Raw genomic sequence first — 57,671 nt, 5'->3', positions numbered from 1 at the left:
ATCGGCTTCCACAACAAAAAGCGGACGATCCGAAAGGATCGACACGTCCTCCCCTTCTCCCTCCGGGGGAAGCTGCCCCAAAGGGGCGGATGGGGATCGGGCTGCACCAGCACCCCCAACCATCGAACGCCCCAACCGCGCTGACACACCGAAGTCCTCGGCCACGCCACCAATCAGGAAGCCCGGCTCACGACCAGCCGCCTGCAGCAGGTACGCCAGGATGGTGGTCGTCGTGGTCTTGCCGTGGGTACCGGCCACGGCCAGCGTGTCGCGGCCAGGCAGCACCTGCTCGGACAACCATTGCGCACCGGAGGTATAGCGGCGACCCGAGTCCAGCACCGCCTCCACCGCCGGGTTGCCGCGCGAGAGCGCATTGCCGACCACCACTTCGTCGCAATCAGCGCTGATATTGCCGGGCAGATAGCCCTGCGACAGGGTGATGCCCAGCGTTTCGAGCTGGGTGGACATCGGCGGATAGACCGCTTGATCGCTGCCTTCGACCTGATGACCGAGTTCGCGGGCCAAGGCGGCAACGCCGCCCATGAAAGTGCCGGCAATGCCGAGAATATGGATCTTGCTCATCCGAAGATTGTCGCCGATGCGCGTAGTTAAGGGGTAAGCCCGGTTTCGTGTAGGTGTACCCCCAATTGGTGTAGGGGATTCCCCGATACCGTCACAGTTGTTTCACAGGGAAAATGCGTGACGCCAGCCTCAGTATCCCTCAGGTCCTACTCCCCAAGAGGCCATCCCCAGGGAGCTCATGCTGATGGGGCCGTGAGCACGCCCTTTGCTGGCTTTTACAAGCGAAACGCCCGGATCCAGTGCATGGATCCGGGCGTTTCCGTATGCGCGTTTGCCGCAGCAGCGGCACGCGGGCGGCTGCAGCGGTTGCCCGCCGCAGCCCCGCGTCATCAGCGCTTGATCGCCGCCAGGATGCGGGTCAGCACTTCGTCCAGCGCGCCAACACCGTCAACCCGCGCCAAGGTGCCCTTGGCCGCGTAGAAGTCGATCACCGGGGCGGTGGAATCGTTGTAGACCTGCAGGCGCTGACGCACCGATTCCGGGTTGTCATCGGCACGGCCCTGTTCCTTGGCACGGCCGGCAATGCGCTCGACCAGCAGTTCGGTCGGCACGTCCAGCTGCACGATGGCGTCCAGCGGCTGGTTCAGCTTGGCCAACAGTTCGCCCAGCGCATTGGCCTGGGCCACGTTGCGCGGGTAACCGTCCAGTATGAAGCCCTTGGCGGTATCGGCCTGGGACAGACGCGATTCCAGCATGCCCAGCAGGATGTCGTCGGACACCAGGTTGCCGGCATCCATCACCGCCTTGGCCTGCTTGCCCAGCTCGGTGCCGGCGGCCACTTCGGCACGCAGCAGATCACCGGTGGAAATGTGCGGAACCTGCAGTTGTTCCTTCAGGCTCGTTGCCTGCGTGCCCTTGCCCGAACCGGGCGGTCCCAACAGAACCAATCGCATTCCTGACTCCCATATGTTTTGAGGAAACGGGACGGACAGCGGCGTTAGACTCATGGGCCGATTCACGCTGCACCGCAATATGTGCAGCTTACCGCATCCGGCCAATGTCCCGGAATGTCCCCCGATCTGGAGAGTATTGCCCATGTCCCAAGGCACCTTGCTGTATGCGCAGTCCGGCGGCGTCACCGCCGTCATCAACGCCACCGCCTCGGCCGTCATCGCCGAAGCAAGGTCAAAGAAAATCAAGGTGTTGGCCGCACGCAACGGTATCCTCGGTGCGCTGCGCGAGGACTTGATCGACACCTCGAAGGAGTCGGCCGCCAACATTGCCGCGCTCGCCCATACGCCGGGCGGGGCGTTCGGCTCGTGCCGCTACAAGCTCAAGTCGCTGGAAGCCGACCGCGCAAAATACGAGCGCCTGCTGGAGGTCTTCAAGGCACATGACGTGCGCTGGTTCCTCTACAACGGCGGCAATGATTCGGCCGATACCGCGCTGAAAGTCTCGCAGCTGGCCAAGGAATACGGCTATCCGCTGACCTGCGTGGGCGTGCCCAAGACCATCGACAACGACCTGGCGGTGACCGATACCTGCCCTGGCTTCGGCTCGGCCGCCAAGTACACCGCCGTGTCGGTGCGCGAGGCCGCGCTGGATGTGGCGGCGATGGCCGAAACTTCCACCCGCGTTTTCATCTACGAAGCGATGGGCCGCCACGCCGGTTGGCTGGCGGCGGCCGCCGGTCTGGCTGGCGAGAACCCCAACGAGGCACCGCAGATCATCCTGCTGCCCGAACGCGCCTATGACGAGCCGGTCTTCCTGGCCAAGGTGAAACAGGTGGTGGAGAAGGTCGGCTTCTGCGTGGTGGTAGCCAGCGAAGGCATCCATACCGCCGACGGCCAGTTCGTTGCCGATGCCGGGGGGGTCAAGGATTCCTTCGGCCATACCCAGCTCGGCGGCGTGGCCTCCTACCTGGCCGGCAAGGTCAAGGCCGAACTCGGCTACAAGGTGCATTGGACCCTGCCCGACTACCTGCAGCGCTCGGCACGTCACATTGCATCAAAGACCGACTGGGAACAGGCGCAGGCGGTGGGCAAAGCGGCAGTGCAGTTCGCGCTGAAGGGGCACAACTCGGTGATGCCGGTGATCGTGCGCAGCTCGGATGTGCCCTATCGCTGGAAGATCGAGGCCGCGCCGCTGTCCAAGGTTGCCAACCACGAGAAGAAGATGCCGGCCGGCTTCATCCGCAAGGATGGCTTCGGCATCACCGAGAAGGCACGTCGTTACCTGCAGCCGCTGATCCGCGGTGAAGCACCGCTGCCGTATGGCCGCGATGGCCTGCCCAAGTACGTGAGCCTGAAGAACGTACCGGTGGCAAAGAAGCTGGCCGCTTGGGAAGGCTGATACCACGTTGTTGCGGTGGCGTTGCGGCGGCCAGCCCGCCCATCGCCATTGCCATCACGGCGAAGGTGATGCGATGCGTCGCCTTGCTGCTGTGCGTGGCGTGTGCGCCCTTGGCCAACGCCTATACACCGCAGGACGGCGACATCGTCTTCCACACCTCCACCTCCAGCCAGAGCGCGGCGGTGCAGGCGGCCACGCGTTCGCGCTACAGCCACATGGGGGTGGTGCTGTTGCGCAGTGGCCGCCCCTACGTGCTGGAAGCCGTGCAACCGGTGCGCTACACCCCCTTGCAGACATGGTTGGATCGCGGCCTGCAGGGCCGGTATGTGATCAAGCGCCCCGCCACCCCGCTCACGCCGGCAACCAAGGCGCGGCTGCATGCTGCGGCCAGCACCTATATCGGCCGTCCCTACGACCTGACCTTTGAATGGTCGAACCAGCGCATCTACTGTTCGGAACTGGTGTGGAAGCTGTACCGCGACGCGGCCACGATCGAACTGGCGCCGCTCGCACGGCTGGATAGCTTCGACCTGCGGGCACCGGTGGTCCGCAGCAAGCTGCGTGAGCGTTATGGCACCGACGTCCCGCTATCCGAACCGGTGATTTCGCCCGCCGCCATCTTTGCCTCGCCCTTGCTGGTAACCGTTGATCAACGCTGAGCTGAAAGAGGCCTGCCAACAAATTGGACGTGCAGCAACATAGCCAAGGCAATGTAGTGCCGCGCCATGCGCGGCAGAGGCGTTCCCGGCAATGCCCCAGCGCAAGATGACTGCGCTCTACACGTTTGGCCCGCTACGCGGGCAATGACTTCAGGTAGTGCTCAACCGGATGGACAAAACGAGCAACCTCACTGACACGCCGTCCCCTGCAAGGCCACTTTCGCCGAGTACGCCGGCAACGCTGCAAGCCGCCCTGCCGCCGCCTGCGCCTTGGCGTCTTCAAGATAGACACGGTTCTGGCCCTGTCCATCCAGTGCTACCTGCTGCCCAGCCGGCTTGCGCCACACTTCAACGACCGCCTGCTGCGAACTGCAGCTCGCCGACGGAATGCGAACCACCTCGTTGAGCTTCCAGCCTGCCGCTTCGCTGGGCGTGACCTTGCTTGCGTCCAGGAACACGGCACGCGGCTGGCACTGCGGGTTGGTGCGCACCAATTGCATGTCATACGGCTGCGCGGCCGTACCGGTGAAGCGGCCTTCGATACGGGTACAGGCTTCGGGAATCTGTCGCACGGTATGCACGCTGCCCGTCGCCTGTGCGGCGGGCGCTGGCCGCTCGATCTCGGCTTTGGGTGCTGCTGCGGCGCACAGCGGCAACAGCGCCAGCAACATCAGCGGGGCGGTGGCTTTCATCGGGCAACTCCTGGTGACAGAGGCCGCACGTTGCCACTGTCGTGCTGAACGGGTGGGCAAACAGGAAGACGGCTGGCGGTGGAGACAGCTGGCAGTCATACTCGGCCCGCTCCAGGAGTGTTTGAACACAGCGACACGTACCACAGCCGTTCGCGGCCCCGGGTCTGTTCCAGTGATTCGATCTACCCGGCGTGTCCCCCGCTTCAGCCATTCGCTGGTTGGCATCCACCAACGTTGGGAGGGGTCATGCTCGAACAGTACGGTCTTGTGCTCGCTTTGGTTTGCGCCGTCGTGGCAATCGTCTACGGCATCATCTCGGCCCAATGGGTCTTGCGACAACCTGCCGGCAATGCCCGCATGCAGGAAATCGCCTCCGCCATCCAGGAAGGCGCCCGCGCCTATCTCAACCGGCAATACCTGACCATCGCCGTTGCCGGTGTGGTGCTGTTCGTCCTGGTCGGCTTTTTCCTCAGTTGGTACACCGCGATCGGCTTTGCCGTGGGCGCGGTGCTTTCCGGTGCCGCCGGTTACATCGGCATGAACGTGTCCGTGCGTGCCAACGTGCGCACCGCCGAAGCCGCACGCAACGGCATCAGCGCTGCAATGGATGTGGCATTCCGCGGCGGCGCGATCACCGGCATGCTGGTGGTGGGATTGGGCCTGTTGGGCGTGGCCGGTTACTACTTGATCTTGCAGCGGCTGGGCCTGAGCCAGACTGAAAACCTGCATGCACTGGTGGGGCTGGCCTTCGGCAGTTCGCTGATCTCGATCTTCGCCCGGCTTGGCGGCGGCATCTTCACCAAGGGTGCGGACGTGGGGGCGGACCTGGTCGGCAAGGTCGAGGCAGGCATCCCCGAGGATGACCCGCGCAACCCGGCGGTGATTGCCGACAATGTCGGTGACAACGTCGGTGACTGTGCCGGCATGGCCGCCGATCTGTTCGAGACCTACGCGGTCACGGTGATCGCCACCATGTTGCTGGGCGGCTTGATGATGGATGAGGCCGGACGCAATGCGGTGCTGTTCCCGCTGGTGTTGGGTGGCGTGTCCATCATTGCCTCGATCATCGGCGCGTTCTTCGTCAAGGTGAAGGCCGGCGGCTCGATCATGGGGGCGCTGTACAAGGGCGTCATTGTCTCCGCCGTGCTGGCCGCCATCGCCTTCTGGCCGGTAACCACGCAGCTGATGGCCGACTCGCATTACGGCGCGACCAATCTTTACCTGTGCGCCTTGATCGGCCTGGTACTGACCGGACTGATCGTCTGGATCACCGAGTACTACACCGGCACCCAGTACAAGCCGGTGCAGCACGTGGCACAGGCGTCCACCACCGGGCACGGCACCAACATCATTGCCGGCCTGGGTGTATCGATGAAGTCGACCGCATTGCCGGTGGTTGCGGTGTGTGCGGCGATCTGGGGCGCCTTCCACTTTGGTGGCTTGTACGGCATCGCCATCGCCGCCACTGCAATGCTGTCCATGGCCGGCATGATCGTCGCGCTGGATGCCTATGGCCCGATCACCGACAACGCCGGCGGCATCGCCGAGATGGCCGAGCTGCCTTCGGACATACGTGACATCACCGATCCGCTGGATGCGGTGGGCAATACCACCAAGGCGGTGACCAAGGGCTATGCGATCGGCTCAGCGGCGTTGGCCGCGTTGGTGTTGTTTGCCGACTACACGCACAACCTGCAGGCCGCACATCCAGGCGAAGTGTTTACCTTCGATCTGTCCGACCACACGGTGATCATCGGCCTGCTGATCGGCGGCCTGATCCCCTATCTGTTCGGTGCGATGGCGATGGAAGCCGTGGGCCGTGCCGCCGGTGCGGTGGTGGAAGAAGTACGCCGCCAGTTCCGCGATATCCCCGGCATCATGCAAGGCACCGGCAAGCCGCAGTACGACAAGGCGGTGGACATGCTGACCCGCTCGGCGATCAAGGAAATGATCGTGCCTTCGCTGCTGCCGGTTGCGGTGCCGGTTGTGGTTGGCCTGCTGCTGGGTCCCAAGGCGCTGGGCGGCTTGTTGATCGGCACCATTGTCACCGGCCTGTTCGTGGCAATTTCGATGACCACCGGCGGCGGCGCCTGGGACAACGCCAAGAAGTACATCGAGGACGGCCACTTCGGCGGCAAGGGCAGCGAGGCACACAAGGCCGCGGTGACCGGCGACACGGTGGGCGACCCGTACAAGGACACCGCCGGGCCGGCCATCAACCCCTTGATCAAGATCATCAATATCGTGGCGTTGCTACTGGTGCCGTTGCTGTAATCGAAGCCCACTGCGCGCGGCACCTTTGCCCTTCCCCCGCCTGCGGGGGAAGGGAACGGGATGGGGGGCGCCGCAGGCGCAGATCAAGAGCATCAATATCGTGGCGTTGCTGCTGGTGCCATTGCGCTAAGCGGAAGGCCGGCGCGCGTCGCGCTTGTCTCCCCTTTCCCCTCTCCCCAACCCCTCTCCCGCAAGGGGAGAGGGGCTTTGCACTGCGGGCTGCCGCAAGGGGAGAGGGGCTTTGCACTGCGGGCTGCCGCAAGGGGAGAGGGGCTTTGCACTGCGGGCCGCCACAAGGGGAGAGGGGCTTTGCGCTGCGGGCTGTCGCGAGGGGAAGAACGGCTTTTGAGCTGCAATTGCAGAAGCCTGCTCTTTGCGGGGAATCAGCAGCAGGCACCCAGAAATCAGCCCAACCAATTGTTTCAATTGAATAAATAGAACATCAAGCGCACCTGAACCTGGACCTCGTTCAGTCGCCTTGATGCGGCGCAATAAACCGACGCGTAGAATGGCCGTTTTCCACAAACACTACGATTCGGAGTCAGCGCAATGGGCCTGAAACTGGTCTCGCCGGGCAAGAACCCGCCGGAAGAAATCAACGTCATCGTCGAGATCCCGAAGGATTCGGAGCCGGTGAAGTACGAAATGGACAAGGAAAGCGGCGCGATCTTCGTCGACCGCATCCTCTCCACCCCGATGCGCTATCCCTGCAACTACGGCTTCGTGCCGCAGACCCTGTGCGGCGACGGTGACCCGGCCGACGTGCTGGTAGTCCTGCCGCTGCCGCTGGTCCCCGGTTCGGTGGTGCGCTGCCGTCCGGTCGGCGTGCTGAAGATGAGTGACGAGGCCGGTAGCGACGAAAAGATCCTGGCCGTGCCGGTTGCCAAGATCTTCAATGGCTATGCCCACGTCGAGGATATCAACCAGGTGTCCAGCCACTGGCTGGAGCGCATTGGCCACTTCTTCGAGCACTACAAGGACCTGGAAAAGGGCAAGTGGGTCAAGATCGAGGGCTGGGGCAACGCCGCCGAAGCCAAGCAGATCCTGATCGACGCGCACAAGACCTACCTGGCCAAGCAGGAAGAAGAGGTCTGATCCAGCCCCCCGGGGCGCTGTAACAGACGTCAGCAGCAGCGACAGACATCACGTTTCGCCGGTGCGACGCATGACCGGTTTACAGCGATTGGATACATTGACAGGCCGGTTACCCGGCCTGTTTTTGTTTGGGGTTGTGGGTTTTTTCTAGGGGAAGTGTCTTGCGAATCCTGTTAGTCGGCGGCGACGCCGAACTGTCCGCCGAACTGCTTGAATACATCGGCGATCTGGGTGATGACTGGGAAGTGCAGTCGGTGCCGGACGGCAGTGCGGCCATCGTGGCCGTGGCGTCCGCCACCATCGACGCCATCATCGTCGCGCCGTTGCTGCCAGACCTGGCCCCGGCCACCCTGCTCGGCCAGATCCGCACCCTGCGCCCTGAAACCATCCGTATCGCCTTGATCGATGGCGACAACCCGCAGCGTGCGCCATCGGCACGCATCATCGGCGTTGCCCACCGCTTCCTGCCGTTACCACTGGCGCCGGAAGTGCTGCTCGAAGCCCTGACCAGCCTGGAAGAACTGCGGGAGCTGCTGGACAGCCCGCGCCTGCGCCAGGCCATCGGCCGCATCGAGAAGCTGCCCTCCCCGCCGCATCTCTACCTGAGCCTGATGCACGCCCTGGAGGAGGACGAGGAAAGCAACGCGGCTGAAATCGCCAAGCTGGTGGCAGCCGATCCGGCCATCGCGGCCAAGGTCCTGCAGCTGTCCAACTCGGCGTTCTTCAACAATGGCCGTGCGATCTCCGACCTGCGCGGCGCGGTCACCCGGCTGGGCCTGTCGACCCTGCGCGACCTGGTGCTGGCCAGCGAAGTGTTCGCCCTACCCGGCATGTCCGGCCCAGAGCGCAACGCATTGCAGTCACGCGCCTTGATGGCCTCGCGGCTGGCAGCAAAGATCCTGCCCGCCTCCAGCGCCGAGTTGGGCGCCACTGCCGCACTGCTCGCCGATATCGGCCTGCTGCTACCGGGCGTGCGCGACGAGCGTGAGCCCGCCGATGCGGAAGACCCGCGCCCCGGCCACGCCGAGGCTGGCGCTTACCTGCTGGGCTTGTGGGGCCTGCCGATGCCGATCATCGAGGCAGTTGCGTTCCAGTTGCAGCCTGCGCGTTCCAATGTACGCAGCTTCTGGGTTGCCGGTGCCGTGCATGTGGCAACCGCGCTGGCATCCGGACGCGACGTCGATGAGCAGTACCTGGCCAGTGTCCACATGCTGCCCAAGCTCGAACAGTGGCGCGAGATGGCGGAAAACCTGCTGGGAATCAGCGTCGAAGCCTGATCCCGGCAAGCCCGCACTGCATACAACAACGGCCGCTTCTGCGGCCGTTGTCGTATCTGCATGCCGGCAGTCTGACGCAACAAGCAGTCGCTTGAACGCAATTGCCAGCCTCAACAGAAAAGGGGTGGGCCATACGGCCCACCCCTTCGTACTGCTTCACAGTGCTTCGATGGATCAGAAGCGCTGGGTGTACTTCAGGTACACATAGCGGCCGATATCGAAACCGCCGTAGTAGGCGTAATCGCTGTTCGGAGCCGAATACTGCAGTGCACCGCGGTGGTTGAACAGGTTGTTCGCACCAACGGCAATGGTTGCATCCCACGGAGCCTTGTAGCTGACCTGCAGGTCATGGAAGGTGTTCGAACCGGTGCTACGCAGCGGTGCCCACTCGCCATTCTGGTAACGGTCCGCCAGATCACACCAGCCGTCCGCCGTCGAGATGCAGTCTTCCTTCATGCCCGAGTAGTAACGCGCGGTGTAGTTGACACCCCAATCGCCCTTCTCCCAGTTCACGCCCAGGTTCGAGCGCACGCGGAAGATGCCCGGGGAGCCGACGTAACCGCTGGTGATGGTCTCGCCGGCTGAGTTCTGACCCTGCTCATCGTACTTGGCGGTATAGGTGGTCTGCCAATCCAGGCTGATCTGGCCGATTGCCAGCTCCGGCAGACGGTACTTCACGCCCAGATCGTAACCTTCGGTTTCCATCTGACCCAGGTTGGCCAGACCGTAGAACAGCTGGGTGATGTGGCCGTCGTCAGCGCGCACGATGCCTTCGCAACGCGCAGCGTTGCCCAGCACGTAGCAGTCACGCAGGATACGGTCGACACTGTCGGAGATGATCATGTCCTTGATCTGGTAGTTGAACCAGTCAAGCGAGATGTCCAGGCCCTGCACCCAGCGCGGGCTCCACACCAGACCAATGGTCTTGCTCTTGGAGGTTTCCGGCAGCAGGTTCGGGTTGGAACCCGAAATGAACTGGTCCGGGGTAGCGCACGGCCAGGTGGTGCACGGCTCCAAGCCCTGACCCAGCTGGACATAGTTCGGCGCCACGCCAGCGTTGGTGCAGGCGGCGCTGCCGGCGATCGAACCCGGGACGCCCACCGAGCACGGATCGGTGTACTTCTCGAAGCTCGAACCGGTGCCGCCGTACAGGTTGTCCACGGACGGAGCGCGGAAGCCTTCAGCGTAGGTGCCGCGGACAAGCAGCTCATCCAGCGGACGCCAGGTGATGCCGAACTTGCCGTTCACGGTGTCGCCGAAGTTGCTGTAGTCCGAGTAACGGCCAGCAACATTGACGGTCAGTTCCTTGGCAAAAGCCATGTCGGCCAGCACCGGGATGTTCAGTTCGAGGTAAACCTCGTCCAGATCATACTTGCCGTTGGTGGTGGTCTGCGCCAGGCCGGTGTACTCACCCGACTGCATGAAGGCGTCCGGCACGAAGCGGCCTTCCTCTTCACGGTGTTCCACGCCGATGGCGAAGCCCAGATCGCCCGCCGGCAGGGTCACGATGGAACCGGACAGGTCAGCGGTGAACGAGGTGGTCTTGGTCACGCCGGTGGTGGTGAAGGACGGGAACAGGAAGTTCTGCAGGTCCTTGTTGTCCAGCGAACCCGGGCCAGCGACACCTGCCGGCAGCAGCGGGTTCCATGCATAGCAACCCTCGATCGGGCTGGCAGCGGTGCCGCAACGTGCAACGCCATTGGCATCGATGTACGACTGGCCCAGGGCCTGACGTGCAGCGATCAGGCTCATATCGCCATGGTTGGTCTTGGTCGACTCGTTGCGGTTGAACAGTGCACCCACATTCCAGTCGAACGACTTGCCGGCGAACTCGAAGAAGCCGCTGACGGTCGGCGCGAAGCGCAGGGTCTTCAGCTTGCTTTCAGTGGTACGCGGCACTTCCCACAGACGACGGCGGAATTCGACATCCTGACCAACCGGGTTAAAAGCGCTGTTGCCTGCCAGCGGGGTACCGAAAGCCTGGGACTGGTACGGGTAGCCGGCGATCTGCTGATCGGTGGTGCGCTCGTTGTACAGAATGTCTGCATTGAACGAGATGCTGTCGGTGAAATCGTAGTTGGCGTTGACGTACACCGACTTACGCTCGATACCGGTCTGCAGCATCATCTGCTGGTTCGAGTTTGCATACTCGGCAGCGGTAATCTGGTGGTAGTCGTTCGGGTTGGTCGGATCACCACCCGGATTCAGCGTCTGCCAGATGGGGCTCGGCTCATTGCCCTGCTTGATGCAGTCGTTGAACACGCGCGGGTCGCACCACGAGCCGTTCTGGCTCAGGGCACTCCAGTCAGCGGTGGTCGAGTTCGGGCCCTTGGCACCGTCCTTCGAGAACCAACGGTCCTTGGCCATCACCGGATCCTGCTTGGAATACTCGGCAGACAGGGTGATACCACCACGCTCGCCTTCCGAGCCCATGGTGAAGGAGTACTGGTTGGTTTCGCCGTCGCCTTCGCCGTACTGGCCGAGGTAGACCTGGGCTTCAGCGCCGTCGAAACGCTTGCGGGTGATCACGTTGACCACGCCGGCGATGGCGTCCGAACCGTAGATGGCCGAAGCGCCGTCCTTCAGGACTTCGATACGCTCGATGGCCGACATCGGGATCTGGCTCAGATCCTGGTAGCCGCCCGAGGTAGCGCCCAGGCGCTTGCCGTTCATCAGCACCAGGGTGCGGGTTGCGCCCAGGTTGCGGATGTCGATGTAGTAACCACCCACGTTCTCGCCCGAAGCCAGGGCTTCCGAACGCGAGATCGCCGGGGAACCGGCAGAGGTCATGTTCTGCAGCACGTCGGCGACCGAGGTGAAGCCCTGCTTTTCCAGGTTCTCACGGCTCAGGGTCAGGATCGGCTGCTGGGTTTCCATGTTGGCGCCGCGGATACGCGAGCCAGTGACTTCCAGACGGTCCAGGGTGGTCGCACCGGCAGCGGCGTCCTGCGCCGAAGCAAATGCCGGGGTCAAGGCAATGGCAATGCCGGCCGGGAGCAATCCCAACCGCACTGCGGAATTACGAACTTTCATCAATCTCTCCAAAGAGCTAAACAACGACAAAGTTAGCGGTGTGTTAAACACCCCTGAACGTTACGATTGCGCCGCCTTAATTGTTTTGCGCGAAACGTTCTTAGGCTTTGCCGAGTCTGGCGTCAGAGATTCAGGTAGCTCGCGATAGCGCGTTGCCGACGTACCAAAACGGGCGCGAAACGCGCGCGCAAAGCTGCAGCAGTTGTCAAAACCACTGGCAGAGGCGACTTCGCCGATCATCATGTCGGTATCACGCAGCAGCATCGCCGCACGCTCCAGGCGCAGGCGTGCCGAAAGCGATTGCGGGCTTTCCTCGTAAAGACTCTGGAAGGTCTTGGACAGATACCAGCTGGAGAAATTGGTCAGCTCGGCAAGTTCGCCAATACGCACGACGCGATGACTGTTGCCCTCCAGGTACATGCGCGCACGCTGCATGCGGCCGAACACCTGGCGCTTGCGGATGCGTGAACGCCCCGGGCAGCGCTGCAGGCTGCCGGACATTTCACGCTGCAGCGAGGCCAAGTGCAGCAACAAGGGACGCAGCTGATGAATGGTGCTGCCGGGCTCCTGCGCATCCCGCCACAAGCGCAGGGCAAGCCGGGCCTCGGCCAGGCTCATGCGACCGCGGCCGGTGAAGACACTGCAGTCCAGCGCGCCGAGCATGCGCAAGGCATCGGCGTCGAGGGCGACGCCCACGCACAGCCCATCACGGCCTGCCTGGATCAGCGGCCGCGATTCCTTCTCGAATGCAATCCACTCGCGCTGGCGCAGACGGAACTTGCCTTCCTTGGACTCGACCCAGGCACTGCCACGCAACTGCAGCCAGATCGTGAACACCGTTCCCGACGTCTGCAGGCTACCCAGCCGCGCCACGCCGACACATGCCGGCCGAGGGCCATCTTCCGCCTTCTCGAACGAAACCGACTGCCCACGATCAACCCAGGAAACCTGCCGCATGCCACTCACCATCATTTGCCTTCAATGGCCGATGGTTTTGCCAACTCTGGCGGACACGGTCAGGAAAGTCTGACGAGATTGCGACGAATTCTTGCCGAGCCCCTGCCGAAAAACTTACGAAAGCATTTTTCCCAACCAAGGCAACCACTTGGCGAACCCTAGCAGTCGCCTCGGTGCGCGCGCCGGGATACGCATCACCCCGATATCGCCGCCATCGGCCACCACCAGGGCGACGTAAGCCGCGTCCCCCGCAGGCGCCAGACTGAAGCCATTGCCGGAATTGAAACGTTCCTGGTCCAGGCATTGGCTGGCGCCGTCGCCATCGATGGAACTGAGCTGGCTGGCGCAGTCATGGCCGATATGCAGGTATTCCACTGCACCATTGGCCGCCACCGCCCAACTGCGATAACGCCAACGGCTGGGCACCTCGGCCTGCACTGGCTTGACGCTTTCCGGCGCCAAATCCGGCGCGACCTGCCACAGCCCGCCACTGGCCAGACGGGTGAAAAGCAATCTGTTACCCGCCGCATCAAAGCGCACCTGGGAGGCGCCCTCCAACGAGGCCATGCGTTTCCAGGGTGTCTGGCCGCGATCAAACAGCGTCAGCTGCATACGTTGCTGCTCATCGCGCTCGATCACCCACAACAGCTGCGGTTGCGGGCCGTAAACCGCCTGCAAAGGCTCGTGCACCGGCACTGGCAGGCGCTTCCAATGCCCTTCTTCCGGCACGACTTCATATATTCCCGGCACGCCATCGGCATCCCGCCCCGTCACCAGCAAGCTGTGCGAATCGGCCGACCAGGTCATCGGCTGGCGCGCCTCCGGGCGCAGCCCATCGATCATCTGCAGTGAATCCGGCTCCCCCACCCGCCCCCACCACAGTGCAAAGGTGCCGGAACGGTCGGACGTGAAGGCCAATTGCCGGCCATCGGCCGCGATCATCGGCTGCCCATCGCGTGCCGAGGAGGCAAACAGTGATTGCGGCTTGGCCGCCGGGGTGCCAAGCGGCACCTTGAACAACCGCACCTGCGGCTGGTCGCGGGTAAACGCAAGATTGCCCCCGTGCCGCGATGCTGCGGGTTGCTGGGCATCGTCCAGCCCCATGTCACGTAGCGTCCTGGTAGGTACATCCAGCTGGTAAAGACGCGACTCGCTATCCACCCGCCGGCCGAACACCATTTCGCCCGGCCCCAACCAGGTCCATCCGCGTATTTCAGCAGCATCATCGGTCAAACGGCGTGCATTGCTGCCATCAGCATCCATCACCCACATGTCACCAACCTGGGGATTGCGCACAAAACCGATGTGCTTGCCGTCCAGGGAGTAGCGCGGCGCGTAGTCGAAGTCGTCGCTGTTTCTTTCGTAGGACAGCGCCGACCAGCGCCCGGAATCCAACGCCAGCAGGCGGATGCCCGGGCTGGCGTAGCGCCCGGTCATCGAGCCGAACACCAGACTGCGCCCATCGGCCGACCAATCGAAGCTCAGCATGTCGGTGCCATCGCAGCGCGCGGCGCGGCGCAGGTTGCTGCCGGTGGCCGACACCAGCAGCACTTCGCAGGTACCGCCGGGATGGAAGCGTGCAAAAGCAATCTGGCGGCCATTGGGCGACCACGCGGGGAATCGATCCGACGCCCCATCCGGTGGCTGCAGCAACTGGGTTGCGGTGGCAGTGCCCGTGCTCTGGACCCATAGCGAGGATCGGGTTTCGTTCTCCCGCGCAAATACCACCAGCGCACCATCCGGCGACAGGCTGGGCTGGGTTTCGTAGGCAGCGGTGGAAGTGATCAATCGATACGGCCGCTGCGGGCTGCCCAGCACCCTGGATCCGGCCACGGTGGTGTCGCTGCGGCCAGCCATGACGGCCTCACCAGAGGAACGCTGCCAAAGCAACGCGCCCAGCAGCAGGGTACTGGCAAGCAAGCCCAGGCCAATCGCCCACAACACGTACCGCCGCAGACGCCGCTGCGCGTGCCGCGTCTTGCCTGCTGCTGCCGCTGGCAACGCAGCTGGGGGCGACACGTCCGTGTCTTGCGGGGATGGGGGATCCTGCTCCCACACCACGGGCACCAACAGGCGATAACCGGTCTTGGCGATGGTCTCTATATAAGGTGTCGTTCCAGCGCCAACGGAGAACGCCTTTCGCAACTGCGTGACCGCCTGGGTCAGCACATCATTGGTCGGCAAGGTGTCCGGCCATACTTCCGCAAACAGCTCGTCCCGCGTGACTACCTGACCCGCACGGCGTGCCAGTGCCAGCAGGACACCGACACTCTTGGGCGTAAGCCGCTGCACCTTGTTGGCGTTGGGTGCGTGGACTTCCCGCGAGGAAAGAACGACGACACACGCACCGATGCGCAGCCGGTCAGTGGCTGCTGGTTGAGGTTCAAGGTTGGACATTGACGATCAGAAAAATCGTGAAGGACACATCCTGTGTCCAGCGTTGCGCTGTCGCGCAAAGCCGCCAGAATCCGCAAAAGGCATCGACGGAAAGAGCAAATGTTTCGACTGGAACCGATATTACTCTATCGCTGTACCCACGCGCTTGCGCGTGGAAGACACCAGGCTCTCTCTCGCCGACGAAGTCACATAATTCGCTCTAAAATTCGCGCCGTTTGGCGCGTTTTTTTTAACTAGCGTTCAGTCTTCTCCGCTTTGTAGATGGTGAGGCCGACCAGGCGCGATACCACCAACGCGACGTACATCACCCCTGCAAACTGCTCCAGCATCACCAATGCGCGTGCTTGCGCGTGCACCGGCACGACGTCACTGAGCCCTACCCCCGACAACAAGCTGAAGCTCAGATAAAGCAACTCCACCCAGCTTCTGAAATCGCCTTCGCTGGTGGCCACGAAACTGCCGGGATAGAAGAACTGACAGACTGAATAGGCGAAGGCGAACGCCCATGCCAACAACGTGAATGTCGCGCCGGCGGCGAACAGCTCGTCCCGGGTGACCTTGTGGTCCTGCAGCATGTAGGCAATCAGGCTACACGTCGTATAGAAGTACAGCAGGCACTCGAATATCTGCGCCACTGCCGTCAACGTGAACTGGTGCAGCAAAGCGCCCGCCACGGAAAAAACGACGGCCGGTATCGCCAGCGTCAGCGCCATCCAGATCGCCAGCGGGCTGCGCCGCACTACCCATACCGCGAGCCCGAGCACCGCCATGCCGAACGCGCCGAACAAGGCGCGCCCGGCCGGCATGTGCTCCATTGCCGGGTACAACAACACGCCAAGCAACTGCACCGCCAGCAACCACGCCGATGGGTGCTTTCGCGCCAATGCGATCCATCTCAGGCGGGCTTGCATGCAGGCGTGTCCTTGCGCATTCCAGTGATTGATGACAAACGGCGTGCGACGCGTACTCAGTTGGCCGCGCCGCCCGCCCGATACGGGTACTCGGCGAAGATGGCAGCAACCGCGGCATCGATCTTTTCACCCTGCCGCGCAGGATCCACGCGCCCAACCGTGCCAACCGCCACGCCTTCCCAGACCAACTGCTTGCGGCGCACATCCACCACGTCCACGTTGAGCGTGCCTTCGGTGTACTGGCGTACATCGGTACGGTCCCGCCAATACGGCACGGCGACATAACTGCGCGCGCGATAACTGTAGTAGTAGTCGTAATCCACTTCCGGCATCGTCGTCACGCGGGTCTTGTCCTGCATATACGCGTTGAGGTTGATCCACAGGTCCGGATTGGCCTCATCCAGTACGTAGCCACGCGCCTCCATCTGGCTACGCACCGCAGCGCGGATGCGATTGCTGGTGATGGTGGTGTAGCCGTGCTGCTCCAGGGCCAACGGCGTGAAAAACGCATAACTGCGGTAACGCGAAAAATCGGCGCTGGGATCGGCCTGGCTGGCCACCCGTGGCCCGGTGGCGCATGCAGCCAGGGCCAACACAAGCAACACGGCGATAAAACGGAAAGCGACGCGAAGTTTCATGGCGGCTACCCCTGCGATGGACGGCTGAACGCTAGCACGACCCGGGGCTACCCGGCGTCAACCGTGCGGGGGCAGTACGCCCTTGCTGCCCCCGCACGCCCGGTCCTTATTCGACGCGATAGACCTCGCTGCCCTGCGCACGGAACTGCGCCGATTTTTCCGCCATGCCCAGCGCCAGCGCCTGCTGTGCCTCCACGCCCTGCTCAGCGGCGTACTCGCGCACATCCTGGGTGATCTTCATCGAGCAGAAGTGCGGCCCGCACATGGAACAGAAGTGGGCCAGCTTGTGCGCGTCCTTGGGCAAGGTCTCGTCGTGGAACTCACGGGCCTTTTCCGGATCCAGCCCAAGATGGAACTGGTCTTCCCAGCGAAACTCGAAACGCGCCTTGCTCAGTGCGTTGTCACGGACCTGCGCGCCCGGATGGCCCTTGGCCAGGTCGGCGGCATGCGCGGCAATCTTGTAGGCCATGATGCCGTCGCGCACGTCCTGGCGGTTGGGCAAGCCCAGATGCTCCTTCGGCGTCACATAGCACAGCATCGCCGTGCCGTACCAGCCGATCATCGCCGCGCCGATGGCACTGGTGATGTGGTCGTAGCCCGGTGCGATATCGGTGGTCAGCGGTCCCAGTGTGTAGAACGGCGCTTCGCCACACTCGGCCAGCTGCTTGTCCATGTTCTGCTTGATCAGCTGCATGGGCACATGGCCGGGACCTTCGATGATCGTCTGCACGTCATGCTTCCATGCAATCTTGGTCAACTCACCAAGTGCTTCCAGCTCACCGAACTGCGCAGCGTCGTTGGCGTCGGCGATGCATCCCGGGCGCAGGCCATCGCCCAGGCTGAAAGACACGTCGTAGGCCTTCATGATGTCGCAGATGTCCTCGAAGTGCGTGTAGAGGAAATTTTCCTTGTGATGGGCCAGACACCACTTGGCCATGATCGAGCCGCCGCGCGAGACAATGCCGGTAACGCGCCGTGCGGTGAGCGGTACGTGCCGCAGCAATACGCCGGCATGGATGGTGAAGTAGTCCACGCCCTGCTCCGCCTGTTCGATCAGGGTGTCGCGGAAGATCTCCCAGCTGAGTTCCTCTGCGCGACCGTCCACCTTTTCCAAGGCCTGGTAGATCGGCACGGTGCCGATCGGCACCGGCGAGTTGCGCAGGATCCATTCGCGCGCCTCGTGGATATGCTTGCCAGTGGAAAGATCCATCACCGTATCCGCGCCCCAGCGGATCGCCCACACCAGCTTCTCGACCTCTTCGGCGATACCCGAGGACACGGCACTGTTGCCGATGTTGGCGTTGATCTTGGTGAGGAAATTGCGGCCGATGATCATCGGCTCGCTCTCGGGGTGATTGATGTTGTTCGGCAGTACCGCGCGGCCGCGTGCGATTTCGTCACGCACGAACGCAGGGGTGATCCGCGGCGGAATGCTGGCGCCAAAACTTTGGCCGGGATGTTGCGCGCGCAGCGCGGCTTCCTGCACCTGCTCCAAGCGCTGGTTTTCGCGGATCGCGACATATTCCATTTCCGGCGTGATGATGCCGCGTCGCGCGTAATGCATCTGGGTGACATTGCTGGCAGCAATGGCCCGCCGGGGCTGCAAGCGGCCCGGAAAACGCAGGCCATCGAGCCGCACATCCTGCTGGCGGGCGCGACCAAAAGCCGAGCTCAGCTGCGGCAGCTGCTCCGTATCACCGCGTTCCGCTATCCAGTTGCCACGCAGCGATGACAGGCCCGCAGCCAGGTCGATCGTGGCGTTGGGGTCGGTGTAAGGGCCGGAGGTGTCATACACGGTGACCGGAGGGTTCTCTTCACCACCGAACAACGTCGGCGTGCGGGAGAGCACGATCTCGCGCATCGGCACCTGCAGGTCCGGGTGCGACCCGGTGACAAAGACCTTGCACGAGCCGGGAATCGGCCGGGTCACGGATTCGGAGAGTTGCTGGGCCTGTTGCTGCAGGCTGGGCTGTGCATTCATTGGCGTTCGTCCTGGTCTACCCGCACGCGGGGTGCGAAGGCCATGCAAGGAATTTGCATGACGGAACGAAGCGAAGGCGTACACCAGCCACGACGGCCCGAGCGGGCGCGTGGTAGGTACACGAAGCTTCCCTACGCCGGTATCAACCGGATCAGGTTCGAAGGGTATGTCTCAACCGCGGCCCATTGGCCTTGGTACCCCCGCTTCGGGCGGCATTAGACCACAAACCGACAGCGCTAGCGCAAGCGACGCACTGAAGACGCTAACGGAACACTGACATCGCATTCACTAGGATCGGCACGCGGTGAACACGTTCTTCATCGCCGGCGCAGAATCCGCGCCGACTGTATTGCAAGCCGTGGCCTGCTTCCCTCAATCCCATGACCGGAGAAGCCTCGATGGTGTTCCGAATTTCCATCGCCCTGGTTGCCTTGCTGGTGCTGATCGCCGGCATCGCGCCCGGCCCCTTCAACGACGTGGTGCAGGCCGCACTGGCCGAAGTGGTTCGCGGCGCGGGCTGGTTGTATCTGCTGATCGTGTTCCTGACACTCAGCTTCCTGCTGTACCTGGCCTTCGGCCGCTTTGGCAGCCTGCGTATTGGCGGCGAGGATGCCGAGCCTGATTTTTCCAATGCCAGCTGGCTGTCAATGCTGTTCTCGGCCGGCATGGGCATCGGCCTGGTGTTCTGGGGCGCGGCCGAGCCGGTGTCGCATTTCGTCACCCCACCCGAGGGCCTGCCACCGCAGAGCATGGATGCGGCGCGCGCGTCCATGCGCTATGCATTCTTCCACTGGGGCCTGCATCCCTGGGCGATCTATGCGCTGATCGGCTTGGCGATGGCGTGGTTCCAGTACAACCGCAATGGTCGCGGCCTGGTCAGCGACATGTTGCAGCCGATCATTGGCCGCCACCATCGCGGCTGGTTCGGCAAGCTGGTCAATATCGCCGCCGTGGTCGCCACCGCGATCGGCGTAGCCACCACGCTGGGCTTTGGCACCATCCAGATTGCCGCCGGCCTGCAACGCGTGTTCGGACTGCGCGCCGATGTCCCCTTGCAGCTGACCATCATCGCCGTGGCCTTCGTGCTGTACATGCTGTCCACCAGTAGCGGCGTGGAGCGTGGCATCAAGTGGCTGTCCAACTTCAACCTGGCATTGGCTGCGCTGCTGCTGGCCGCAGTACTGGTGCTGGGGCCGACTGGTTTCATTTTCGATACCTTCACCACCACCCTGGGCTCCTATCTCAACCAGTTGGTGACCATGAGCCTGCGCATGTCGCCGTTCTCGGGCAGCACCTGGGTGGCCGACTGGACCATCTTCTACTGGGCCTGGTGGATTGCCTGGGCACCGTTCGTCGGTTCGTTCATTGCCCGCGTATCGCGCGGCCGCAGTGTGCGCGAGTTCGTGGTTGGCGTGGTGCTGGCGCCTACCCTGCTCGGCTTCCTGTGGTTCTCGGTATTCGGTGGCACAGCGCTGTGGTCGCAGCTGTTCGGCCACACCGATCTGGTGCTGGCACTGGGCAATGGCTATGAAACGGTGCTGTTCACCTTGTTTGACAGCCTACCCGCGTCACTGCTGCTGTCGATACTGGCACTGGTCCTGTTGATGATCTTCTTCATCACTTCGGCCGATTCGGCGGTGCTGGTACTGGCCAGCATGTCTACCGACGAAGCCGGCGACCCACCGCTGTCGCGCAAGCTGGTGTGGGGGGTGGCCATTGCCTTGATTGCTGCCGCGCTGTTGCTGGCCGGTGGATTGGATGCGCTGCAGGGCATGATCACAATTGCCGCCCTGCCCTTCGCCCTGCTGATGGTGCTGGTGATGGTGTCGCTATACCGCGTACTGGACGCCGAGCAAAATCGCCAGCGCCGGCTGGCGCAGCGCGCGCGCCACATGCTCGAGTCCTGGATCGAACGCGAGCAGGCGGCGCAGGAGGATGCGCGGGCAGAGGCATCACGGAACGTAGGCGGAGATTGAGTTCGGCCTGCATGTTCCGCCAGAAACTCAGTACCCCGCCGCCTGGCCATCCTTGCGGCTTTCCGAAGCGCCGTAGTACACGCCGCTGTCGGCGTCGCGCATGATGGCCTGGTAGCCGCCGTACGGGCCGTCGGCGAACACCACGCGGTGCCCCTTGCGCATCAGGCTGCGCACGGTCTCGTACGGGAAACCCGTCTCCAGATTGACCTCGCCTCCATCGCTCATCGCGGCGGCCTGCCCGGTCGGTTCGGTGGACCCTTCATGCTGGATGCGGGGCGCATCGCCGGCCTCCTGCAGGTTCATGCCGAAATCGACAAGGTTCATCACGATCTGTGCATGCCCCTGCGGCTGCATCGCACCGCCCATCACCCCGAAGCTGGCGAACGGCTTGCCGTCCTTGGTGATGAAGGCCGGGATGATGGTCTGGAACGGACGCTTGCCCGGCGCATAACCGTTGGGATGGTCCTTCTGCAGCACGAACATCTCGCCACGGTCCTGCAGGATGAAGCCCAGGCCCGGAGGCGCCATGCCACTGCCCATGCCGCGATAGTTGGACTGGATGAGCGAAACCATCATGCCGTCGGCATCGGCCACGGTCATGTAGATGGTGTCGCCCTCCTCCAATTGCTTCGGCGTCGCCGGCTGCACTTCCTTCAGCGCCTTGTCCATCGAGATCAGGCTACGACGCTCGGCGGCGTAGTCCTTGGAAATCAGGCGTTGCACCGGCGCCGGTGAGAACGCCGGGTCCGCATAGAAACGCGCACGGTCCGCGAAGGCCAGCTTCTTGGCCTCGACAAACAGGTGCACATGCTCGGCCGAGCCAAACGGAATCTTCGAAAAATCGTAGGCCTCAAGAATGTTCAGGATCTGCAGCGCGGCAATGCCCTGGCTGTTGGGCGGCAGCTCCCACACATCGTAGCCGCGGTAGTTGCTGCTCACCGGCTCTACCCATTCACCGTGGTGGGCCGCCATGTCCTCGTAGCTGAGATAGCCGCCATTGGCCTTGAAGTAGTCACCAATGGTGCGGGCGATGTCGCCCTTGTAGAACGCATCCCGTCCGCCGTCGGCAATCTGCTGCAAGGTGTTGGCCAGGTTGGGATTGCGCCACATCTGCCCCTTGCGCGGCGCATGCCCGTCGAGGGTGAACTGTTCCTTGAAGCCAGGGTACTGGGACAACTTTGGCACCGACCGGTCCCAGTAATAGGCGATCACCTCGGCCACCGGGTGGCCTTCGCGGGCATAGCGGATCGCTGGCGCCAGGTTGTCAGCCATCGGCTTGCGGCCAAAGCGTTCGTGCAGCGCGAACCAGCCATCCACCGCGCCCGGCACGGACACCGGCAATGGCCCGGTAGCGGGGATATCACGCAAGCCAAGCCGCTGGAACTCGGCCAGGGTCAGGGAGCGCGGCGACCTGCCCGAGCCGTTGTAACCGTGAAGTTGCGGCGTCTTTGGGTCCCAAACGATGGCGAACAAATCACCGCCGACACCGTTGCCGGTCGGCTCCATCAGGCCCAACGCGGCGTTGGCGGCGATGGCCGCGTCCACCGCCGAGCCGCCGGCCTTCATCACATCCAGTGCGATCTGGGTGGCCAGTGGCTGCGAAGTCGCAGCCATGGCATGGGGCGCGATCACTTCCGAACGGGTAGCGAAATCGTGGCCAGTGATGCGATCAGCCGCGAGCGTGGCGGCAGGCAGGGTGATCAGGGTCAACAACAGCGCTGCACGCAACATGATCGGTACCGGGGCAGGGGGCCATCAACGATAGCCCAGCGCCCCGCATCACCACCATGTGCCGATCTGCATGGCAAACGTGGACCAGATCACCCTGTGCGCAGTCGGCCCAGTCCGACGTGGGTACAGCGTGTCAGATCAGTGCCGACAACTGCACCGGGGCCACCCGCAGGCCCCTGCCCAGCGCACTGATCTGCTGCAGCAGGCGTCGCGTCTCCTGACAGGGATCCAGGCCCAGGTCATCGCGCAGGAAGGCTTCCAGGCGCTGGTAGGCGGTCAGCGCCCCACCATTGCTGCCGTTGCCTGCATGCGCCCGCATCATCCGCTGGGCATGCGCCTCGTTCCAGGGGTCGCGGTGGCTCAGGGCGCTGGCCAGATTGATCGCCGAGTCCCAGCGAGCGCGCGCGATCATCTGATCGCAGCACCGTTCCACCGCACTGATCAGCTGCAGCTCCAGCATCTGCCGCGAGGTCTGCAGCCATGCCTGGAACTCCAGGTCGGCGATGTCTTCCATGCCATCCAGGAAGATCCGCTGCTCGGCCAGCAGGTTGGCCGCGTCACAGGGAGCGTGCTGCAGAACATCGATATCGAACAGCAGGCGCTGACCACGCAGCAGCCCGACGCTGGCACGCTGGATGCACAGCACGTCCGGGCCGAAGCGCTCAGTGCAATAGCGATTGAGGTTGCTCAGGACCTGCCGCAGATTGGTGAGTGCGCTGGTTTCACTCAACGTCGGCCAGAACAGCGCCGCCAATGCCGCGCGTGAATGCATGCGATTGGATTCCAGCGCCAGATAGCCCAGCAGCGCCCAGCCCTTGCGGTAGATCAGCGGCGCCGGCAGCGACTCGGCGTAGCCCATCAGACAGACAACATCGACCGTGCCGGTATCTACATGCCCACCGCAGCAGTCGCTGTGTGCCTGTGCCTGTTCGTTCACCTTGTCCATGAAATCCCCGGGTCCGGCCCCAACAGCAGGGCCTGTTATCTGTAAAACCGGGAAAAGCGTCGCAATCCAATCATCCCATTTCAAAAAAGCGATCCATCGGCCGCGGACGGGCGAACTTTCGCGCAATCACCGCCGCCGCGGCACTGCGAGGCGCAGGTTTCAATAGAAACCATGCAGCGCCAGCGGGGCCTGCCAGCCAATTTCTGCTAATCACACCTGCAAGCGTTGACACCGCCGTTACGCGGTGGTTATCTCGACCCATGCTGCAACGCCACAACGCCACCACCGACCTGTCTCCGACCCCGGCCCACGCCGCGGCGTCGCTTCTTGTACTCGTACTTATTACCGAGCCAACAGGTGCGGGGCAGACTGGCGCGTAACGTAAAGACAGCCAGATTCGACTAAAGACCCCGCGCCGACCCCGGTGCGGGGTTTTTCGTTTCCAGCTTCTATTTCATCTGAAACCATGTATTCGACCCCAGACACCATGAACAAACACACCGCCAACGCTGCCACCTGCAGCGCTGCAACCTGCATGGTGTCTGCCCTGCCCGCCCCGGCCGCTGCGTCCTGACGCAACGGCCGTTTCTTTTTCTGCATGTCTCTCTTCATCGCAAGGAACCAAGCACCATGAGCACCAACGAACTGCCCCAGATCAAAATCGCCGTCGTCGGTTACGGCAGCCAGGGCCGCGCCCATGCCATGAACCTGCGTGAATCCGGCTTCGACGTGATCGTCGGCCTGCGCGCTGGTGGCCCCACCGAGGTCAAGGCACAGGCCGATGGCTTCACCGTCAAGACCCCGGCCGAAGCGGTCAAGGATGCCGACCTGGTCGCCGTGCTGACCCCGGACATGGTGCAGAAGAAGCTGTACAACGAAGTGCTGGCACCGAACATGAAGCAGGGCGCCTGCCTGCTGTTCGCGCACGGCCTGAACGTGCATTTCGGCATGATCGAGCCGCGCGCCGACCTGGACGTGGTGCTGGTCGCGCCGAAGGGCCCGGGTGCGCTGGTCCGTCGCGAGTATGAAATCGGCCGCGGCGTGCCGTGCATCTACGCGGTCTACCAGGACAAGAGCGGCAAGGCCGAACAGCTGGCCCTGGCCTATGCCGCCGGCCTGGGCGGCGCCCGCGCCAACATCATCAAGACCACCTTCAAGGAAGAGACCGAAACCGATCTGTTCGGCGAGCAGGCCGTGCTGTGCGGCGGCGCTTCCTCGCTGGTCCAGGCCGGCTTTGAAACGCTGGTGGAAGCCGGTTACCAGCCGGAAATCGCCTACTACGAAGTGCTGCACGAACTGAAGCTGATCGTCGACCTGTTCTACGAAGGCGGCATCACCCGCATGCTGGAGTTCATCTCCGAGACCGCGCAGTACGGCGATTTCGTCAGCGGCCCGCGCGTGATCGATGCCTCGGTGAAGGCACGCATGAAGGACGTGCTGACCGACATCCAGAACGGCACCTTCACCAGGAACTGGGAAGCCGAGTACGACGCCGGCCTGCCGAACTACAAGAAGTTCCAGCAGGCCGACATGGAACATCCGATCGAAAAGGTTGGCAAGGAACTGCGCGCCAAGATGGTCTGGCTGCAAGGTCAGACCGCGTAATCCACGCGGCGGTCCCCCACCCGCAACAGGCAAAGGTCGCTCCATGAACACATCCACCCCCGGTGCGCCACGCAATGGCGCACGCTGGCTGACGCAGGCCCTGGAGGCCGAAGGCGTGCAAACGCTGTTCGGTTACCCGGGCGGCACCATCATGCCGTTCTATGACGCATTGGTGGACTCCAGCCTCAAGCACATCCTGGTACGTCACGAGCAAGGCGCGGCGCTGGCCGCCAACGGGTACGCCCGCGCCAGCGGCAAGGTAGGCGTATGCGTGGCCACTTCCGGCCCGGGTGCGTCCAACCTGGTCACCGGCATCGCCGATGCCATGCTCGACTCGGTACCGATGGTGTGCCTGACCGGCCAGGTCGGTACCCCGTTGCTGGGTACCGATGCCTTCCAGGAACTGGATGTGTTCGGCATGACCTTGCCGATCGTCAAGCACAGCTGGCTGGTGCGCAGCGTCGATGAGCTGCCGCACGTGGTTGCCGAAGCCTTCCGTGTCGCCCGCGAAGGGCGGCCCGGTCCGGTGCTGATCGACCTGCCCAAGGATGTGCAGTTGGCCAATGCCGCACATCTGCCTGATCACGTGCCGGCCTCGGTCGATCCGATCCCGGCACCGGCAGCCGAAGCATTGGCGCAGGCATTGACTGCCATCGCCCAGGCCGAGAAGCCGGTGATCTACGGCGGCGGCGGTATCGCCCTGGCCGATGCGGTGGGCGAGTTCCGCCAGTTCGTCGAAGCCACCGGCATCCCCACCGTGCTGACCCTGCGCGGCCTGGGTGCCCTGCCCGCCAACCACCCGCAATACCTGGGCATGCTGGGCATGCACGGCACCCGCGCCGCCAACATGGCGGTGCAGGAGTCGGACCTGCTGATCGTGGTCGGCGCACGCTTTGATGACCGTGCCACCGGCAAGCTGGCCGAGTTCGCCCCGTTTGCCCGCGTCATCCACCTGGACGCGGACATCTATGAAATCTCCAAGCTGCGCGGTGCCGACATCTCGTTGCCGGGCAATGTACGCGACGGCCTGCAGGCGCTGACTGGCGAGCGTGCCAACTGCAACACCTGGCGTGCCCGCTGCGCCGCCAACCGCGAAAAGTTCACCGCCCGCTACGATGCGCCCGGCGATCAGATCTACGCCCCGCGCCTGCTGAAGCGGCTGAGCGAAGTTGCGCCGGCAGACACGGTGATCGCCTGCGATGTCGGCCAGCACCAGATGTGGGTGGCGCAGCACTGCCGCTTCAACCATCCGCGCAACCACCTGACCTCCGGCGCGCTGGGCACGATGGGCTTCGGCCTGCCGGCGGCGATGGGCGCGCAGTTCGCCTGCCCCGACCGCACCGTGGTGCTGGTCTCCGGCGATGGCAGCTTCATGATGAACGTGCAGGAGCTGGTGACCATCGCCCGCTGCAAGCTGCCGATCAAGATCGTGCTGCTGGACAACTCCTCGCTGGGCATGGTGCGCCAGTGGCAGGAGCTGTTCCACGCCGAGCGTTACAGCGAGATCGACCTGTCCGACAACCCGGACTTCGTCGCCCTGGCCCAGGTGTTCGGCATCAAGGCCAAGCGCATCGTCGACCGCGCCGAAGTCGAGGACGGCCTGGCCGAACTGTTCGACGCGCCCGGCCCGATGCTGCTGCACGTGGGCATCGACGCACGCGCCAACGTCTGGCCGTTGGTGCCACCCAACAACGCCAACAGCACCATGCTGGACAGCAACCCGGCCCATGCCAAGGCAACGCAGGAGAGTTCCAATGCAATACCGGCTTGACCTGGTGCTGAAGCCTGCCGAAGGCGCGCTGGTGCGCGTGATCGGCATGGTCGAACGGCGCGGCTTCGCCCCCAGCAACATCGCCGGCCAGCGCAACGCCGACGATGCCGGCCGCTGGCATGTGCAGATGGACATCGACGGCACCCGCCCACCGGAAACGCTGTGCCACCAGTTGCAGAAGGTCTATGACTGCGAATCCGTGCGACTGGTACCGGTAGCAGGTGCCAGCGTATGAGCAGCGATGTAAGTGGCGTACCTGTAGTACGCCGCCGCAAGCAACGGAGGGGTCTTCTTTGTGGCGCCGGGATTGGGGAGTCGGGAGTCGGGAGCCGCACCCGCTCGGCTGCGGCTGCGAGCGGTACTGAACGGAGGTGTCTTCTCCAACCGCCCGCGATGCACCGTCAATCCCCTATCCCGAATCCCGAATCCCGGCGTCACCATGCCTGATCGTGGCCGCCCCGTCGCAGTTGCAGCACCCGCTGACGTCCTGAACGTCAGTGTTGCCGACGTATTGGCCGCGCAGGCCCGCCTGCGCCGTTTTCTGCCGCCTACCCCGCTGCATTACGCCGAACGTTTCGGCACCTGGCTGAAGTTGGAAAACCTGCAGCGCACCGGTTCCTACAAGGTGCGTGGCGCCTTGAACGCAATGCTGGCCGCGCTGGAACGTGGCGACGAGCGCCCGGTGATCTGCGCCTCGGCCGGCAACCATGCACAGGGCGTGGCCTGGGCCTCGCACCGCCTCGGCGTGCAGGCGATCACGGTGATGCCGCACGGCGCACCGGCCACCAAGATTGCCGGTGTCCAGCATTGGGGCGCCACCGTGCGCCAGTACGGCAACAGCTATGACGAAGCCTTTGCCTTCGCCCGCGAGCTGGCCGAGCAGAACGGCTACCGCTTTCTGTCCGCCTTCGACGATCCGGACGTGATCGCCGGCCAGGGCACGCTGGGCATCGAGATCGCCCCGCATGCGCCGGACGTGGTGATCGTGCCGATCGGCGGCGGTGGCCTGGCATCGGGCGTGGCACTGGCCCTGAAATCACAGGGCGTGCGCATCATCGGCGCGCAGGTCGAGGGCGTGGATTCCATGGCCCGCGCGATCAAGGGTGACGTGCGCGAGATCGACCCGGTGCCCACCCTGGCCGATGGCGTCAAAGTGAAGATCCCCGGCTTCATCACCCGCCGCCTGTGTGCCAGCCTGCTGGACGATGTGGTCATCGTGCGCGAAGCCGAACTACGCGAAACCCTGGTGCGCCTGGCACTGGAAGAACACGTCATCGCTGAAGGCGCAGGCGCCTTGGCCCTGGCTGCCGGCCGCCGTGTTTCCGGCAAGCGCAAATGCGCAGTGGTTTCAGGTGGAAACATCGATGCCACGGTACTGTCCACGCTATTGTCTGAAGTCCGCCCCAGCCCTCCACGCAAGCCGCGACGGCGTAACGCCGAACGACTTAGAAGCCGTGTCGTTGCATCGACACAGCGCAGCACCAAATCCGAATCCCCCAATATTTCCGTTACCGCCGCAGTCGAGGAGACCCTCTGGTGAATACTCCAGCCAACAACACCCCGCGAATTACCATCTTCGACACGACCCTGCGCGACGGTGAGCAATCACCCGGCTGCAGCATGACGCCACCACAGAAGCTGGTGATGGCAAGGGCGCTAGCGGAACTGGGCGTGGACGTGATCGAAACCGGCTTCCCCGCAAGTTCGCAGTCCGACCGTGAAGCCATGGCACTGATCGGCCGCGAGGTACGACAGCCGGTCCTGGCAGTGCTGTCGCGCTGCCTGGCCGGCGATATCGAAACCTCGGTCAAGGCGCTGGAAGCCGCTGCACGCCCGCGCCTGCATGTGTTCCTGTCGACCAGTCCGCTGCACCGCGAGCACAAGCTGCGCATGAGCAAGGAGCAGGTGCTGGAGTCGGTGCACAAGCACGTGACCATGGCCCGCGGCTATCTGGATGACATCGAGTTCTCCGCCGAAGACGCCACCCGCACCGAGCTGGACTTCCTGACCGAAGTCACCCAGGTAGCCATTGCCGCCGGCGCGCGCACCATCAACCTGCCCGATACCGTTGGCTTCACCACGCCGGAAGAAATCCGCGCGATGTTCCAGCACGTGATCGCCAATGCCGCCGGTGCCGACAAGGTGATCTTCAGCACCCACTGCCACAACGACCTGGGCCTGGCCGTCGCCAACTCGCTGGCCGCCATCGAAGGCGGTGCACGCCAGGTGGAAGGTTCGATCAATGGCATCGGCGAGCGCGCCGGCAACTGCGCGCTGGAAGAAATCGCGATGGTGCTGAAGGTGCGCAATGCCTTCTACAACTTCGACACCGGCTTCGACACCCAGCGCATCGTCCCAACCTCGCAGCTGCTGTCGCGTCTGGTCGGCATGCCGGTCCAGCGCAACAAGGCCATTGTCGGCGCCAATGCCTTCGCGCATGAATCTGGCATCCACCAGCACGGCATGCTGCGCAACCGCAACACCTACGAAATCATGCGTCCGGAAGACGTGGGCTGGGAATCCTCGCAGATGGTGCTGGGCCGCCACAGCGGCCGCGCTGCGGTCGAGGCACGCCTGCGTGCACTGGGCTTCTGGCTGGAAGAAGAAGAACTGAAGCTGGTCTTCGAGCAGTTCAAGGCGCTGTGCGAGCAGCAGCGCGTGGTCACCGACGCCGACCTGCAGACCCTGATGCAGGGTACCTCCAGCAGCGACGGCTACCGCTTGGCGTCGATGACCATCAGCGATGTAGGCAGCCGCGCCAACGCCCTGGTTGAACTGTCCGATCCAGAAGGCAACCGCGTGGCCGAAACCGCGCAGGGTGATGGCCCGGTCGATGCACTGTTCTCGGCGCTGTCGGCCGCCACCGGCATCCAGCTGAGCCTGGACAGCTACCACGTGCACAGCGTCGGCATCGGCGCCGATGCACGTGGCGAGGCCAACCTGAGCGTACGCCACGAAGGTGAGATCCTCGAAGGCACCGGCACCAGCCGTGACATCATCGAGGCCAGCGCACTGGCCTGGCTGGATGTCACCAACCGCCTGCTGCGCCAGCGTCAAGGCAGCAAGACCGAGGAAGCCGTCAGCGCCTGAGCGCGACGGCAGAACATAGGCAACGGAACGTACTGATGAGCTCCGCACCCAAAACCCTGTACGACAAGCTGTGGGACGCCCACGTTGTCGTCCCCGAGTCCGACAACGCGCCGGCCGTGCTGTATATCGACCTGCACCTGATCCACGAAGTGACCTCACCGCAGGCCTTCACCGAACTGCGCGCGCGTGGCCTGAAGCCGCGCCGCACCGACCGCACCAAGGCGACGATGGACCACTCCACGCCGACCTTGCCGGCCGGTCCGGATGGCAAGCTGCCCTATGCCAGCAAGGCCTCCGAGGCGCAGGTCGAAACCCTGGCGAAGAACTGCGCCGAGTACGGCATCGAGCTGTTCGACATGGCCTCGGCCAACCGCGGCATTGTCCACGTCATCGCCCCCGAGCAGGGTTTCACCCAGCCGGGCATGACCATCGTCTGCGGTGACAGCCACACCTCCACCCACGGCGCCTTCGGCTCGCTGGCCTTCGGCATCGGCACCAGCGAAGTCGGCCACGTATTGGCCACGCAGTGCCTGCTGCAGCGCAAGGCCAAGACCATGGCGATCAGCGTCGATGGCAAGCTGGCACCGGGTGTCGGCGCCAAGGACGTGGTGCTGCACATCATCGGCGTGATCGGTGTCAACGGCGGCACCGGCCATGTGCTGGAATTCCGTGGCTCGGCCATCCGTGCGATGGACATGGAACAGCGCATGACCCTGTGCAACATGTCGATCGAAGCCGGCGCCCGCGCCGGCATGGTGGCACCGGACCAGGTCACCTTCGACTGGGTCGCCAAGACCCCGCGCGGTCCCAAGGGCACCGACTTCGACAAGGCCGTGGCGTATTGGTCGTCATTGAACAGCGACGACGGCGCACGCTTCGATGTCGAGGTGAACATCGATGCCGCCGACATCCGCCCGACCCTGACCTGGGGCACGCACCCGGGCACCGCGATTGCGGTTGATGCGCCGATCCCGGCCGCCAACGACGCCGCCGCGCAGAAGGGCCTGGACTACATGAAGTTCGAAGCCGGCCACGCCCTGATTGGTACGCCGGTGGACGTGGTGTTCGTCGGCTCCTGCACCAATGGCCGCCTGAGCGACATGCGCGAAGTGGCGCAGGTACTGCGCGGTCGCCGCGTTGCCGATGGTGTGCGCATGCTGGTGGTGCCGGGTTCGGAGATCGTCAAGCGCGATGCCGAAGCCGAAGGCATCCACGAGATCGTGCGCGCTGCCGGTGCCGAATGGCGCGAACCGGGCTGCTCGATGTGCATCGCCATGAATGGTGATCTGGTTGCGCCCGGCCAGTTGGCGGTGAGCACCAGCAACCGCAACTTCGAAGGCCGCCAGGGCCCCGGCTCGCGCACCTTGCTGGCCTCGCCGATGAGCGCGGCCTGGGCTGCGGTCAATGGCCATGTTGCCGATACCCGTGAGCTGTTTGCCAAGGAGGTGGCGTGATGGCCGCCGCTTTTGCCCTTCTCCCTGCGGGACAAGGTGCCCCGAAGGGGCGGATGAGGGCGACCGCTGCTCATTCCCGTAAACACCCTGCGCAAGCCCACCCTCATCCGGCGCTGCGCGCCACCTTCTCCCGCAGGGAGAAGGGCTACGACCTGGAGCTTTACTGATGGCCGCCCTGACCCGCATCGTTTCGCGCGCCGTGGTGCTGCGCCAGACCAATATCGACACCGACCAGATCATCCCGGCGCGTTTCCTGTCCACCACCGAGCGTGCCGGCCTGGGCAAGAACGCGTTCAATGATTGGCGCTGGCAGGCCGATGGCTCACCGAACGCCGAGTTTGCCTTCAACCAGCCGCACAACCAGGGCCGCGCCATCCTGTTGGCCGGACGCAACTTCGGTTGTGGTTCCTCGCGCGAGCATGCGCCGTGGGCCTTGACCGATCTGGGCCTGCAGGCGATTGTCAGTAGCGAGATCGCCGATATTTTCCGCGGCAATTCGCTGAAGAACGGCCTGCTGCCGATCGTGCTGGACGAAGCCGACGTGCAGGAGCTGATGCAGAACCCGGACGATGAGCTGACCGTGGATGTGGCGGCGCGCGAGCTGCGTACTTCCAGCGGCAAGACCTATCAGTTCCCGCTGGATGGTTTCTCGCAGACCTGCCTGTTGGAAGGTGTGGACCAGTTGGGTTGGCTGCTGGGGCGAGCGGATGAGATTGGCCGTTTTGAGGCTGCACTAGTAGCGTAAGAGGCAAACCCTTCTCCCTTCGGGAGAAGGTGCCCCGCAGGGGCGGATGAGGGTAAGCGCGCGAAGCCTTGCGCAGCCAAACGGCTCGTGGAGCCCTACCCTCTCCCCAACCCCTCTCCCGGAGGGAGAGGGGCTTCAGACAAAAACAGTACAAAGCAACCGGAACCTCTACATGCAAGCCAACATCGTCGTACTGCCGGGTGACGGCATCGGTCCTGAAATCACTGCCGTCGCCGTTGACGTGCTCAAGGCCATCGCCACCCGCTTCGGCCACAGCTTCAGCTTCAGCGAATACGACATCGGCGGCATTGCCATCGACAAGCACGGCGAGCCGCTGCCGGCTGCCACGCTGGATGCCTGCAGCAAGGCCGATGCGGTCCTGCTGGGCGCCGTCGGTGGCCCGAAGTGGTCCGACCCGAATGCCAAGGTGCGTCCGGAACAAGGCCTGCTGGCCATCCGCAAGGCGCTGGGCCTGTTTGCCAACCTGCGCCCGGTACGCACCCACCCGGCGGCACTCAATGCCTCGCCGATCAAGCCGGAACTGCTCAAGGACGTGGACTTCGTCGTGGTGCGCGAGCTGACCGGCGGCATCTACTTTGGCGACAAGACCCGCGACGCCGACAGCGCCAGCGACCTGTGCCGCTACACCACGGTGGAGATCGAGCGCGTGCTGCGCAGCGCCTTCCGCCTGGCCCAGGCCCGTCGCGGCAAGCTCACCTCGGTGGACAAGGCCAACGTGCTGGAAACCTCGCGCCTGTGGCGTGACATCGCCACCCGCATCGGCCGCGAAGAATTCCCGGACGTTGAACTGGAGCACCAGTTGGTCGACTCCATGGCCATGCACCTGATCGCCAAGCCGCGCGTCTACGATGTGATCGTCACCGAGAACATGTTCGGCGACATCCTCACCGACGAAGCCTCGATGCTGGCCGGCTCGCTGGGCCTGCTGCCGTCGGCCTCGCTGGGCGAACAGGGCAAGGTCGGCATCTACGAACCCATCCACGGTTCGGCACCGGACATCGCCGGCAAGGGCATCGCCAATCCCTATGCCACCATCTTGAGCGCGGCAATGCTGCTGCGTCATTCGCTGGGGCTGGAGGACGAGGCGGCCGCCATCGAGCAGGCGGTAAGCGCCGCGCTTGATGCGGGTCACTTCACCGCTGATCTCGCCGCGCAAGGCCAGGCACTCAGCACCCAGCAAGCCGGCCAGTCCGTGCTTGCGCAGCTGCACTGAAGTACCTCGACGCGGCCCTTGGCCGCGTCTTTTTTTGCGGGCCATTCCCGCAGGTGGACACCACGCCGTTTCTTCATTGGACCTGTTGCTTCAGGTCCCGCATCAACAAAGGAATGACCTTGAACTACCGTACCCCCGACGACTTCCTGGCCTACGTGGCCAAGCGCGACCCCAACCAATCCGAGTTCCTGCAGGCAGTAAAGGAAGTGGCCCACAGCCTGTGGCCATTCCTGCAGCAGAACCCGAAATACACGCAGTACGGGTTGCTGGAACGTCTGGTCGAGCCGGAGCGGGTCATCCAGTTCCGCGTCGCCTGGGCCGATGACAAGGGCCAGACCCACGTCAACCGCGCCTGGCGCGTGCAGCACAGCTCGGCCATTGGCCCGTTCAAGGGCGGCATGCGTTTCCACCCGTCGGTGAACCTGTCCATCCTCAAGTTCCTGGCCTTCGAGCAGACCTTCAAGAACGCGCTGACCACGCTGCCGATGGGCGGTGGCAAGGGCGGCTCGGACTTCGATCCCAAGGGCAAGAGCGATGGCGAGGTGATGCGCTTCTGCCAGGCGCTGATGCTGGAGCTGTACCGCCACCTCGGCCCGGATACCGACGTGCCGGCCGGTGATATCGGCGTCGGCGCGCGCGAGGTCGGCTTCATGGCCGGCATGATGAAGAAGCTCAGCAACGATGCGGCCTGCGTGTTCACCGGCAAGGGCCTGGCCTACGGCGGCAGCCTGATGCGCCCGGAGGCCACCGGCTTCGGCACGGTCTACTTCGTCGAGCAGATGCTGCACCATGCCAAGCGCCAGACCCACGGTGCCAAGGTGCTGATCTCGGGCTCGGGCAACGTGGCCCAGTACGCGGCGATCAAGGCCAGCGAACTCGGCGCGAAGGTGCTGACCTTCTCCGACTCCGGCGGCACCTTGTATGCCCGCGACGGCTTCGACGAGCAGGGCCTGCAGGAAGTGATGGTGCTGAAGAACGAGCGTCGCGGCCGCCTGTCAGAACTGGCCGACGACGCCCGCTTCGAATTTCTTGCCGACCGCCGCCCCTGGCATATCCCGGCCGATATCGCCCTGCCGTGCGCCACCCAGAACGAGCTGGACGAAACCGATGCACGTACGTTGGTACACAACGGCGTGCTATGCGTGGCCGAAGGCGCCAACATGCCGTCCACGCTGGAAGCGGTGGATGTGTTCCTGCAGGCCGGCACGTTGTATGCGCCGGGCAAGGCCAGCAACGCCGGTGGCGTGGCCACGTCCGGCCTGGAAATGAGCCAGAACGCCTTGCGCCTGTCCTGGCGCCATGCCGACGTCGACGAGCGTCTGCACGTGATCATGAAGGAGATCCACGCCAACTGCGTGCAGCATGGCGTGCGCGCCGATGGCAGCGTCAATTATGTCGATGGCGCCAATATCGCCGGCTTCGTCAAGGTCGCCGACGCGATGCTGGCGCAGGGCCTGTACTGAGTAGACCGCGATGACTGCAACGCGTCCTTCCGATCAGGACAGGACGCGATTGCGCCCTTCGCGCTTTGCACGGTAGAGCTGCCGATCAGCGGCTGCGAGCAGGGTGCGCACCGTATCTTGGCCCACTGCCAGTGTTGCAACGCCAATACTGGTGGTGATGCTGAGCGCCGGGTCCACCTCTTCGCAGCGCAGCCGTGCCACGCGCTGGCCCAGTTCGCGCAGTTGCGTTGCGGCTGTCTCCAACGCCACACCGCGCAGCACGACCAGGAACTCCTCCCCACCATGGCGTGAAACGAAGTGGCCGCTGCTGAGCTGCAGCAACCCGGCTACGTCGCGCAGTACCCGATCACCCGCTTCGTGGCCGTAACGGTCATTGATCTGTTTGAAGTGGTCGATGTCCAGCAGCGCTACCGACAAGGGCGTCCCCTCCTGCAGGGCCTCGCGCAGGGCCTGCTGGAGATTGTCATCGCCTGCCCGCCGGTTGGGCAGGTTGGTCAACGCATCATGCATGGCCTGATGCTCCAGGCGGTGCAACAACACGTCACGCTCGGCACCGGTCTGTTCCAAGGCGCGGTTCTTGTCGCGCAGTTCCTGTGTACGCGCTGCAATTTCCGTATTCAACTGCCTTTGGCGGCGGCGGTAACTGGCGGTACGCCAGCTCACCAGAAACATCACGATACCGGCCAGGCCCATCGCCACCAGCGCCGTCACCCATGGCCGCTGCCAGAAGGGCGTGGCGACATCCAGCTGCACGCTGGCTTCGCCGCCACGCTTGGGGTTGCCCCAATCCAGCGGCAGCGACATCGCCTGCACCCGCAGCCGATAGCTTCCCGGTGGGAGGTTGGTGTACACCGCCTCGGTGCGCGCGCCGGCGTCCACCCAGTCGGTGTCGAAGCCTTCCAGACGATAGCGGTAGCGCATTTTGTCCGGTGCGCGATAACCCAAGCCCGCAAATGCCACCGCCACGCGCTCCACCTCCGGCGGCAACGCGTAGCTGTCCTTCAAGGGCTGGGGATCGCCGTCCACCATCACGCTTTCGATCACCACCGGCAATTTGCGCAGACGCGCATTGTTGTCGACACGGCTGGGGTCCACGACCGCCAGACCGCTGCCGGTAGGCAGCAGCAATTTGCCCGCGCGGGTCATCCAGCCGGCCGGCGATGACGCGCCATTGGCCTGGCTGCTGGGCATTCCATCGGTATGGTCCAGCACCTGCACCGACAAATGTGTACGGGCACCGGCAGCGACCGCGACCAGATCACTCCGGTCCAGACGGAAAACCCCCAGGTTGCTGGGCAACCACAGGTGCCCGGTCTTGTCGTCGAGGATGCGGAAGACCTTGTCGCGCGGCAGGCCGTTGCGGTGGTCGAACACGACGAAATCCAGACCGCGCTTGCGCAGCAGCCCATGATCGCTTGCTATCCAGAGGTCGCCGTTCTCGTCGCCGAGAAAATCGAAGACATAGCGCGCAGGTATGTCCTTGTCCGCCATCCAGGACTGCAGCCGTCCTGCCCCGTCGAGCATGGCCATGCCGCTGTCGGTACCAATCCACAAGGCGCCGGCACCATCCCGATACAAGGTGTGCACCACCAGGCCGGGGATGCCTTCTTCCAGGCCAAAGTGACGAAAGCCGTGGTTGCCGTCGTAGTGGTAGAGACCATCACTGCTGCCAATCCACAGGCTGCCGTCGGCATCGGCCAGCAGCGCGCGGACCAGCGGTTGCACCGAACCGGGCAGCCGCAGTTGCTGCCTGACCCGACCTGTCGCATCAAGGTCGAACACGCCCTGGTTGTATGTGCCGGCCCAGACACCCTCGCCGTGTTGGGCCAATGCCAGCACGGAGGCATCCCGTCCCTGTCCTGGCAGAAGTCGCACATGCTGGATCCGCTCGCCCTGCAGGCGATCCAGGCCTTCGGAATGACCTACCCAGACGCTATCGTCCGCGCCCTGCATCACTGCACGGACGTAGTCCGAACCCAGTCCATCGGATTTGGTGATGCCTTGCGCAGCGCCTTCGTCGACCCGGAACAGGCCATCGGTACTGCCACACCACACCAAGCCTTCGTGGTCGATCAACAAGGCCGGGCTTACCTGACCGGGAATGCTGACCGCCTCGACCTTGCCTGCGTACAGCCGCTGCAGGCGGCCAGCGGAAAGGCTGAGCCACAGACCGCCGGCCGCATCGCGGCGCACTGCGTCCACACGCTCACCCGGCAACAGATGTTCCTGCCAGCCGTTGGCGTGCAAATGGTGGATACCATCATCGGTGGCAAGGATCCAACCGCCGGCCATGTCCTTGACCAGGTCGCGCACCACCTGGGTGGCCACCTGTGGCCAGTGCTTCATGCGCCCTTCGCGTAGCTGGTAGACACCCTGCTCCGTGGCGATCAGCAAGCTGCCATCACTGTCCCAGCGCAGCGCGGTGACCGCGACCTGCGGCAACCCGAGGGCACGACCTTCATCCAGCAGTTGGCCATTGCGCTGCAGGCGCAGCAGTCGGTCCTTGGAGCCAATCCACAGATCCCCCGACGCATCGCGTGCTATCGCATTGACCGCAATGTTGCGCGCGTCATTGCCCCCCAACGCTGCCCATTTGCCGCCGTGGTAGCGGTAAAGGCCGTTGCTGACGGTGCCGAACACCATGCCACCGTCTGCCTCGGGCAGCATGCTGAGCACGCCGGACAGCTCCACACCCGGGGTGTTCTGCCGGTCAAATACGGTGAAGCTGCGGCCATTGAAGCGCACCACGCCTTCCCAGGTACCCAGCCAGATGAAGCCGTCGCTGCTCTGGGCGACCGACTGCACCAGATTGTGCGGCAGCCCCTGTTCCATGCCCCAGCCGGCCACGGTATAGCGCGCAGCCTGGCTCGGCAGACTGGCCAGCAGCAACGCCAGCAGCAGCCACGCGGTCAGCAACGAACGCCGGCGTCCGCGTCGCCCTGTGTGCTTGTCATCAATTTGACCGCGATGGCGTGTCGGCAAACCCGCCTCCTGCAGGTCGTGTCGGCCCCCGCCGACACCCCACAATTTATCACTGAGCCGCTAAAGCCGCCGCTGTCGGATACAGCAGCGGCTTCACCGTTCAGTAATCAGGGGTTGGCCTCATCCGCCTTCACCCGGAACCAGGCCGCATACAAGGCCGGCAGGAATACCAGGGTCAGCACCGTGCCGACGATCAGCCCGCCCATGATCGAGATCGCCATCGAGCCGTAGAAGGCACTGCGCGACAGCGGGATCATCGCCAGCACCGCCGCCAGCGCGGTCAGCACGATCGGGCGGAAACGGCGCACCGTGGCGTCGATGATGGCGTGCCAGCGGTCATGGCCGGCATCAATGTCCTGCTGGATCTGGTCGATCAGGATCACCGAGTTACGCATGATCATGCCGGCCAGGGCAATCGTGCCCAGCATCGCCACGAAGCCGAACGGGGCCTGGAACAGCAGCAGGAACCAGGTAGCGCCGATGATGCCCAGCGGTGCGGTGATGAACACCATCGCTGCCCGCGAAAAGCTGCGCAGCTGCACCATCAGCAAGGTCGCCACCACCACCAGGAACAGGGGCATGCCGGCCTTGATCGAGTTCTGGCCACGCGCCGAATCCTCGACCGTGCCGCCGGTTTCCAGCAGATAGCCGCTGGGCATCGCATCGCGGATATCCGCCAGGGTCGGCTCGATCTGTTCCACCACGCCTACCGGCAGCATGCTGTCGCCGATGTCGGCACGCACGGTGACCGTGGGCAGGCGGTCGCGATGCCAGATGATGCCGTCCTCGAACGCGTATTCAAGCTTGGCCACCTGCGACAGCGACACCGGCTTGCCGCTGGCGGTGGGGATGGCCAGGCTGCCCAGCATGTCCAGACGCGCGCGTTCATCATCCGGGCCACGCAGCAACATGCCGATCTGGCGGTTGCCTTCGCGGTAGGTGCTCACGCTCATGCCCGACAGCGAGCTGGTCAGGAACTGCGCGATCTGCGCACTGCTCACGCCCAATACGCGTGCGCGGTCCTGGTCCACCACCAGGCGCACCACCTTGCTCGGCTCGCTCCAGTTGAGGTTGACGTTGGTGGTATGCGGGTTCTGTCGCACCTTTTCCGCCACCTGCGCGGCAATGGCCTGCACCCGCTCGATGTGCTCACCGGAGACGCGGAACTGCACAGGGTAGCCCACCGGCGGACCGTTCTCCAGCCGGGTCACGCGCAGCTGTACATCACCGAACTTGGGCACCACGTCCTTCAACAACCAATCACGCAGCGCCTCGCGCGCCTTGGTGTCTTCGGCCAGCACCACGTACTGGGCGAAGTTGGTGGCCGGCAACTGCTGATCCAATGGCAGGTAGAACCGCGGCGAGCCATTGCCGACATAGCCAACGAAATTGGCCACGCCCTTGTGGTCCTTCAGCATCGCCTCGAATTTCTGCGCCTGTGCCTGGGTGGCGGTCAGCGATGCGCCTTCGGCCAGTTCGATATCCACCATCAGCTCGGGCCGGGTGGAATCCGGGAAGAACTGCTGCGGCACGAAGCGGAAGATCACCAGCGAGAACACGAACAGGCCGGCAGTGGCCAGGATCACCAGCCAGCGACGGCGCAGGCAGGCGTCAAGGAAGCCGCGGAACCGCTGGTAGAACGCGCTCTTGTACGGGTCGTGGTCGTGCGAGAGCTCCTTGGGCCCGACCAGGTTGGCCAGTGCCGGGTTGCGGTCAGCCCAGCGCAGGCGCAGCGCGCGCCAGCGCCCGGCGATGCTGCCCGGCTTGGGCGGCTGCGGGTTATGCAGGTCCGGCAGCATCTTGTCGCCGAGGTAAGGAATGAACAGCACCGCGGCAATCCATGACACCACCAACGCGATCGTCACCACCTGGAACAGCGAGCGCGTGTATTCGCCGGTACTGGAGGCGGCCGTGGCAATCGGCAGGAAGCCGGCAGCAGTGATCAGCGTACCGGTCAACATCGGGAAGGCCGTCGATTCCCAGGCAAAGCTGGCTGCGCGCAGGCGGTCGTAGCCCTGTTCCATCTTGGTGGCCATCATCTCCACCGCGATGATCGCGTCATCCACCAGCAGGCCCAGCGCCAGCACCAGTGCACCCAACGAAATCTTGTGCAGGCCGATATCGAACTGGTGCATGACGAAGAAGGTCATTGCCAGCACCAGCGGGATCGACACCGCCACCACCAGGCCGGTACGCCAACCCAGCGAGAAGAAGCTCACCAGCAGCACGATCACCACCGCCTCGGTCAGCACCTTGACGAACTCGCCCACCGATTCCTTCACCGCATGCGGCTGGTCGGACACCTTGCGCAGCTGCATGCCGGCTGGCAACGTCTTCTGCAGTTGTTCGAACTCGCCATCCAGGGTCTTGCCGAGCTTGAGGATGTCCCCGCCTTCCTTCATCGCCACGGCAATGCCGATGGCGTCCTCGCCCATGAAGCGCATCTTGGCCGAGGCCGGATCGGCGAAGCCGCGCTTGACCTCGGCGATATCGCCCAACCGCACGGTGCGCTCACCGGCCTGGATCGGAAAATTGCGGATGTCTTCGACCGAGGTGAACTGGCCGCTGACGCGCAGCTGCACGCGGTCGGTCGGGGTTTCGAACCAGCTGGCCGGGGCAATCGCGTTCTGCTGCGCCAAGGCCTGCTGCACCTGCTGCATGGACACGCCCAGGGTGGCCAGCTTGGTGTTGGACAACTGGATCCACACCTTCTCGTCCTGCAGGCCGATCAAGTCCACCTTGCCGACGTCGTCCACCCGCTGCAGCTGCAGCTGGATGCGGTCGGCGTAATCGCGCATCAGCGCATAGTCGAAGCCCTTGCCGGTCAATGCATAGATATTGCCGAACGTGTCGCCGAACTCATCGTTGAAGAACGGCCCGATCACTTCGGCTGGCAGTTGCGAATGGATGTCGCCTACCTTCTTGCGCACCTGGTAGAACAGCTCGGGTACGTCCTTGGAGCGCATCGAGTCGCGCGCCATGAAGATCACCTGCGACTCACCCGGCCGCGAATAGGCCTGGATGAACTCGAACTGCCCGGTGTTCATCAATGCTTTTTCAATCGGCTCGGTGACCTGCCTGGACACCTGCTCGGCGGTGGCGCCGGGCCACATGGTCTGCACCACCATCGCCTTGAAGGTGAAGGGCGGGTCCTCGGATTGGCCCAGGTGCTTGTATGACCAGGCACCGATGACCGCCATGGCGATCATCATGAACAGCACCAGCGGACGGTTGCCGAGCGCCCATTCGGAGAGATTGAAGCGTTTCACGCCTCACTCCCCTTTTCAGCGCGAATCCCGCGCCGCTCGGCATTGCCGCGAGCGTCAGCCCCCATCCGGTCCCCTTCCCCCGCAGAGGGAAGGGCGAAGGTGTCGTACATACAAGATTTCGACAGGCTCATCGCGAGCCCTCCGACGCAGCCTTCTTCGGTGCGCCAAGTTCAATCGGCCGATTACTGCGATCTACCGCAGTCACCGGCTGTCCTTCCTGCAGCAGGTGGCCGCCGGCGGCTACCACCCAGTCATTGGCTTTCAACCCCTGCAGCACCGGCACGGTCTCCGGGCCATAGGCGCCCAGGCTGACCGCGCGCGCCTGCAACCTGCCATCAGCCGGGTTCACCACCCAGACGCTGGCCTGCTGCGGCTGCTTGCCGGCCTGCACCGCTGCCAGCGGCACGTTCATCACGCCCTTGCCGCCGTGGGCGATGTACACCCGCGCACTCTGGCCCAACTCCACCTCCTGCAAGGCATCGGCCGCCAGGCTGACGCGTGCGGCATAGGTGCGTGCCTGCGGATCGGCGGCGGCGGCAATCTCGCGGATGCTGCCGGCCAGACGCTTGCCTTGCTGGTTCCACAACTCGACCTCGACCGCCTGGCCGACGCTGAAATCGCGGATGGCGCTTTCCGGCAGGGCGATTGCGACTTCGCGTGCGCCGTCGGCGGCCATCGTGTAAATGGTCTGACCGGCCGCCACCACCTGCCCGGCCTCGGCCTCGCGGCTGGCGATCATGCCGCCTTCGGGCGCTCGCAGTTGGGCATAACCGGACTGGTTGCGGGCCACGTCCAGGTTGGCCCGCGCTGCATCGGCCTGGCCTTGCGCCGCCTTCAAGGCTGCGGTCTGTGCGTCCAGTGCCGACTGGCTGACCAACTGCTGGCCGGCCAGTGCCGTGTAACGCTTGTGTTCGTCGCGGGCGCGCACCAGGTCGGCTTCGGCAGCGGCGTACTGCGCCTGCGCCGCACGCGCCTGCAGGTTGTAGTCAGCCACGTCGAGTTCGCCCAGCAACTGTCCCTTGCTCACGCGCTGGCCGGCGTCCACCTCGCGCCGCAGCAGCTTGCCACCCACGCGGAAGGACAGTGCGGTTTCCTCACGGGCACGCACTTCGCCCGGATAGGCGCTGACAGTCACGCCGTCGTTACCGCCAGGGTGTACAACCAACACCGGGATGGCTGGCGCCGGGGCGGGCTCGGTTTTTCCACAGGCAGCAAGCACGGCAAGCAGGACACTGCCGCCAATCCATCGCAGGTTGTTCATGGGTACGGTCGCATTGCAAGGTGAGGGGAATGGCGCGGTTTCGGCGCCATTACTAAACGCGGCGGTATAGTATAAATATCAAACCATCTGGTCTAGTATTACCTGATGTCCTCGAAAACCTCTTTCAACGCTGCGGCCAATGCCGCGCCACGCAACGCGGGTCCGGGGCGCCCCAAGGACCTGGGCAAGCGTGCGGCCATCCTGGACGCGGCCAAGGAAATGTTCATCGAGCTTGGCTTCAACGGCGTCAGCATGGACGGCATTGCTGCCACGGCCGGCGTTTCCAAGCTGACGGTATATAGCCATTTTGGTGACAAGGAGACCTTGTTCACCGAGGCAATCCAGGCCAAATGCGTGGAAATGATGCCGGATGAGCTGTTTGTCACCGACAGTGAAGGTCCGTTGCGCGGTCAGTTGTTCGGCATCGGCCATGCCTTCTTCACGCTGATCAGCAGCGATGCCGCCATCGCTACCCAGCGCATGATGATGACCCCCGACACCGATGACCGGATCCGTCAGATGTTCTGGCAAGCCGGCCCGGCACGTACCGAAACCGCCCTTTCCGAGTTCCTGGCAGCCCGTGTGGCCCGTGGCGAGCTGGCCGTCGCCGACACCAGCCTGGCCGCCCGCCAGTTCTTCTGTCTGATCAAGGGCGAGCTGCATGCGCATATGATGTGTGGCCTGTGCGCTGCACCGGACGCACTGGATGCCGACGCCCATATCGCCGCCAGTGTCGATTTTTTCGTGCGCGCCTATGAGCCCCGCCAGAAAGCTGAATGAACCGGAGGTGCGAATGACTTCCGGCACTGCGGCTGTCCTTGGGGCCACGGCGATGCTTGCCCCGTACTTTGTGCGCCCCAACCGGTAAAATGGCCGGCCCACTGCGCCCGAATCGATGAGTTCCCCATGACGATCAATTATTCCCACGCCCGCGAAATGATGGTTGAACAGCAGATCCGTCCCTGGGACGTGCTGGAAGTTCGCGTGCTGGACGTGCTGGCCAAACTGCCGCGCGAGGCGTTTGTCGCCGAAGCAAACCGTGCCCTGGCCTATGCCGACATCGAACTGCCGCTGGGCCACGGCCAGAAGATGATGAAGCCGGTCATTGAAGGCCGCACCCTGCAGGCGCTGGATCTGCAGCCCAGCGACGAGGTGCTGGAAATCGGCACCGGCAGTGGCTTCCTGAGCGCCTGCATCGGCGAACTGGCCCGTGAAGTACTGAGCCTGGAAATCCAGCCGGAGCTGGCCGCGCTTGCGCGCCAGAACCTGGATGCCGCCAAGCTGGGCAGCAATGTCCGCATTGAAGTAGCCGATGCCCTGGACTGGCAGACCCAGCGCCAGTTCGACGCCATCTGCATTACCGGCGCGGTGGAAACCGTACCGACCCAGTTCCTCAAGATGCTGCGCCCGGGTGGCCGCCTGTTCGCCATCACCGGCAAGTCGCCGGTCATGGAAGCGGTGCTGGTCAAGGCCGATGGCAGCGTTGAATCGCTGTTTGAAACCGACATCGACTACCTGCAGGGCGCCGCCCCCGCAGCGCAGTTCCAACTCTGAAAATAATCCGTCCAAGGAAGCCGCAATGATCCGCCGATCCCTCACCCTTGCGCTGGCAGTCGCACTTGCTCCGCTGACCTCCCATGCCGCCGACCTGCTGCAGGTCTACGAAATGGCCCGCAACGGTGACACGCAGCTGGCTGCGGCCGAATCCCAGCGCCTGTACGACAAGGAAGGCCAGGTGCAGGCACGTGCGGCGCTGCTGCCGCAGATCGGCGGTGAGGCCTCGTTGACCCGTAACCACACCAAGTACGACGACATCAGCGGCAGCACCACCTCCAAGACCCGCAGCTACGGCATCAACGGCAGCCAGACCCTGTTCAACTGGAGCCAGTTCGCCAACCTGCGCGCCGAGCGTGACCTGAGCAAGGCCGCCGATTTCACCCTGGATTCGGCCAACGATGAACTGGTGGTCCGCACTGCGACCACCTACTTCAATGTGCTGGTGGGCATTGAATCGCTGATCGCCGCGGAGACCAACGAAGCCGCCGCCAAGAAGCAGTTCGACTATGCCGACAAGCGCCTGGAAGTCGGCCTGGCACCGATCACCGACGTGCACGAAGCCCGCGCCCAGTACGACCAGGCCCGCGCTGGCACCATCCAGACCCGCAACGCGCTGGAAGACGCCTACCAGGCATTGACCGAACTGACCGGCCAGCCGGTGCGCGACCTGCGCGGCCTGCCGGTGGACTTCCGCCCGGAAGTGCCGGCCAACCGTGCCAACGTCGACCAGCTGGTGACCAACGCGGTGTCGCGCAACCCGGCGCTGAAGGCGCAGGAACTGCAGGTCAGCGCTGCCGAGTCCGGTGTATCGGCGGCACGTGGCGGCCACTACCCGACCCTGTCGCTGGGCGGCAGCTGGGGCAAGAGCGCACGCTGGGGTGACAGCACCGGCAGCGGCAGCCTGAGCCCGGACGCCACCACCAACTCGATCGGCCTGACCTTGAACGTGCCGATCTTTGCCGGTGGTGCCACCCAGTCCGGCGTGCGCCAGGCCCTGGCCCGTCGCGATATCGCCCAGGATACTTTCGAGCAGCAGAAGCGCGCCGTCGATCGCAACACCCGCAATGCCTACCAGGCACTGGTTGCAGGCATCAGCGAAGTGGAAGCACGTCGCCTGACCGTGGTTTCGGCACAGAGCGCGTTCGACGCGTCGCAGGTTGGCCTGGAAGTCGGTACCCGCACCGTGCTGGATGTGGTGCAGAACCAGCGCACCCTGTTCCAGGCGCAGCTTGATTACGCCGAATCGCGCTACAACTTCCTGCTCGCCCGCCTGCAGCTGAGCCAGGCCGTGGGTGATCTGGAAATCGCCGAAGTCCAGGACATCAATCGCCTGCTGACCGCCGATGCTGCGGCCAAGCTGCAGTCCAATCCGACGCAGTAAGCAGCAACGGTTGCAGATGTGAAAAAGCGGGCCTTTGGCCCGCTTTTTTTGTGCGCGATCCGCGCCGAGGCATGCAGGGTAGCGGCGGCCAAACAAACCGGTTGGACCGGCCTCAACGCGCCGCAGGAGGCAGTTGCGGCCGGATCAAATCCACGGTGCGTTCCAATGCGCCGCGGCCATTGGCCACCAGGGCACGACCGGCCTGCACCATCCGCTCGCGCTCGGCATCATCGTCGAGCAACTGCTCGACAGCCGCCCCCACCTCGGCGGCATCGGCGCAGATACGCAACGCGCCGGCTTCCTTCATGCGCCGCGATATCTCGGAGAAATTGTGCAGGTGCGGACCGGTCACCGCAGCGGTGCCCATGGCCGCCGGCTCCAACAGGTTGTGGCCACCGATGGGCTGCAGGCTGCCACCGACAAAGGCCACCTGGGCACAGGCGTAGAAGCCCATCAGCTCGCCCAAGGTATCGATGACGAACACCTGGGTATCGGCCTGCGGCCAATGCTGCAGCTTGCGCGTGGCGACCTTCCAGCCCTGCTCCCGCACCAGCGCATCAACCTTGGCGAAACGCTCGGGGTGGCGCGGCGCCCACAACAGCAACGCTTGCGGATGACGCAGCAGCAGTTGGGCATGCATGTCCACCACGGCCTGCTCCTCGCCCTCGTGGGTACTGGCCGCGATCCATACGGGTCGGCCCGCTGGGACATGCCGGGCAAACCCGGCCAACATCGGGGCCGGATCCGGCGGGTGCATGTCGAATTTCAGGTTACCCAGTGCTATCACCTGGTCCGCGCGCGCGCCCAGCTCGACAAAGCGCTTTGCATCTTCCTGCGATTGGGCCGCAACGCAGGTAACCGTGCGCAGCGCGCGCCCGACCAACGCCCGCAACAACCGGTAGCCCTTGAGTGAACGTGCCGACAGCCGTGCATTGAGGATGTAGACGGGCACCCCACGGTCACGGCAACCGAACAACATGTTCGGCCACAGTTCGGTTTCCAGGATCAGGGCCAGGCTGGGCTTGAAATGCCCAAGGAAGCGATTGACCGCACCCGGCACGTCATAGGGCAGGTAGACATGGTCCACCGCGTCCCCCCACAGCGCCCGCACCCGCTGCGAGCCGGTGGGGGTGATGGTGGTGATCACCCAACGCAGGTCGGGGCGCTCGGCGCGCAGGGCGTTGACCACCGCCGCCGCCGCGTTGACCTCACCCACCGATACCGCATGCAACCACACATAGGTCCGCCCATCGGCCGGCGGGTACGAGGCATAGCGCTCGTCCCAGCGCTTGAAGTACTCACGCACGCGGAAGCCGCGCCAGACCAGGTGGTAGACCGTGATGGGCAACAGCAGGTAGAGCACGGCCGAGTACAGGCCACGCAGCAGACGTTCGACGAAATCCTTGCGCATCGCGGAAGGATAAGGGAGAACGCGCAAAACCAGTGAAGACCCGCGCCATCCAGCACGGCCAAACCTCGTCCGTGGCGGCCCGGCGCATCCACTCAGTCCCTGCTCAAGCCCTTGGCTTAGAATTGGCGCATGTCCGATTCACCCACCACCGCAACCCGGCCCTCCTTCTTGCAGCCACGGCATTGGCCCACCTTCGCCTGGCTGGGCGTGGCCATGCTCGCCGCGCGCTTGCCGTGGACGCTGCAGCGGGCGCTCGGGCGCGGCTTGGGCTGGCTTGCACTGCACCTGGCACGCAGCCGCCGCCACGCGGCCGAGGTCAACCTGAAGCTGTGCTTCCCCGAAAAAGACGATGCCTGGCGTCAGCGGCTGCTGCGTGACAGCTTTGATGCACTGGGCGTCGGCGTGTTCGAATTCGCCCGCGCCTGGTGGGGCAAGATCGACGTGATCCGTCCGCAGGTGCAATGGGAAGGCCTGGAACACCTCAAGGCCTTGCAGGCCCAAGGCCGTGGCGTACTGCTGGTTTCAGGGCATTTCATGACCCTGGAAATGTGCGGGCGCCTGCTCTGCGACCACGTGCCATTGGCCGGCATGTACCGCCGCTATCGCAACCCGGTGATGGAGTGGGCGGTCAAGAGTGGGCGCCTGAAGTACGCCAACGCGATGTTCGCCAACGAGGATATCCGCGCCACCGTGCGCCATCTCAAGAAGGGTGGGTTTCTCTGGTACGCACCGGACCAGGACATGCGCGGCAAGGAGTCGGTGTTCGTGCCGTTCTTCGGCATGCCTGCCTCCACGATCACGGCTACGCACCAGTTCGCGCGCATGACCGGCTGCGCCGTGGTGCCCTACTTCCATCGCCGCGAGGGCAGCCGCTACGTGCTGAAGATCGCACCACCACTACCGGACTTCCCCACCGACGACGTGGTGGCCGATACCGCCCAGGTCAACGCCGCGATCGAGGACATGGTGCGCGAGGCGCCCAGCCAGTACCTGTGGATCCACCGTCGTTTCAAGCGTCAGCCGGACGGACTCAGCAACTTCTACGCCAAGCAGAAGTAGGCCTGCCGGGCGGGTTCCGCGGCTGGATCAGGAAGCACGCTCGGCAATCGCAGGCGCGGCATGCAGATCACCGCCACGCCAGATCCCGGCGTGATCCGTGTACTACTCCTGCTTTTCCGCCAGCAGCGCACCGGCGTACAACGCCGCCAGCAGGATGGTCAAACCACCCCAGAACGCCGAATAGAACGCCAGGTGGGTATTGAGCGGGAACACCGTGACGGCCAGCGCCACTGCCGCCGGCCGGGCCCGGTCACGGGCTTCCGGTGGCGCGTAAGCCCACGCCCGCACGGCCATGGCCATGCCCGCCAACCACAGCAGCAGGCCGAGCAGCCCGGTTTCGGCCAGGATTTCCAGCACGATCTGATGTGCATGCAGGGCCGGCCCATCGCCCCATGACGGGGCCTGCTGTGGCGCCGGATCGCAGTGCGGATACGCCTCGCGGAAACCGCGCGCACCGACCCCATTGATCGGATGCTCGCGGACCATGCACAACGCTGCTCCCCAGATCTGGCTGCGCCCGGACAACGCTTCGTTGACACCACGCTCGCCGTGCAAGGCCAGCGTAGTACGCGAAACACGCTCACCTACCTGCGGCGATACCAAGGCCAGCCCAGCCACCGCCAGCACGCCGATCAACAACGTAAGCAGCAGCCCCTTGATCCCGATCAGGCGCCACCCGGACAGCAGCAGCACCAGCGCATAGGTGATCAACGATGCCCGCGAACCGGCCAGGACCAGTACCACCCCCATCAAAGCGGCCACCACGAACCAGCCCAGACGCCCCCAGCGATGCCCCACCAGGAAAAGCAGGAACGGGGACACACTGGCCAGCACCTGGCCAAGCTTGAGATTGCAGGGGCCAAAAATGCCCGATAGGCGATCCGCCAGCGCAGCCTCCTCGGGGGCGCACAGCCCATGCCCGCTGACCAGCCATTTGAGCTGGTCCAGCGACCAGAACAATGGACTGGTACCGATGATGGCCTGGGCCAGGGCATCCAGCATCCAGATGCCAGCCACCACCGCCAGGCCGGTGAATGTCGTGCGCCGCCGCTGCGGCGTGGCCATGGCAATGGCGACCAGCCACATGAAAGGCAGGTAACGCAGGCCACCGGCGACTTTGCTCCAGGCTCGGCCGGGATCGGCCGCATCCAACGCGGAAACCAGCTGCGGCAACCAATAGGCAAAGAACAAGACGCTGGTCAGGGCCCAGGCCGGTACGCTCAACAGCGGACCGATGCCACCGCGCATGCGCAGCATCACCAGACGCACGGCGGTGTACAGCGCGCCCAGCACCAGCACCGACTCGGCGATGCCCGGCAACGGCCACAACACGACATAGGCGATCACCCACACCGGTGCCCAGCGGCCCGGCAGGCGACCATCCTTGGTGGCAGGGGTATCAACCAACGAGTTCTGCATAGGCATCCAGAGTGGCGCGCTGCATCGCCTGCAAGGTGAACGGAATACGCTGCGGCAAGAGCGGCGCATTGTGCAACAGTTCGCCTGCACGTTGCGCCAGCAAAGCGGATTGCCCATGCCGGACCGCGCCGGAAGGCTGCAACTGTGCCAGCAATTCCCCTACCCCGCCGTGGTCCCAGCCCAGTACCGGGCGACCTACCGACAGTGCCTCCAGTACGGTGCGACCAAACGCCTCGGGTTTGTCGGACAGCTGCAGGACCAGGTCACTGGCGGCATAGGCCTCGGCGATACGCGAAGTAGGTTCCGTGATCAGCACTTGCCCGGCGACGCCCATGCGCTCGGCCAGTTGCTCCAACTCGCCTACATAGGCTTCGCGCCCGGGCTCCCGCGTTCCCAACAGCCATAGCAGCGCATGCTGTCCCGCCTGCCGCAGGTCGGCGAGCAATTGGATGGCGTGCGCGTGCCCCTTCAGGCGGGTGCCCCTACCCGGCAACAACAACAGGGGAAGCGAGCCGCCCAGCGCGGGGTGGACCTGGGCAACCGCAAGGCGTGCCCGCCGGTCATCACGGCGCACACGTGCGAACTGGCGACTGTCGACCCCACGCGGTATCACCCGCAGTTTGTCGGAGTCAGTGGCGGGGTAATGCTGCAACAGATAGTCGCGCACGGTCTGCGATACGCAGATCACCCGCTCACCGCTGGTCATGATGCCGCTGTACCGACCTGGCGAATTCAAGCCGTGCATGGTGGTGACCCAATGCGGCCGCTGTTGCCCGCCCATGCCGCGCAGGGCATACCAACCCAACCATGCCGGCAGGCGCGAACGGGCATGCACGATGTCCGCACCGGTTTCGCTGAACAGGCGGCGCAAGGAGGCCACATGACGCAAGGTCAGCAGCGACTTACGACCAATATCCAGGCTCAGGTGCTCGGCACCGCTCTCCAATAGCGACGGCACCAGCCGGCCACCGGCAGAAACCACGATGGCACGATGACCCGCAGCCACCAATGCGCGGGCAATTTCCAGGGTTGAGCGCTCCACGCCGCCAGAGTGCAGCGCGGGCAGCAACTGCACCACAGTCAGGCGGCGCATCGCTCAGCTCAATCAACCAGCACGAATACCGAGCCGCAATACGGGCACGCGGCCTCGCCATTGGGCTCCTTTTCAATCGGCAGATAGACGCGCGGATGCGAGTTCCACAGCGCCATCTCCGGGGTCGGGCAGCTCAGCGGCAGATCGGCGCGGTGCACGTTGTAACGCTTCTCGGCGTTGGCGGGCGCGTTGGCGGTATGGCTCATGGCGACATTCACGAAAAACAGGACACCGCAATTCTAGCAGCGCCGGGCCCCGCTGCGGCTGCACGCGCCGCGCGCGAAGCCGCGGGACCATCACGCCTGCACGTGTAGTGGGACATCCTGGACCCCTGCCCCAGGCGCCAGCCGCAGGACCCGATCAGCCCCGCCGATGGCCTGCGGCCGATGGGTGATGATCAGCCGCGTCAAGCGCAGTTGCGCCAATGTTCCGCCGATCTGCCGCTCGCTGTCGCCATCCAGATGACAGGTGGCTTCGTCCAGCACCAGCAAGCGCGGGTGCCGGTACAGGGCCCGGGCCAGCAATAGCCGTTGCCGTTGGCCCGCGGACAGGGCGCTGCCGCTATCACCGATCAGGCCGTGATAGCCCATGGGCAGGGCCACGATCTCCTCATGCGCCTGGACCAGTCGCGCTGCCGCCTCGACCCGCGGCATGTCCAGGACGGGTTCGAGGAAGCTGATGTTATCGGCGATGCTGCCACTGAATAGCTGGTCGTCCTGCATCACCACACCCGCCAGCGCCCGCAACTGGCGCGCGCCCACCTGCTGCAGGTCCCTGCCGCCAATGCGAATGCTGCCACTGGTGGGCTGTAGCAGACCCAACAGCAATTTGACCAAGGTGGTCTTGCCGCTGCCTGAAACACCGACGATGGCGACGGCCTCCCCGGCTGCAATGCTGAAACTGCAGTTTTTCAACACCCAAGGCTCGGAAGGGCCATAACGGAAGCACAGATCCTCAACCTCCAACCGCATCTCGGTGATCGTGGCCGGCACATGTGGACCCTCTGACGGTTCGGGGGCGGCCAGCACGATGTCCGCCACCCTCGCGGCCTGCAGGCGCGCCAGCCGCAATTGCACCACTGCGTCCAGCAACGCCGTCACGCGCACGATGAACTGATCCTTGTACGCCAAGTAGGCTATCAGCATGCCAAAGGAGAGCACGTCATCCATGACCAGTGCTGCCCCAAGCCAGATTGCAGCGATGCACTCGCCCCCACGCAGCAGCTGCGCCACCCCACTGCAGCCCATGGCCAACCGCGCCAGCGCACCTTCTTCGCGGGTTGTTGCCGTGACCAGATGGTCATGCAGGCTGCGTTGTTGGGTCTGTTTGTCGGCAGCTTTGAGGCTGCGCATGCCACGCAGCACTTCACGCTGATGCCGCCGCTCACGCGCCTGTGCAAGAAGCTGTCGACGACTGCCATCGCGCTGATCCACCCATGTCACGGCACGTAGTGCCGCGTGCAGCAGCACGGCCAATACCGCGAGCAAGGCGAGCTTCCAGCTGTACAGCAACATCAGCAACAGCGTCGCAGGCGCCATGACACCATCGACGCAAACGGCTATGCAATTGCCGCCGATAGTCCGCTGGATGGATCGAGCCGCCTCAAGGCCCCCAACGAGGTGTCCGACCGGACGTCGTTCGAAGAACTCCGCCGGCAGATGAAACAGGTGCGCCAATACATTGCGCATCCATTGCAGCCCGAGCCGTGAAGCCAGATGTTGCACGGTGGCCGCGCGCAACACGCCAAGACCGGTCTGCAACAACAGCAACAACGCAAAGCCGATTCCCAGCAGAGTCAGCAGGTCGCGATCCGCCGCCGGCAGCACCTTGTCCACCACCCATTGCAGAAGCAAGGGCCCCAGCAGCACCGTTGCCTGCAACAGCAACGACACCAGCGATATCTGCGCCAGCTGCAGGCGTAGCCCCCGCACCGGCCCGAACAACTGCCGCAGGCCCAGCGGCTCAGGCCGCTTGCGCCGTTGCAATGCGGGCGTTGGCGACAGCTCCAGCGCCACCCCGGTGAAATGTGCGGAGACCTCGGCCATCTGCAGACGCCGCTCACCCACCGCCGGGTCGAGTACCGTCACGGTGCCCCGCCGCACCCGGCTGAGCACGACGAAGTGGTGAAGGTCCCAATGCAACACGCTGGGCAGGGACAACTGCGACAGTTCATCCATGTCCAGCTGCAGCAAGCGGGCTGACAAGCCCATGTGGTCGGCAGCATCGATGAGCTGGGCAGGCGTCGCTCCCGAGGCAAGGAGCGGAAAGCAGCGCCGCAGCTCATCCAGGCGTACGTGCAAACCATGCGCCGCCGCCACCATGGCCAAGGCTGCCAGACCACCCTCGCCAGCCTCGGCCTGCAGAATCAGCTTGGCCGCGCAGGCATTGCCGTCGTTTGCCTCTTCATCGAAATACCGCATCAGCGCCGCGCGCTCGGTTGTGCGCCGGCAATCGGCCCTTGCGGGTCCACGCGGGCAACCACTGGCTCCTGAAGAAAACCCTGCAGCTTTGCCGACGACGCAGCCGTGAGCAGCAGACCTTCGGAAGATCCGAGTTTGGTCATTTCGTTCACGCGATCGCCGGCAGTACTACCCAATCCACACGGGACCACTGGGGCAATACCGGAGACGCTGGACGCCCTGCGATGAATGCAGCTCACAACGCCATTCGCCACGGATCAACCCGTACAGCCGCAATCAACGTGGGCACTGGAAACAGCCGGCAGTCCAGATCATGCGCCATGCAATCTGCCCCACAGACGCAACAATGGCTCCAACAGCCACTGCAGTACGCTTCTGCGCTCGCCGAGCAGATCAGCCTCAAGCCGCATTCCTGGCTTCAGTATCGCGCTCACCCCATCGGCCACCCAGGACTGACCACCAAGCTCCACCGTCACCCGGTAAAAAGGCCCTCCCTGCTTCGGCTCGCCCAGCAGATCGAACAGTTCCGACGATCCCAATGCTGCGGTGCCGACGCTTGCCACGACACCAGACTGGTGACCGAACTTCTCGAACGGAAAGGCCGCATAGCGCAGCTGCACCTTGTCCCCCGGCGCCATGAAGGCCACCGCCGCCCCCGGCACCAGCAGCTCGGCTTGCAGACGACCATCTCCTGGCAACACGCTCATCAGTGTCTGGCCTTGGCGAACGGACTGTCCTGACTTGACCAGCTGCGTGCCTACCACCCCATCAACGGGTGCCTTGATCGCCGCACCGGCGCGCATCTCCAGCTGCACCCGCTGTTGCTGCAACAGTGCCCGCTGACCGGCATAGCCCGCGCCAACAGCCCGTTGCCCATCGGCGAGGACCTGCACCTCACGCTCAAGCTGCGTAACCGCCCGCTGCGCCAACACGATCCTTCTACCCACCGCCTGTAACTGGGCCAGGTAATCCAGCGCTTGCGCCTGCTGCTGGGTCAGCTGCCATGCACTGACGTAGCGTTCCTGTTCAAACTGACGCAGACGCGCCAGCGTTGCGTTGGCAAGCTGCACTTGTTGCGCACGCGTTTCACGCTCGGCGTGGAGTTCGGAAAGCTCAACCCGCGCACTCTTCAACTGTGCGACGGCAGCTTCCATCCGTTCGCGCGCCTGCGCGCCGGCCGCAGCCTGTTCGGCCAGCGCACTCTGCTCGCGTACCGTCACATCCTGCAGGAGTACAGCGTTTACATCTTCGCCATTACCCGTCACAGACGGACGTTCAATCAACAGCAGCGTGTCGCCTGCAACGACCTTCTGCCCTTCCGTGGCACCGATCCATCGAACCAGACCGGTGGTCGGCGCCAGCACCGTTGCCATGCCCTGCATGGGCACCAGCCGACCTTCAACTGAATGCCGCTGGGTATAAGAAAGGCCCAGCGCCAATCCAAGAACCAACAGTGCGAAACCAGCTGTACCTATGACCACCGGGAACAGACGGACGCGCTGCATGACAACAACAGCACCAAGCCAATGCGCGTGTGGCCGCTGCAGCACTTCGTCCCGAAACAAGTGCGAAGACATCAGACGATCCCGGAGATGAAAACAAGAACACCGACTCTGTGCGATCCGGCAACGCGCTGCAATTCACCCCACGCACAAAGATCACTTGCACCGACGTATCGAATGTTCGGAATGCCCAATATTTCGCCACTGCGCAAGCATCATTGGCAAAATTCGACAATATCGATGACGAGTACATTCTTGGCATTCCATGTCCGTAATGAACATTGACAATAAGTCTTTGCCGACTGCGCGCATGCGCAATCGCTTAGGCTCTAGTCGGCTCTCACATGGTCCGCGCTCAAGGAGGATTTTTTTCATGCATGACCATCTAGGGATCCGTATCCGCAAGGCACGGAGGAAGATGAAGATGACGCAGGCAGAGTTGGCAACCCAACTCAAAGTAAGCCGAAGCGCGGTGGGTAATTGGGAAAGTCCAACAGGCATATCACCCAGCACGACACGATTGATCACCATCGCCTTGGTGACCGATGTTTCGTTCGAGTGGTTGGCAACCGGGCGTGGCGAGCTGGACGCCGTGCCGCGTGAAACAGCTGTTGGCGAAGGGATGGAAATGATCGACGACCCGAGTGAACGCAGGCTGCTCAAGGCCTACCGTTCATGCCGCGCAGCCACCCGCAAGCTGGTGCTGCAGATCGTCGAGACACAGAAGGTGGCGCAGTTCTAGCAACACTGGTGCGGGCGCAATGCCCGTGAAACGCGAAAGCCGGCACTTGGCCGGCTCTCGCTTGCATTACCTGACGCAGAATCAGGCGTTGCGTTCTGCTTCCATCTGCTTGCGGATCTGCGCATCGACCGCAGCAATCGCGGTCATGTTCAGCACACGGCGCGAACTGGCACTGCTGGTCAGAATGTGTACCGGCTTGGTCATGCCCATCAGGATCGGGCCGATCGCCACGCCGTTGGTAAACACACGCACCAGGTTGTAGGCGATGTTGGCAGCCTCCAGGTTGGGCAACACGAACAAATTGGCGCGCCCCTTCAAGGTGCTGTTGGGCAGCAGCTTTTCACGCAACGCCTCATCCCAGGCAGTATCACCCTGCATCTCGCCGTCCACGTTCAGGCGCGGATTGCGCTTGAGCAGTGCCTCGCGCACCTGACGCATCTTCAGCGCGTCCTTGGAATCGTGGCTACCGAAATTGGAGTGCGACAGCAAGGCGATCTTGGGCTCGATGCCGAACAGCTTCATGCGATAGGCCGCCTGCAGGGTCGACTCCACGATCTGCTCGACCGTGGGATCTTCCTGCACATGCGTGTCGACGAAGAAGAACACGCCCTGATTGTTGATCACGCCGGTCATCGCCGAGGTCGAGCTGACCTTGGGCTCCAGCGGGATCACGCTGCGCACATAACCCAGCTTCTTGTGGAAGCGCCCCACCAGGCCCGACAGCATGGCATCGGCTTCGCCGCGGGCAACCATCACCGCCGCGATCAGGGTCGGGCGCGAGCGCATCAGGTTCTTGGCAGCGGCCACGGTGACGCCCTTGCGGCCGGTCATGTCGTGGTAGTACTGCCAATAGTCGTTGAAGCGCGGATCGTCGTTGATGTTGGTGATCTCGAAATCGACACCGGCCCGCATGCGCAGCGCCAGGCGCTCGATGCGTGCTTCGATGACGTCCGGGCGGCCGATCAGGATCGGGAAGGCCACGCCTTCATCGATCACGTTCTGCACCGCCTGCAGCACCACTTCTTCCTCACCCTCGGCATAGACCACGCGCTGCTTGTCCGCGCGCGCACGGTCATACACCGGCTTCATGAACAGGCTGGTGCGGTAGACGAACTGGGCCAGCTTCTCGCGGTAGGCGCACATGTCGGCGATCGGCCGGGTGGCAACGCCGGAATCCATCGCTGCCTGGGCCACCGCCGACGACAGCTCCACCAGCAAGCGACGATCGAACGGACGCGGGATGACGTAATCACGGCCGAAGCTCGGTACATCGCCGCCGTAGGCGGCACCCAGGTCGGAGGCTTCCTTGCGCGCCAGCGCGGCAATCGCGCGCACGCAGGCCACCTTCATCTCTTCATTGATGCTGGTGGCGCCCACGTCCAGCGCACCGCGGAACAGGTAGGGGAAGCACAGGGCATTGTTGACCTGGTTCGGGTAGTCCGAACGGCCGGTGCCCATGATCACGTCCGGACGCACCGACTTGGCGTCTTCCGGCAGGATCTCCGGATAGGGATTGGCCAAGGCGAAGATCACCGGGTCGCGCGCCATGCTGGCGACCATTTCCTTGCTGAGGATGCCGCCAGCGGACAGGCCCAGGAAGATATCGGCACCATCGACGATCTCGGCCAGGGTGCGCTTGTCGGTATCACGCGCGTAACGCGCCTTTTCCGGGTCCAGGTCGGTACGGCCGGTGTGGATCACGCCGTCACGGTCGAAAGCGAGGATGTTTTCCGGCTTCAAGCCCAGCGATACCAGCATGTTGACGCAGGAAATACCCGCCGCGCCCATGCCGGTGGTGGCCAGCTTCACCTCTTCGATCTTCTTGCCGGTGATCACCATGGCGTTGAGCACGGCGGCGCCGACGATGATCGCGGTGCCGTGCTGGTCGTCATGGAACACCGGGATATTCATGCGCTCGCGCAGCTTGCGCTCGACCACGAAGCATTCCGGCGCCTTGATGTCTTCCAGGTTGATGCCGCCGAAGGTCGGCTCCAGCGATGCGATGATCTCAACCAGCTTGTCGGGGTCGTTTTCGTCGACCTCGATGTCGAACACGTCGATGCCGGCGAATTTCTGGAACAGCACACCCTTGCCTTCCATCACCGGCTTGCCGGCCAGCGGACCGATGTTGCCCAGGCCCAGCACGGCGGTGCCGTTGGTGATCACGCCGACCAGGTTGCCGCGCGCCGTCATCTCGCTGGCCATGGCAGGGTCTTCCATGATCGCTTCGCAGGCGTGTGCCACACCCGGCGAATACGCCAGGGACAGGTCGCGCTGGGTCAACATGGGCTTGGTAGCCACCACCTTGATCTTGCCGGGCGGCGACATGCGGTGATAGTCGAGGGCGGCCTGTTTGAAATCTTCTTTGGACATCGAGATGGGAACGGTAGCGGGCAAGAAGGACAGCGGATGATACCGCCGTTAGCGGTGTTGGACCTGTCGCGATGCTGTCGCTGTCATGCTGCAAGCGCACAATCCGCAGGTAATGCGACCAATACGGCAAAGTCTGCGCCCATGCGGTGACAGGCACGGGACAAAAAAGGCGCGGGGCTGCCTGTTCGGTGGCAGACCCCGCGCAACACACACAGACAAATCAGGCCTGGACCGGCGCCGGCAGCGGTTGCGACGAGGCTTCCGCGATCACCGGCGTCAGCCGCCCATCCAGCGCATTGGCCAACTGCTCCTGGTCCAACGCCCCTTCCCAACGCGAGACCACGACCGTGGCCACGGCATTGCCGATGAAGTTGGTAAGCGAGCGGCACTCGCTCATGA

Annotated in this window: 43 protein-coding genes, 1 pseudogene and 1 riboswitch (1 of these 45 running past the window's edge); of the genes and pseudogenes, 20 read left to right on the top strand and 24 right to left on the bottom strand. The window is 64.1% G+C overall.

Annotation, left to right across the window (positions count from 1 at the left end):
- Both mpl and RT460_RS07325 read right to left on the bottom strand, forming a co-directional pair.
- Positions 1–582: the beginning of a UDP-N-acetylmuramate:L-alanyl-gamma-D-glutamyl-meso-diaminopimelate ligase gene (mpl, locus tag RT460_RS07330; protein ID WP_313318117.1), read on the bottom strand. The gene continues 885 nt to the left of window position 1, outside the view; the window shows 582 of its 1,467 coding nt (coding positions 1–582); its start codon is at positions 580–582; the stop codon falls past the left edge of the window.
- 329 nt (positions 583–911) lie between these two features.
- Positions 912–1,475 carry an adenylate kinase gene (locus RT460_RS07325; RefSeq protein WP_313318115.1) on the bottom strand — a complete coding sequence of 188 codons (564 nt, stop codon included), beginning with the start codon at positions 1,473–1,475 and terminating at the stop codon, positions 912–914.
- Positions 1,476–1,617: 142 nt separating this feature from the next.
- On the opposite strand from RT460_RS07325, the gene RT460_RS07320 reads away from it, so the two are divergent.
- Both RT460_RS07320 and RT460_RS07315 read left to right on the top strand, forming a co-directional pair.
- Positions 1,618–2,874, top strand: coding sequence for a 6-phosphofructokinase (locus RT460_RS07320; RefSeq protein ID WP_313318113.1), 1,257 nt, complete (start codon positions 1,618–1,620; stop codon positions 2,872–2,874).
- A gap of 68 nt (positions 2,875–2,942) precedes the next feature.
- Complete coding sequence (locus RT460_RS07315) at positions 2,943–3,533, top strand: YiiX family permuted papain-like enzyme (protein ID WP_313318111.1); 591 nt, start codon at positions 2,943–2,945, stop codon at positions 3,531–3,533.
- Positions 3,534–3,721: 188 nt separating this feature from the next.
- Here RT460_RS07315 and RT460_RS07310 read toward each other — a convergent pair whose 3' ends face one another.
- Positions 3,722–4,225: a hypothetical protein gene (locus RT460_RS07310; protein WP_313318109.1), complete on the bottom strand. Its 504-nt coding sequence runs from the start codon at positions 4,223–4,225 to the stop codon at positions 3,722–3,724.
- A 246-nt stretch (positions 4,226–4,471) separates the two neighbouring features.
- Between RT460_RS07310 and RT460_RS07305 the strand changes: the two genes are divergently transcribed.
- The 3 genes from RT460_RS07305 to RT460_RS07295 all read left to right on the top strand — a co-directional run bounded on the left by RT460_RS07305 (position 4,472) and on the right by RT460_RS07295 (position 8,871).
- Positions 4,472–6,499 carry a sodium-translocating pyrophosphatase gene (locus tag RT460_RS07305; protein WP_313318107.1) on the top strand — a complete coding sequence of 676 codons (2,028 nt, stop codon included), beginning with the start codon at positions 4,472–4,474 and terminating at the stop codon, positions 6,497–6,499.
- Positions 6,500–7,048: 549 nt separating this feature from the next.
- Positions 7,049–7,594, top strand: a complete 546-nt coding sequence (ppa, locus tag RT460_RS07300; RefSeq protein WP_313318104.1) for an inorganic diphosphatase — start codon at positions 7,049–7,051, stop codon at positions 7,592–7,594.
- Between the two features lie 161 nt (positions 7,595–7,755).
- Positions 7,756–8,871, top strand: a complete 1,116-nt coding sequence (locus RT460_RS07295) for an HDOD domain-containing protein (protein WP_313318101.1) — start codon at positions 7,756–7,758, stop codon at positions 8,869–8,871.
- Between the two features lie 174 nt (positions 8,872–9,045).
- On the opposite strand, the gene RT460_RS07290 is transcribed toward RT460_RS07295, so the two are convergent.
- From RT460_RS07290 to thiC, 6 genes are all read right to left on the bottom strand, one after another.
- Positions 9,046–11,904, bottom strand: coding sequence for a TonB-dependent receptor (locus RT460_RS07290; protein ID WP_313318099.1), 2,859 nt, complete (start codon positions 11,902–11,904; stop codon positions 9,046–9,048).
- A gap of 60 nt (positions 11,905–11,964) precedes the next feature.
- Positions 11,965–12,861: a helix-turn-helix transcriptional regulator gene (locus RT460_RS07285; RefSeq protein ID WP_313318097.1), complete on the bottom strand. Its 897-nt coding sequence runs from the start codon at positions 12,859–12,861 to the stop codon at positions 11,965–11,967.
- A gap of 114 nt (positions 12,862–12,975) precedes the next feature.
- On the bottom strand, positions 12,976–15,258 hold the full coding sequence (locus RT460_RS07280; protein ID WP_313318094.1) for a winged helix-turn-helix domain-containing protein: 2,283 nt from the start codon (positions 15,256–15,258) through the stop codon (positions 12,976–12,978).
- A gap of 233 nt (positions 15,259–15,491) precedes the next feature.
- Complete coding sequence (locus RT460_RS07275) at positions 15,492–16,169, bottom strand: ion channel (RefSeq protein WP_313318092.1); 678 nt, start codon at positions 16,167–16,169, stop codon at positions 15,492–15,494.
- A gap of 56 nt (positions 16,170–16,225) precedes the next feature.
- On the bottom strand, positions 16,226–16,807 hold the full coding sequence (locus tag RT460_RS07270; protein WP_313318090.1) for a DUF4136 domain-containing protein: 582 nt from the start codon (positions 16,805–16,807) through the stop codon (positions 16,226–16,228).
- Between the two features lie 106 nt (positions 16,808–16,913).
- The gene (gene thiC, locus RT460_RS07265) at positions 16,914–18,788 is read right to left on the bottom strand and encodes a phosphomethylpyrimidine synthase ThiC (protein ID WP_313318088.1); all 1,875 of its coding nucleotides are present in this window, start codon (positions 18,786–18,788) and stop codon (positions 16,914–16,916) included.
- 110 nt (positions 18,789–18,898) lie between these two features.
- A riboswitch (TPP riboswitch) is annotated at positions 18,899–19,000 on the bottom strand.
- A gap of 186 nt (positions 19,001–19,186) precedes the next feature.
- Here thiC and RT460_RS07260 point away from each other — a divergent pair.
- Positions 19,187–20,764 carry a BCCT family transporter gene (locus tag RT460_RS07260; RefSeq protein WP_313318086.1) on the top strand — a complete coding sequence of 526 codons (1,578 nt, stop codon included), beginning with the start codon at positions 19,187–19,189 and terminating at the stop codon, positions 20,762–20,764.
- 27 nt (positions 20,765–20,791) lie between these two features.
- On the opposite strand, the gene ggt is transcribed toward RT460_RS07260, so the two are convergent.
- The 3 genes from ggt to RT460_RS07245 all read right to left on the bottom strand — a co-directional run bounded on the left by ggt (position 20,792) and on the right by RT460_RS07245 (position 24,041).
- Positions 20,792–22,495, bottom strand: a complete 1,704-nt coding sequence (ggt, locus tag RT460_RS07255; protein ID WP_313318084.1) for a gamma-glutamyltransferase — start codon at positions 22,493–22,495, stop codon at positions 20,792–20,794.
- Positions 22,496–22,628: 133 nt separating this feature from the next.
- Positions 22,629–23,441 (bottom strand): BTAD domain-containing putative transcriptional regulator, encoded by an 813-nt coding sequence (locus RT460_RS07250; protein ID WP_313318082.1) that lies wholly within the window; start codon positions 23,439–23,441, stop codon positions 22,629–22,631.
- A gap of 342 nt (positions 23,442–23,783) precedes the next feature.
- Positions 23,784–24,041 (bottom strand): hypothetical protein, encoded by a 258-nt coding sequence (locus tag RT460_RS07245; protein WP_313318080.1) that lies wholly within the window; start codon positions 24,039–24,041, stop codon positions 23,784–23,786.
- 30 nt (positions 24,042–24,071) lie between these two features.
- Between RT460_RS07245 and ilvC the strand changes: the two genes are divergently transcribed.
- The 9 genes from ilvC (at position 24,072) to gdhA (ending at position 34,803) form a co-directional block, all read left to right on the top strand.
- Positions 24,072–25,046 carry a ketol-acid reductoisomerase gene (ilvC, locus tag RT460_RS07240; RefSeq protein WP_313318077.1) on the top strand — a complete coding sequence of 325 codons (975 nt, stop codon included), beginning with the start codon at positions 24,072–24,074 and terminating at the stop codon, positions 25,044–25,046.
- A 43-nt stretch (positions 25,047–25,089) separates the two neighbouring features.
- On the top strand, positions 25,090–26,817 hold the full coding sequence (ilvG, locus tag RT460_RS07235) for an acetolactate synthase 2 catalytic subunit (protein WP_313318075.1): 1,728 nt from the start codon (positions 25,090–25,092) through the stop codon (positions 26,815–26,817).
- Positions 26,801–27,052, top strand: a complete 252-nt coding sequence (locus tag RT460_RS07230) for an ACT domain-containing protein (RefSeq protein WP_313318073.1) — start codon at positions 26,801–26,803, stop codon at positions 27,050–27,052. Before ilvG ends, RT460_RS07230 begins: the two co-directional genes overlap by 17 nt.
- A gap of 204 nt (positions 27,053–27,256) precedes the next feature.
- Positions 27,257–28,357 carry a threonine dehydratase gene (locus tag RT460_RS07225; RefSeq protein WP_313318072.1) on the top strand — a complete coding sequence of 367 codons (1,101 nt, stop codon included), beginning with the start codon at positions 27,257–27,259 and terminating at the stop codon, positions 28,355–28,357.
- On the top strand, positions 28,351–29,907 hold the full coding sequence (locus RT460_RS07220) for a 2-isopropylmalate synthase (protein ID WP_313318197.1): 1,557 nt from the start codon (positions 28,351–28,353) through the stop codon (positions 29,905–29,907). Before RT460_RS07225 ends, RT460_RS07220 begins: the two co-directional genes overlap by 7 nt.
- 35 nt (positions 29,908–29,942) lie before the next feature.
- Positions 29,943–31,361 carry a 3-isopropylmalate dehydratase large subunit gene (gene leuC, locus RT460_RS07215; RefSeq protein WP_313318070.1) on the top strand — a complete coding sequence of 473 codons (1,419 nt, stop codon included), beginning with the start codon at positions 29,943–29,945 and terminating at the stop codon, positions 31,359–31,361.
- 166 nt (positions 31,362–31,527) lie between these two features.
- Positions 31,528–32,106, top strand: coding sequence for a 3-isopropylmalate dehydratase small subunit (leuD, locus tag RT460_RS07210; RefSeq protein ID WP_313318068.1), 579 nt, complete (start codon positions 31,528–31,530; stop codon positions 32,104–32,106).
- A gap of 172 nt (positions 32,107–32,278) precedes the next feature.
- Positions 32,279–33,340, top strand: coding sequence for a 3-isopropylmalate dehydrogenase (gene leuB, locus RT460_RS07205; protein WP_313318067.1), 1,062 nt, complete (start codon positions 32,279–32,281; stop codon positions 33,338–33,340).
- A gap of 119 nt (positions 33,341–33,459) precedes the next feature.
- Positions 33,460–34,803, top strand: coding sequence for an NADP-specific glutamate dehydrogenase (gene gdhA, locus RT460_RS07200; RefSeq protein WP_313318066.1), 1,344 nt, complete (start codon positions 33,460–33,462; stop codon positions 34,801–34,803).
- 33 nt (positions 34,804–34,836) lie between these two features.
- Here the strand turns inward: gdhA and RT460_RS07195 are convergent, their stop codons facing one another.
- The 3 genes from RT460_RS07195 to RT460_RS07185 all read right to left on the bottom strand — a co-directional run bounded on the left by RT460_RS07195 (position 34,837) and on the right by RT460_RS07185 (position 42,315).
- Positions 34,837–37,785, bottom strand: a complete 2,949-nt coding sequence (locus RT460_RS07195; protein WP_313318065.1) for a diguanylate cyclase — start codon at positions 37,783–37,785, stop codon at positions 34,837–34,839.
- A gap of 107 nt (positions 37,786–37,892) precedes the next feature.
- Positions 37,893–41,054, bottom strand: a complete 3,162-nt coding sequence (locus RT460_RS07190; protein ID WP_313318064.1) for an efflux RND transporter permease subunit — start codon at positions 41,052–41,054, stop codon at positions 37,893–37,895.
- 127 nt (positions 41,055–41,181) lie between these two features.
- The gene (locus RT460_RS07185; RefSeq protein ID WP_313318063.1) at positions 41,182–42,315 is read right to left on the bottom strand and encodes an efflux RND transporter periplasmic adaptor subunit; all 1,134 of its coding nucleotides are present in this window, start codon (positions 42,313–42,315) and stop codon (positions 41,182–41,184) included.
- Positions 42,316–42,420: 105 nt separating this feature from the next.
- Between RT460_RS07185 and RT460_RS07180 the strand changes: the two genes are divergently transcribed.
- From RT460_RS07180 to RT460_RS07170, 3 genes are all read left to right on the top strand, one after another.
- Entirely contained in the window at positions 42,421–43,095 is a 675-nt protein-coding gene (locus RT460_RS07180; protein ID WP_313318062.1) for a TetR/AcrR family transcriptional regulator, read from the top strand.
- A gap of 126 nt (positions 43,096–43,221) precedes the next feature.
- Complete coding sequence (locus tag RT460_RS07175; protein ID WP_313318061.1) at positions 43,222–43,869, top strand: protein-L-isoaspartate O-methyltransferase; 648 nt, start codon at positions 43,222–43,224, stop codon at positions 43,867–43,869.
- Positions 43,870–43,894: 25 nt separating this feature from the next.
- On the top strand, positions 43,895–45,253 hold the full coding sequence (locus tag RT460_RS07170; RefSeq protein ID WP_313318059.1) for a TolC family outer membrane protein: 1,359 nt from the start codon (positions 43,895–43,897) through the stop codon (positions 45,251–45,253).
- A 112-nt stretch (positions 45,254–45,365) separates the two neighbouring features.
- On the opposite strand, the gene waaA is transcribed toward RT460_RS07170, so the two are convergent.
- Positions 45,366–46,664, bottom strand: a complete 1,299-nt coding sequence (gene waaA, locus RT460_RS07165) for a lipid IV(A) 3-deoxy-D-manno-octulosonic acid transferase (RefSeq protein ID WP_313318058.1) — start codon at positions 46,662–46,664, stop codon at positions 45,366–45,368.
- A 129-nt stretch (positions 46,665–46,793) separates the two neighbouring features.
- On the opposite strand from waaA, the gene RT460_RS07160 reads away from it, so the two are divergent.
- Positions 46,794–47,723 carry an LpxL/LpxP family Kdo(2)-lipid IV(A) lauroyl/palmitoleoyl acyltransferase gene (locus tag RT460_RS07160; RefSeq protein WP_313318057.1) on the top strand — a complete coding sequence of 310 codons (930 nt, stop codon included), beginning with the start codon at positions 46,794–46,796 and terminating at the stop codon, positions 47,721–47,723.
- A gap of 102 nt (positions 47,724–47,825) precedes the next feature.
- On the opposite strand, the gene RT460_RS07155 is transcribed toward RT460_RS07160, so the two are convergent.
- The 6 genes from RT460_RS07155 to RT460_RS07130 form a co-directional block, all read right to left on the bottom strand.
- On the bottom strand, positions 47,826–49,142 hold the full coding sequence (locus tag RT460_RS07155) for an O-antigen ligase family protein (protein ID WP_313318056.1): 1,317 nt from the start codon (positions 49,140–49,142) through the stop codon (positions 47,826–47,828).
- Entirely contained in the window at positions 49,123–50,235 is a 1,113-nt protein-coding gene (locus RT460_RS07150; RefSeq protein ID WP_313318055.1) for a glycosyltransferase, read from the bottom strand. Before RT460_RS07150 ends, RT460_RS07155 begins: the two co-directional genes overlap by 20 nt.
- 8 nt (positions 50,236–50,243) lie before the next feature.
- Entirely contained in the window at positions 50,244–50,441 is a 198-nt protein-coding gene (locus tag RT460_RS07145) for a zinc-finger domain-containing protein (RefSeq protein ID WP_313318054.1), read from the bottom strand.
- Positions 50,442–50,531: 90 nt separating this feature from the next.
- The gene (locus tag RT460_RS07140) at positions 50,532–52,655 is read right to left on the bottom strand and encodes a peptidase domain-containing ABC transporter (protein WP_313318052.1); all 2,124 of its coding nucleotides are present in this window, start codon (positions 52,653–52,655) and stop codon (positions 50,532–50,534) included.
- Positions 52,655–52,807 carry a hypothetical protein gene (locus tag RT460_RS07135; protein WP_313318051.1) on the bottom strand — a complete coding sequence of 51 codons (153 nt, stop codon included), beginning with the start codon at positions 52,805–52,807 and terminating at the stop codon, positions 52,655–52,657. Before RT460_RS07135 ends, RT460_RS07140 begins: the two co-directional genes overlap by 1 nt.
- 159 nt (positions 52,808–52,966) lie before the next feature.
- The gene (locus RT460_RS07130) at positions 52,967–54,232 is read right to left on the bottom strand and encodes an HlyD family efflux transporter periplasmic adaptor subunit (RefSeq protein WP_313318049.1); all 1,266 of its coding nucleotides are present in this window, start codon (positions 54,230–54,232) and stop codon (positions 52,967–52,969) included.
- Positions 54,233–54,422: 190 nt separating this feature from the next.
- On the opposite strand from RT460_RS07130, the gene RT460_RS07125 reads away from it, so the two are divergent.
- Entirely contained in the window at positions 54,423–54,899 is a 477-nt protein-coding gene (locus RT460_RS07125) for a helix-turn-helix transcriptional regulator (RefSeq protein WP_313318047.1), read from the top strand.
- A gap of 81 nt (positions 54,900–54,980) precedes the next feature.
- On the opposite strand, the gene RT460_RS07120 is transcribed toward RT460_RS07125, so the two are convergent.
- Together RT460_RS07120 and RT460_RS07115 are read right to left on the bottom strand one after the other, a co-directional pair.
- Positions 54,981–57,272, bottom strand: a complete 2,292-nt coding sequence (locus tag RT460_RS07120; RefSeq protein WP_313318046.1) for an NADP-dependent malic enzyme — start codon at positions 57,270–57,272, stop codon at positions 54,981–54,983.
- Between the two features lie 220 nt (positions 57,273–57,492).
- Positions 57,493–57,671 (bottom strand): annotated as a pseudogene (locus RT460_RS07115) (C4-dicarboxylate transporter DctA); the annotation flags it as partial.

This window comes from Stenotrophomonas sp., from assembly GCF_032061965.1.
Taxonomy (GTDB): Bacteria; Pseudomonadota; Gammaproteobacteria; order Xanthomonadales; family Xanthomonadaceae; genus Stenotrophomonas.
The sequence above is the reverse complement of the archived record's forward strand: the minus strand, read 5'-3'. Positions and strand labels throughout refer to the sequence as shown.

Excerpts from the sequence above, each read along its gene's own strand:
- RT460_RS07325 (WP_313318115.1), bottom strand. The coding sequence starts at position 1,475 with ATGCGATTGGTTCTGTTGGGACCGCCCGGTTCGGGCAAGGGCACGCAG.
- RT460_RS07320 (WP_313318113.1), top strand. The coding sequence starts at position 1,618 with ATGTCCCAAGGCACCTTGCTGTATGCGCAGTCCGGCGGCGTCACCGCC.
- RT460_RS07315 (WP_313318111.1), top strand. The coding sequence starts at position 2,943 with ATGCGATGCGTCGCCTTGCTGCTGTGCGTGGCGTGTGCGCCCTTGGCC.
- RT460_RS07310 (WP_313318109.1), bottom strand. The coding sequence starts at position 4,225 with ATGAAAGCCACCGCCCCGCTGATGTTGCTGGCGCTGTTGCCGCTGTGC.
- RT460_RS07305 (WP_313318107.1), top strand. The coding sequence starts at position 4,472 with ATGCTCGAACAGTACGGTCTTGTGCTCGCTTTGGTTTGCGCCGTCGTG.
- ppa (WP_313318104.1), top strand. The coding sequence starts at position 7,049 with ATGGGCCTGAAACTGGTCTCGCCGGGCAAGAACCCGCCGGAAGAAATC.
- RT460_RS07290 (WP_313318099.1), bottom strand. The coding sequence starts at position 11,904 with ATGAAAGTTCGTAATTCCGCAGTGCGGTTGGGATTGCTCCCGGCCGGC.
- RT460_RS07285 (WP_313318097.1), bottom strand. The coding sequence starts at position 12,861 with ATGCGGCAGGTTTCCTGGGTTGATCGTGGGCAGTCGGTTTCGTTCGAG.
- RT460_RS07280 (WP_313318094.1), bottom strand. The coding sequence starts at position 15,258 with ATGTCCAACCTTGAACCTCAACCAGCAGCCACTGACCGGCTGCGCATC.
- RT460_RS07275 (WP_313318092.1), bottom strand. The coding sequence starts at position 16,169 with ATGCAAGCCCGCCTGAGATGGATCGCATTGGCGCGAAAGCACCCATCG.
- RT460_RS07270 (WP_313318090.1), bottom strand. The coding sequence starts at position 16,807 with ATGAAACTTCGCGTCGCTTTCCGTTTTATCGCCGTGTTGCTTGTGTTG.
- thiC (WP_313318088.1), bottom strand. The coding sequence starts at position 18,788 with ATGAATGCACAGCCCAGCCTGCAGCAACAGGCCCAGCAACTCTCCGAA.
- RT460_RS07260 (WP_313318086.1), top strand. The coding sequence starts at position 19,187 with ATGGTGTTCCGAATTTCCATCGCCCTGGTTGCCTTGCTGGTGCTGATC.
- ggt (WP_313318084.1), bottom strand. The coding sequence starts at position 22,495 with ATGTTGCGTGCAGCGCTGTTGTTGACCCTGATCACCCTGCCTGCCGCC.
- RT460_RS07250 (WP_313318082.1), bottom strand. The coding sequence starts at position 23,441 with ATGGACAAGGTGAACGAACAGGCACAGGCACACAGCGACTGCTGCGGT.
- RT460_RS07245 (WP_313318080.1), bottom strand. The coding sequence starts at position 24,041 with ATGCAGAAAAAGAAACGGCCGTTGCGTCAGGACGCAGCGGCCGGGGCG.
- ilvC (WP_313318077.1), top strand. The coding sequence starts at position 24,072 with ATGAGCACCAACGAACTGCCCCAGATCAAAATCGCCGTCGTCGGTTAC.
- ilvG (WP_313318075.1), top strand. The coding sequence starts at position 25,090 with ATGAACACATCCACCCCCGGTGCGCCACGCAATGGCGCACGCTGGCTG.
- RT460_RS07230 (WP_313318073.1), top strand. The coding sequence starts at position 26,801 with ATGCAATACCGGCTTGACCTGGTGCTGAAGCCTGCCGAAGGCGCGCTG.
- RT460_RS07225 (WP_313318072.1), top strand. The coding sequence starts at position 27,257 with ATGCCTGATCGTGGCCGCCCCGTCGCAGTTGCAGCACCCGCTGACGTC.
- leuC (WP_313318070.1), top strand. The coding sequence starts at position 29,943 with ATGAGCTCCGCACCCAAAACCCTGTACGACAAGCTGTGGGACGCCCAC.
- leuD (WP_313318068.1), top strand. The coding sequence starts at position 31,528 with ATGGCCGCCCTGACCCGCATCGTTTCGCGCGCCGTGGTGCTGCGCCAG.
- leuB (WP_313318067.1), top strand. The coding sequence starts at position 32,279 with ATGCAAGCCAACATCGTCGTACTGCCGGGTGACGGCATCGGTCCTGAA.
- RT460_RS07185 (WP_313318063.1), bottom strand. The coding sequence starts at position 42,315 with ATGAACAACCTGCGATGGATTGGCGGCAGTGTCCTGCTTGCCGTGCTT.
- RT460_RS07180 (WP_313318062.1), top strand. The coding sequence starts at position 42,421 with ATGTCCTCGAAAACCTCTTTCAACGCTGCGGCCAATGCCGCGCCACGC.
- RT460_RS07175 (WP_313318061.1), top strand. The coding sequence starts at position 43,222 with ATGACGATCAATTATTCCCACGCCCGCGAAATGATGGTTGAACAGCAG.
- RT460_RS07170 (WP_313318059.1), top strand. The coding sequence starts at position 43,895 with ATGATCCGCCGATCCCTCACCCTTGCGCTGGCAGTCGCACTTGCTCCG.
- waaA (WP_313318058.1), bottom strand. The coding sequence starts at position 46,664 with ATGCGCAAGGATTTCGTCGAACGTCTGCTGCGTGGCCTGTACTCGGCC.
- RT460_RS07160 (WP_313318057.1), top strand. The coding sequence starts at position 46,794 with ATGTCCGATTCACCCACCACCGCAACCCGGCCCTCCTTCTTGCAGCCA.
- RT460_RS07155 (WP_313318056.1), bottom strand. The coding sequence starts at position 49,142 with ATGCAGAACTCGTTGGTTGATACCCCTGCCACCAAGGATGGTCGCCTG.
- RT460_RS07150 (WP_313318055.1), bottom strand. The coding sequence starts at position 50,235 with ATGCGCCGCCTGACTGTGGTGCAGTTGCTGCCCGCGCTGCACTCTGGC.
- RT460_RS07145 (WP_313318054.1), bottom strand. The coding sequence starts at position 50,441 with ATGAGCCATACCGCCAACGCGCCCGCCAACGCCGAGAAGCGTTACAAC.
- RT460_RS07140 (WP_313318052.1), bottom strand. The coding sequence starts at position 52,655 with ATGCGGTATTTCGATGAAGAGGCAAACGACGGCAATGCCTGCGCGGCC.
- RT460_RS07130 (WP_313318049.1), bottom strand. The coding sequence starts at position 54,232 with ATGTCTTCGCACTTGTTTCGGGACGAAGTGCTGCAGCGGCCACACGCG.
- RT460_RS07125 (WP_313318047.1), top strand. The coding sequence starts at position 54,423 with ATGTCCGTAATGAACATTGACAATAAGTCTTTGCCGACTGCGCGCATG.
- RT460_RS07120 (WP_313318046.1), bottom strand. The coding sequence starts at position 57,272 with ATGTCCAAAGAAGATTTCAAACAGGCCGCCCTCGACTATCACCGCATG.